We start from the raw sequence: 47,233 nt of genomic DNA, 5'->3' as shown, positions 1-47,233 counted from the left end.
TTCAGGAACCGGAGTGTATGTCCTACCGGATTATCGCGTTTCTTGTTTTTCTGGTGACTCTGGCCTTCTCATGGATGTTGGGTGGCTGGTATGGCTACCGGCAGGTTGAACAGGAGAGCGTGGAAGAGTCGTTTCGCTATCGCCAACTTGTGGCCAATGAGCTTAACCGGTATGTGCCCATCCCCGAGTTGATGGCCGAGCATCCGTTGTTGGCAGAAGCCCTGGCATCACCGGGTGACCCAGGTACACTTCTGCGGGCTAACGACCAGATGCAGCGAATGGCGACCATCGTCGGCAGTTCGGATGTCTATCTTATGGATGCCTCCGGAACCACTATTGCGGCTAACAACTATCTGCGCAGGGACAGCTTTGTGGGCCGCAACTTTGATTTCAGGCCCTATTTCCAGGACGCCATGGCGAGCGGGGATTCCGCCATCTATTTTGCCCTGGGCGTCACCTCCGATGTCCGCGGGCTGTATTTCTCCCATCCTGTCCGTGATGACAGCGGCGAGATTCTGGGTGTTATCGCCATGAAAGTGCTGGTGCATGAACTGGAATCACAGTGGCGTCGCCCCGCCTCATTGAGGGATTCGGAAATGGTCGTGTTGGACGACGCTGGCATCAGTTTCCTGTCCAGCAAGAGCGAGTGGCTGTACCGGAACTTTACCGGTGACAGCGGCGGCGCTCCCAGTGAGCAGTCTCGCCAGCGTTACCCTGACCGTGAGCTTTCGCCGATTGATTTCGACAGCCTGGGATCACCCTGGGGGCTTTCCGACAGGGCAGGGACCATGCGTATCCACAATGATGGAGAAAGCCGCGAATACCTCAGGGTGCTTACACCCCTGCCACGCCTGGACTGGACGCTTCAGGTGATGGTCAGTACCCGCACTGTGCTGTGGAGTCGGCTCGGGTTTGCGGCGGTGGGCGTGGCGATCTTCGTGGTCGGCTTGCTCGCCTCACTGTATTTGCGGGAACGCTATCGGCGGGAGGCTGAACTGGCACACAGGGGAGAGCAGCTTGAGCTCAGCGTCGCCAGCAGAACGGTGGAGCTGGAGCGTTCCAACCAGCAACTTCTGGATGAAATCCGCGAGCGGGAGAAAACCCGCGATGAGCTCCGGGAAACCCAGCATGAGTTGATCCAGGCAGCCAAGCTTGCCGTGCTTGGTCAGATGTCTGCGGGCCTGAACCATGAAATTAACCAGCCGCTCACGGCGATTCAGACCTATGCCCGCAACAGTCGTCGGTTCCTTGAGAAAGGGGCGACGGAGACGGTGGATGCCAACCTTTCAGAGATCATCACCCTGTGTGACAAAATGGCGGAGCTTACCCGCCAGTTCAAGGTGTTTGCCCGCAAATCGGAAGGGCCACCGGCACTGGTTGATTTGCGGCAATCGGTCGACGGTGCCCTAAAGATAATGGCGGCGCAGGAGAGCCGATCCGATATCTCCATTCAATGGAACCGTCCGGAACAACCGGTACAGTGCCATGGAGATCTGATCCGGATCGAACAGGTTATGGTGAACCTGGTGGCGAACGCCATTCAGGCAGTCGAAAGCAGCGAACGGCCGGAGATCACCATTGATGTGGAAGAAGATGACGGGCATTGGTATTGCCTTGTGCGGGATAATGGTTCCGGCCTGCCGGGCAGTACGGAGCGGATCTTCGAGCCTTTTTTCACCACCAAATCGGTGAAGCAGGGGCTCGGGCTGGGCCTTTCGATATCCCGGCAGATCGTGGACGCGCTGGGCGGCAGCCTGACGGGGCGTAACCGGAGCGGCGGACCGGGCGCGGAGTTCGTATTGACACTCAGAAAGCGGGAGGCCACCGAATGACAGACGCATCGGTAATTTTTGTGGACGATGACCCGCACATCCGCCAGGCCATCGCGCAAACCCTTACCCTGGAAGACCTTTCCATTGCGTGTTTCGAGGATGCGCGGTCTGGTCTTGAGAGCATCTCACAGGACTATGAGGGCGTCGTGCTATGTGACTACAACATGCCGGGAATGGATGGCCTGGAAATGCTCGACAGGATTCGCGCCATGGATGAAACCATCCCGGTGATCATCCTGACCGGGCAGGGCGATATCAGCACGGCCGTCACCGCGATGCAGCAGGGCGCCTATGATTTCATCGAAAAACCCTTTGATCACGACGAGCTCCTGGAGCTGCTTCGCCATGCATTGGAAAAGCGCCACCTCGCGCTGGAAAACCGGCGGCTGAAGGCTCAGCTGAAGCATCTGGCCCGGCCAGGCCCCCGAATCCTGGGGGATTCAGCCGGTATGCAGAAAGTGATGGCGACCATCGACCCGGTACTGGATATCTCCGCCAATATCCTGTTGCACGGTGAGACCGGTTCGGGGAAGGATGCCTTGGCCCGCTATATCCACGAGAACAGCCCCCGAAGCGCTCACAACTTCGTTGCTATCAACTGTGGTGCTGTGCCCGAGAATCTGATCGAGAGCGAGCTTTTCGGTCACGAAGCCGGTGCCTTTACCGGTGCGGAAAAGCGCCGCATCGGAAAAATCGAGTACGCGCACAAGGGCACTCTGTTCCTGGATGAGCTGGAAAGCATGCCCATGGCCCTGCAGGTAAAGCTGCTGAGGGTGCTCGAAGAACAGCGTGTGGAGCGCCTGGGCAGCAATCAGGTGCAGAATGTGGATGTTCGCATTATCGCCGCCACCAAGGCTGACTTGAAGCAGCTCAGCGACGAAGGCGAGTTCCGTGCTGACCTGTACTACCGGCTGAACGTGGTGAAGCTGGATATTCCGCCACTGCGCGAACGCAAGGACGACATCCCCGTTCTGTTTCACCATTTTGTGCTGATTGCGGCAGCCCGTTACGACCGGGAAAGCATCCCGCTGGATGCCAGCCAGGCCGCGCGTCTGATGCAGCATAGCTGGCCGGGGAATGTGCGGGAGTTAAGGAACCTGGCCGAGCGCTACGTTCTGCTGGGGCCAGCGGCGTTGGACGAAAACGATTCCTCCGTCACCGCCAATGTGTCCGGGCGCCAGACTCTGTCCGAGATGATGGACGACTTTGAACGTTCCGCCGTCGTCAGTGCGCTCAATGCCTGCCATGGCAGCATTAAGGACACCATGGTCCAGCTAGGCATTGCCCGCAAGACGCTGTACGACAAAATGAAGAAGTACGGGCTGGACAAGTCTCAGTTCCGGGATTGACCCTAAAGGCAGGGGTTCAGACGCGATACCGCCGTTCCGGTCGACCGACGCTGCCGTAGGTAACTTCCGCGGTTAACTCCCCCCGGCCAACGAGGAATTCCAGGTAGCGTCGCGCCGTCGTTCGTGACGCGCCCATGGCCTGGCCGACTTCCTCGGCACTCCACTGGCCGGATGAAACCACCTCGCGAATTTTATCCAATGTGATGCTATCGATGCCCTTGGGCAGTCTGTCTGTGGGTGCGGGCTGACTGGCTTCGCTTGACCCTCTGGGCAGCAGGGCATCGACTTCTTTCTGGGCGATTTGCACCAGGCCAGACAGTTGCCGCAAGTGGTCGCGGTAACGGTTGACGGCTTCCTCAAGGCGTTCGAAAACCAGGGGCTTGAGGATGTAGTCGAAGACGCCGCCGCGCAGGGCGCTCTTGAGCGATTCCACTTCCTTGGCGGCGGTAATAAGAATAACGTCACTGCTGCTATCCCGCGCCCGGAGTTCCCGCAGCAGATCCAGACCATTGCCGTCGGGAAAATAGATATCCAGCAGGATCAGGTGTGGGGCCATAACGTCGATAAGGTCGCGTGCATCCCCCAGGCTGTGGGCAATGCCGCAAAGCTCCACATCCTCGAGTCGTTCAACAAACCGGCGCTGGATTTCGGCGATCTGCCGGTCGTCCTCAACAATCAGGATCCGAAGGGTATTCAATGACTGTCACTCCCCTGACTGGTTTTCGGAAGGTAAAGGGTAAATCGCGAGCCCACGCCCAGTAGGTTCTCCACCGTGATGGACCCGCCCCAACGATTCAGGAACTGACGCACCAGATGCAGGCCATAACCGTGTTCTTCAGCGCCCGGCTTGGTGGTTACGCCTTTCTCGAAGATCTTCTGTTGAGATTCTTCCGGGATACCGGGCCCCTGATCTTCCACTTCAAAGATCAGTTCATGCCCCAAGTCTGTCATGGATAGCTGAACCCGTCCTCCTTCGCCCGTTTGATGAAGGGTGGCCTCGAGGGCGTTGTCGATGAGGTTGCCGAGGACACTCACCAACTGATCCCGCGGCATGTCGGCGGGTATGTCCACCATGCGGCTTTCGGCATCGATCTGTAAGCCCAGCCCCATCTCCCGGGCGCGATTGTACTTGCCCATAAGGCAACCGGCGATAACCGGATCGGGGACGGCTTCCAGAAGCAGGTGAATCAGTGCCTGATGGTCGCTGACTTCGCTGCCGATCAGATTCAACGCGTCGTCATAGGCTTCAATCTGGATCAGGCCCGCGATGGTGTGGAGCTTATTCGAGTATTCGTGAGTCTGGCTTCGCAAGGTATCTGCGTATTGTTGTATGCGAGTCAGTTGCCGGCTGACCTGATCCACCTCGTCCTTCAGCCTGAAACTGGCCACAACACCGGTAATCTCAGCGCCCTGGCGAACAGGTAACCGGTTGACGATCATCTGTCGGTTTCTCAGCCAGACCTCGCGGTCGAAGTCCGGCGTGCCGGATTCTAGTACTGACAGCAGGTCACTTTCGGGCAGAACATCGAGAATGGGACGGCCTGACAGCGGAGTGTCGGGGTCGATACCCAGGGTTTCCAGGGCGGTGCGGTTGAAGGTCGTGATCACACCGTCGCGGTTGATGGCGATGATGCCCTCCCGAACGGACTGCAAGGTGGCGTCCCGCTCCTGGAACAGGCGTGCGATTTCTTCAGGTTCCAGGCCGAAAATGGCGCGCTTGAAGCGCCCGGCGATCACCATCGCGATGAGTATGCTGACCAGCAGGGTAAGGCCAACCACGGTATACAGTACGAAGCTGTAGCGTTTGATGGTGGCATCCACCTGGTCAACTCCGTATCCCACGGAGACAATGCCGATGATCTCGCCAGTTTCTGGCTCGATCACCGGGGCCTTGCCACGCATGGATTCGCCGAGGCTGCCCGTGGCCCTTGCCACATAGGCCTTGCCATCAACCAGGGCACGCCGGCCCAGGTCACCGTCATCGTCGGCCATGGAGTGGCCAATGCGATCAGGGGAGGGGTGTGCCAGGCGTATGCCCTGGTGGTCACCAATGACGATGAACAAAGCTTCGTTGGTGCGGGTTAGTCGATTTGCCAGCCGGTTCAGCCCTTCAATATCACGCTCGCGTACACCCTCGATCACCGAGGGGGCTGCCGCGACGGTCTTCGACACCATGAGAGCCCGTTGTCCGATTTCATCAAACAGGGAGTCGCTGAGGTAATAGCCGGCGAACACGCCTATGAGGATCGTCTGCGCTGCGCTGACGAATCCGAGCGTGAGGATCATTCGGGTTTTCAGTTTGGTTTTTCGGAACACGTTGTCAGCAGTGATTGGTTTGTTGTCGTTATGGGGTCAGGTTAAAACACCCGCTTTACGATTGCCCGTAAATTTTATGAACGAAACGCCCTTTAGTTTCTTTAAAGGCATTACGCGCACAAACTTCTGGCCTCAGTGGTGAATCTTTAACCTCAGTCAGGTAGCGCTTCACGTTGGCCCTGAACGCGGGCCCGTACCCTGGAAGCGATCACAAAAACAAGACAGAGGTGACAATCATGACTCTCAAACGAAGCTTGTCGTTTATCGCGGCAGCGGCTTTCAGCCTTAATGCCATGGCATGGCAACCCTCCGGAAAAGTGGAATGCATCGCCCCGTCCGACCCGGGTGGCGGCTGGGACTTTACCTGTCGCAGCGCTGGTAATGTAATGAGGGACCTTGGCCTGGTTGATGGCACCGTACAGACCATCAATATGGCCGGTGCTGGCGGCGGCGTTGCCTATGCTCACACGGTCAGCAAACGAGCGGAAGATGACAAGCTGATCGTCGCCGCATCAACGGCAACCACTACCCGTCTCGCCCAGAAACAGTTCCCCGGGCTGGATGCCGATATGGTGACCTGGATTGGCGCACTGGGCGCGGATTACGGCGTCATTGCCGTAGGCAAGGACTCACAGTATGAGAACCTGAATCAACTGCTCGATGCCATCAAGCAGAATCCGAAATCCGTCAAGTTCGCGGGCGGCAGTGCCCGGGGTGGCTGGGATCATCTGAAGGTGCTGATCACCGCGAAGGCCGCCGGCGCTGATCGACTGCCCGCCATTCCGTACCTTTCCTACAATAACGGTGGTGAGGCCATGACCCAGGTGGTCGGTGGCCAGGTCGACGCCTTCACCGGTGATATCTCCGAAGTCACCGGTTTCCTGTCGTCGGGCGACCTTCGTGTTCTGGCCGTGCTGGCCGACGAGCGCCTGCCGGGTGAATTTTCCGATATTCCGACCGCAAAAGAGCAGGGCGTTGACGCCGTTGGCCCGAACTGGCGCGGTTTTTACATGCCCAAGGGTGCTTCCAGTGAGTCCAAGGCGTTTTGGGTCGAGACCGTCGATACCCTGTATGCCAGTGAGGAGTGGAAAAAGGTGATGAAGGCCAATGGTCTCATCCCGTTCCATCCGCCTGCAGATGAGTTCGACAGCTTTGTCGAGCAACAGGTACAGGACATCGAGAACCTGTCCCGCGAAATAGGACTGCTGAAATGACAGGCCTGGGTGATCGGCTTCTTGGCCTGGGCCTGATGGTTCTGGCGGTGGCTTACGGCTGGGTTGCACAGCAGTGGCCCGAGCCGTTTGGCGGCGCCGAAACCGTTGGGCCGGAAACCTTTCCAACCATCCTTGCGGTGGTTCTGGTTGCCGGCAGCATCTATCTGATGGTCAAGCCGGACCCCGACGCCCAGTGGCCGCTGGGCCGGTCCGCAGTTGAGCTGGTGGTGTCGCTGGTTGTGCTGGTGGTCTACGCGATGCTGCTTGAACCCCTGGGGTTTGTCATCTCGACAACCCTGGCGGTTGGCACCCTTAGCTGGCGCATGGGCGCGCCCGCCAGGAATGCCTTTTTAACGGGCCTGATCAGCGCCGTGGTGGTGTTCGTCCTGTTCAACTATGGCCTGGCGTTGAGCTTGCCTGCTGGCATCCTGGAGGTGAACTGATGGAAACGCTCGGTTTTCTGATGGAGGGGTTTGCGGTTGCCCTGACACCGTACAACCTGATGTTTGCGCTCTTCGGCGCTTTCGTGGGCACCCTGATTGGTTGTTTGCCTGGCCTGGGGCCGGCAAACGGTGTGGCGATCCTCATCCCGTTGGCGTTTACCCTTGGCTTGCCGCCGGAAACTGCCATGATCCTGCTGACATCGGTTTACGCCGGCGCGATGTATGGCGGCCGTATTTCCTCCATCCTGCTCAACATTCCCGGTGACGAACCGGCGATGATGACCTGCCTGGATGGCTACCCCATGGCCCAAAAGGGGCGGGCGGCCGATGCGCTGGCGATCTCTGCTATTGCGTCCTTTGCCGGTGGGCTGATCGGCACTATAGGGTTGATCATGCTTGCCCCGGTGCTGGCGAGGTTTGCCTTGAGTTTCGGCCCGGCGGAGTATTTCGCGCTGTTCCTGCTGGCCTTCGCCACCCTGGGTGGTATTACCGGCAAGAACCCGATGAAGACGGTGATTGCCGCGACCCTGGGGATCATGATCTCCACCGTGGGCATCGATATCTCCACCGGCACCCAGCGCTACACCTTCGGTGTGCTGGAACTGTACGAGGGTATTGATTTCATCCTGGCGATTGTTGGCCTTTTCGCCATTTCGGAGTTGTTGTTCTTCGTCGAGTCGCGCATGGGCGGTGGGCGTAAGAAAATGAACGTGGGCAAGCTGACCCTTACCTTCAAGGAGTTGGTCTCCACGGTTCCCACCCAGCTTCGTGGCGGCGTGCTTGGATTCATTTCCGGCGTGCTGCCGGGTGCCGGTGCGTCCCTGGGCAGTTTTATCAGCTACACCCTCGAAAAGAGCGTGATAGGCAAGAAGGGCACGTTCGGCGAGGGCGATATCCGGGGTGTGGTGGCGCCTGAGGCGGGCAACAACGGTGCCTCATCAGGCGCGCTCGTTCCCATGTTGACCCTGGGCGTGCCAGGTAGCGGTACCACCGCGGTGCTGTTGGCGATGCTGATTTCGTTGAACATCACGCCGGGCCCGCTGATGTTTACCCAGAACGCCGATATTGTCTGGGGCGTCATTGCCGCCCTGCTGATTGGCAATGTGCTGCTGCTGGTGCTTAACATCCCGTTGGTTGGCTTCTTTGTGCGCCTGCTGTCGGTGCCGCCCATGTACTTGCTGCCGATTGTGACCATGGTTGCCTTCGTGGGCATCTATTCCATCAGCAACAGCGCCTTCGACCTGTATTTCATGGTGGCGTTTGGCGTGGCGGGTTATTTCCTGCGCAAACTGGAAATTCCGGTGGTGCCGATTATTCTCGGGCTATTGCTCGGACCGGAGATGGAGAAGAACCTGGGGCATGCGCTGGTGTTGTCAGACGGTGACTGGAGCATTCTGTGGGAAAGCACCCTGGCCAAGAGCTTCTGGCTGGTTGCCGCTCTGAGCCTGGTGTTGCCTTATGTGGTGGGTCCGGTGCTGCGTCGCCGCATGAACGCGGCCATGAAGGAAAGCCCGGCCAGCGACTGATTCGGTTCCCGGTCGCTAACCTCCGCTTTGCCGCACCGGATGACCGGTGCGGCTTTTTTGTGCGCGCTGGTTAGAGATTCGCTTCGGCGTACTCCGCCAGAACTGAGCGCGGGACGCCCTGCAGGTGGATGTGTCCGCCATGGCGGAAACTCTTGAAGCGCTCGGTCATGTAGGTCAGGCCTGAGCTCAGGGCGCTCAGATAGGGGGTGTCGATCTGAGCCAGGTTACCCAGGCAGATTACTTTGGAGCCGTTGCCGGCACGGGTGATGATGGTCTTGATCTGATGCGGCGTCAGGTTCTGGGATTCGTCGATGATGATCAGGCTGTGTTGGAAGCTGCGGCCACGAATGTAGTTCATCGACTTGAAGTGCAGTGGCACCTTGCTGAGGATGTAGTCCACGCTGGCGGTCATATTTTCATCGTCTTCGTGGAGAGCTTCGAGGTTGTCCACGATGGCCCCCAGCCAGGGCTCCATTTTCTCCGCCTCGGTGCCGGGGAGGAAGCCAATGTCCTCGTCCAGACCCTGGGTGCTACGGGTGGCGATGATGCGTTTGTACAGCTTGCTGGCAACCGTCATTTCGATACAGGCCGCGAGGGCGAGGATGGTTTTACCGGAGCCGGCGGAACCGGTCAGGTTTACCAGGTGGATATCCGGGTCCAGCAGCAGGTTCAGGGCAATGGCCTGGTATATATCCCGCGGTACCAGGCCCCAGACTTCCTCGTGCATCAGGTCGTGCTGGTGCAGATCCCGAATGACAATCTGGTCTTCGCCCACATCAGACACCTTGCCAACGAATCCCTGTTCATCAATCACGAACTCGTTGATGGTCAGCTTGGCCAGGTCGCCCTCACGACGAAGGATGTGTTCGGTAATACCCTCCCGCTGGATGGTTTCGACCTTCTCGATGGTGTCCCAGAACGAGTTCGGGAATTCTTTGTACCCTTTCGGCAGCAGGTCAATATCGTCCAGCAGCATGTCGTTGTGATAGTCCTGGGCCTCCACGCCGAAGCCCCGGGCTTTCAATCGCATGTTGATGTCCTTGCTGACAAGGATGATGTCACGCGATGTGTGGCGGGCTTGCAGGGCCGCCAGGGTATTGATGATCTTGTTGTCGTTCAGGTGCTCGGGCAGGCCATGGTTGCCCTGGTAGTCCGTGCTCATCAGTATCGATAACGCGCCGAGCGGTTCTGCTTTCTTGCCGCGCACTATGGGTACGCCTTTCTCGATTTCTCCTGGGCTGGCGTCACCCAGCAACTTGTCGATGTTGCGGATGGCCTGTCGGCAATCGGCAGCAACGGCCTGTTTGCCGGATTTGAGACTGTCGAGTTCTTCGAGGACCGTCATCGGAATGATGACGTCGTGTTCTTCAAAGTTCAGGAGGGCGTTCGGGTCGTGGATGAGGACGTTGGTGTCGAGGACATACATCTTTCTGCGAGCCTGCGATGCTCTTGGCATAGGGTGTGATACCTCTCTGGTCAGCCGTTCCCGGCACAGCGGTTGGTGAGCTCCTGGTCGGAGATCAGTTTGAGCATGTCATACGTGGTCACAATACCGGTGATCTTTTCGTCTTTGGTGATGAAAATCCGGTGCAGGTGTTCACGCATCATAATATCGGCAATGTCGCGCACAGGCGTTTGCTCGTCAACCGATAAAACGATAGGGGTCATGATGTCACGCACTTCCACCGGCACCTTGCCCATCTCCTCAAAAATGGCCATGCGCAGGCGCCGGGCTTCGTGTTCTTCTTCCGGGGTCATGCGCGCATCGGACTCGGAACGGCTGGCGTTCCAGCGGAATTCGGTGATGTCCTTCAGGGTGGCAATGCCGACAATCTCGCCCGTTTCGTCGGTAACCGGGCTGCCGGTGATTTCGTTGTCAGTGAGGAACCTGGCCAGACGGTCCATCGTCCAGGATTGGGGTACGGCCTTGATGCTCGGGGTCATGATCTCGTAAGCGAGAACGGTCATTGACGAATCGGCTCCGTTAGCAGGTCCTTTGTAAAAGAGCTTAGCTGTTACTGATGTTCTAGTCATCCCCTGATTCAGCTTTGGGGGCTACATCTTTCAGTTGGCCCTGCGAGTCATAGATCAGTTCGTAGTTCTGGTAACGGTCCCACTGGGCAACCCGTTCCAACTGCTCCATGGAACGGATAGGAATGTCCACCAGCAGGGTGTTGACCAGCCAGCCGGGTATCGAACCGTTTGGCTCGGTGTGTTGAACCCAGATCATCCGGGTCTGGCCGTCTTCGGGAATAAAGCGGTAAAGGGTGTCGGACTTGTCGACACGGATGTAGTCATCTTCCTCGGCCCGTTGATCGGGAATGGCGCTGAGGTCCATCACGATTTCGCCGTCGACCTGTTGGCCCCGGGTGCGAATTCGTAGTACGTAATCCCGGTCGGTGACCGGCCAGGGCATATCGTTGACTGAGTAGGCGTAGCGCTCATCAAAGTCACCCGAGCCGAAGGCATAGGATTCCGAGCAGTTATGAACCCACTGAACACAGGATTTGGGATTGATCATAACCGCCATCAGATTCTCGATCGGCACATCCAGCACAGCCACAGCCTTGAAGGCCTGGAAGCTGGAGTCCGGCTGATCAGTGGTATAGACCCGGATACGATCGGTTTCCTTGCGAAGGCTCCAGTTTTCTGAGTCTTCGGCTGGCAGCCCGGCGAAGGTCAAACCTGAGGCCTGCAGGAAAACCGTGGTGGCTGCAAGACAGATGACGCGTCGATTGGCCGGGCGTTGGTTGCCACGGGCTCTCAGGTTTTGCATGAGGTACACTTCCTTGAACATGGTCGGGCGAGTCTAGCACGACTGATCTGGTGCCAACCTGCTACGATCGGGGGTTTGTGAACTGGGTAACTGACTGAATTCCTGACGTTAACATTTGGCCCGAATTGACGATGAAAAAACCGAACAAGCGACTGATCGATGACCGGGGGCGGATTCCCTACGGCGTATTGGACACACCGGTGGATGTCATCAACTACCGGGACTTTGACCTCCGTACGGTGATGGATAAACCGCGCTCGGCCCTGGCCCGTAAAGCCCGTTTTAACCAGTTCCAGTTCGTCAGTGCGATGGCGCCGGGTTGGGTGTTCGGGCTGGCGGTAGTGGATCTGAAACTGGTCAGTACGGCGTTTTTCTATCTTTACGATTTCAAGACCGGGCAGATGCTGGAGCAGTCCCTGACGCAGCCATTGGCGAAGGGAACTCACATTGAGCCAAGGCCTGAAACCGGCGTGACGGAGTTTCGTAAAGGGAAAACATGCGTTCGTATTACGTCGGACGGCCACTCGCGTGGTGTGTTGGTTTCCGGCCCCGGTGACCTCCGGATAGCCCTGAATATAGAAGGGGACACCCGCCCTCTGCGACTGGTGTGCCCAGCCGGTTACAGCGGTTGGGTGTTTACCCGTAAATCAGCGGGTCTGCCGGTGTCCGGAGACATTCGGTGGCAGGGACAGAGCTGGCAATGCGACTCGCTGTCACGCGCAGCCGTTGATTGGAGTTGCGGCTTTATGAGGCGCGAAACCGCCTGGAACTGGGCGAGTGTGGCAGGGGTGCTGCCAGATGGTCGTGCCGTTGGTCTCAATCTGGCGGCGGGCGTGAATGAAACCGGTATGACGGAAAATGCGCTCTGGCTGGAAGGGCGCTGTATCAAGCTCGGGCAGGCCCGTTTCGTGTTTGATCGCTACGATGAAACCGCACCCTGGCAGGTCACCACGGACGATGGCAGGATCGATCTCTGGTTTGAGCCATCGGGGGTTCGGCGGGAGCGACTCAATGCATGGCTGATTGCCTCCAATTTCCGCCAGTACATTGGTACCTTTTCCGGCACAGTGCGCGATGAGGCGGGCAACTCAGTCCCCGTAGACGGGCTACGGGGACTGATGGAGGATCACTTCGCACGCTGGTAGTGGCGCGGTCAGTGTTCCGGCAGGGTAACGTTCAGTTCCAGTACCGAACAGCTGTCGTTGCGGTCAACTTCCACCTGGACCTGGTCATCGCTGATCTGAACGTACTTGCGGATGACCGCAAGCAGCTCTTTCTGCAATTCTGGCAGGTAGTCAGGTTGGTCGCGCTGGCCCCGTTCGTGGGCAACAATGATCTGTAGGCGTTCCTTGGCAACGCTGGCGGACCGGTTGTTTTTCTTGCTCTTGAAATAATCCAGGAAACTCATCCGTCAGCCCCCCTTGAACATCCGTGAGAAGAAACCTTTTTTCTGGGACGTCATGAAGCGATGTTCTCGCTCCTCACCCAGAAGGCGGGCCACGGCATCATCATAGGCCTGTCCGGCATCGCTGTCTTCCTCAAGAATGACCGGAACGCCCTGGTTGGAGGCATTCAGTACCACCTGGGACTCCGGAATCACGCCCAGCAGGGGGATGGCGAGAATTTCCTCCACATCGGCCACGGAAAGCATTTCGCCCTTTTCCACCCGATCCGGGTTGTAGCGGGATAGCAGCAGGTGTTCCTTTACGGGGTCCTGCCCCATCTCGGCTCTCCGCGACTTGCTCTGCAGGATGCCGAGAATACGGTCTGAATCCCGCACCGAGGACACTTCCGGGTTGGTAACAACCACCGCCTCATCGGCATAGTAGAGCGCCATCAGGGCGCCATGCTCAATGCCGGCGGGAGAATCACAGACAATGTAGTCAAACCGCTCGGACAGCTCGTTGATCACCTTCTCAACGCCATCTTTGGTCAGGGCTTCCTTTTCCCGGGTCTGGGAGGCCGGCAGGATATACAGGGTGTCGACCCGTTTGTCCCGGATCAGAGCCTGGTTGAGAGTGGCTTCGCCCTGGATCACATTCACGAAGTCGTACACCACCCTGCGTTCGCAGTTCATGATGAGATCCAGGTTGCGCAGGCCCACGTCGAAATCGATCACCACGGTTTTGTGGCCTCGCTTCGCCAGGCCGGTGCTGATAGAGGCGCTGGTTGTGGTTTTACCTACGCCACCTTTTCCTGAGGTAACGACAATGATTCTAGCCAAGGTTGCATTCCTGTTTTGCGGTGGATTCGTCGTTTTTCCCGCCCGTGCGGGTAGTTACGTTCTTTTCAGGCCTTCTCCAGTGGCGTTACCACCAGCAGGTCATCCCTGAGCTGGATCTGTACGGCGGTTTTCCAGCCGTTGTCCTGAAGATCTTCGGAGATTTTATAGTGTCCGGCGATGGACACAAGCTCTGCTTCAAGAGACTGGCAGAATACCCGTGCATGTTCCGCGCCGTGAATACCCGCGAGGGCCCGCCCGCGCAATGGTCCGTACACATGAACGTTGCCGGCCGCAAGCACTTCGGCGCCGGCTTGAACCGGCGCAAGGATGATCAGGTCGCCCTCGGGTGCGTAAACCTGCTGGCCCGAACGGACTGGCTGGTTGATGATTTTCGCGGGCGCTGGCTCACCCGGATTCTCGACCCTGGCGGGAGTCGGGTTTTCGGTCGGTTCAGTGGCGGCCGATTCCGTGGCCGGCGCGGTATCAATGTCCCGGTCGCGCTGGTTGCCACCGGGAAGCAGCGCCAGTGACGCACCGCGGGCCAGGCGGCGCTGATCATCGTTGCCACCGCGTACGCCGATGACATGGATATTGTGGCGGCGGCAGGCGCCGATGATCTTGAAAAAATCCAGTTCGCTGCTCAGCCCCTCATACTTTTCCAGGCTGATGATCAGGGGGATGTCCTTGAAGAATCCGGGTGCCTGGCTGATTTTGTCTCTGAGCGTGCTTTCGAAGTCGTCATTGTCAAAAAAATACAGCTCCAGTGCGGTCATGGAAACGTTCGCACTCTTCAGTTGGAAGCACTGCTTTACCCCGGATACGGCGGTCTCGCTCATGGATGGGTCTCTTCCGTGGTGTCGTCCTGAGTGGTGCCCGGGCGTTTGCGAAGCGCCGGGCCGTCAAAGCGGATACCGGACCAGCCGGTGCCCATGAACTGGCGGATATTGCCATGGCTTTCACCTGCCGGTTCGTCCAGCACTTGCTGGTAGTGCTGGGCAAACAGACGCAAAGTGTCGGATTCGGTCAGGTTGCAGTATTGGGCCAGGGAAAATACCCGGCATGAACCGGCGTTCTCGCCGGTGCCATTGTACAGCGGTCCGTTGTGAAACCCGGTGGGCTGATAGTCGAAGAATCGGTCAATCAGCGCCAGGGTATCGTCAAAGTCGCCATGGCCGGCCTCAACCGATGCCAGGTGGATACGAACCGCGTCATTGACGTTCATGCCTTGTGGTCCTGTTTGGGCCCTTGCTGATAGCGGGCTTTCCACTCTTCATAAGGCATGCCATAGATGATCTTCCGGGCGTCCGGGTCAGACAGCTCGAAGCCTCTCTCGGCGGCTTCGGCGCGATACCATTTGGAGAGGCAATTGCGACAGAACCCTGCCAGGTTCATAAGGTCAATATTCTGGACCTCGGTGTGCTCGCGCAGATGGTTGACCAGCTTTCGAAACGCGGCGGCTTCGATTTCCGTCTGCGATTGTTCTGGGATCGGGTTTGTCATGATTGCTCACACCTGTCTCTGTCGTCGTTGGGAGTTGCTACTCGGAGCTCCTGACATTCTCAGCATGTTACCGTAAGATACAAGGCTGTACATATGTACAGATAATTTACTTGATTGAAGAGTCATGGCCCAGCGCAAGATTATCCATGTAGATTGCGACTGCTTCTACGCCGCCGTGGAAATGCGGGACGATCCCTCATTAAGGGAAGTTCCGCTGGCCGTGGGTGGCGAAGGTGGCCGCGGAGTGGTTACCACCTGCAACTATAAAGCGAGGGCTTTTGGCGTGCGGTCCGCCATGCCTGGCGGCGAAGCCCGGCGCTTGTGCCCCGGCCTGGTGACCGTGCCGCCGGACATGGCCCGCTACCGGGCGGTGTCGAAACAGGTGATGGCCATCCTGAGGGAGTTGACCGATCTGGTGGAGCCGCTGTCGCTGGACGAAGCCTTCCTGGATGTCAGCGAGGTAACCGAGCATAAGGGCAGTGCCACGCTGATGGCGCAGTACTTGCGAAAGCGAGTGAAAGATGAGGTGGGTATCACTATTTCCGCCGGTGTGGCCCCCAACAAGTTCCTGGCGAAGATTGCCAGTGACTGGAAAAAACCTGACGGCCTGTTCGTGATCCGCCCTGAGGACGTCAAGGGTTTCGTTCAGGACCTGAAGGTCGAAAAGCTTTTTGGCGTGGGGCAAGTGACCGCTGGCAAACTTCACACGATGGGCGTTGCCACCTGTGGCGACATTCAGGCGCTACCCGCTGAAGCCCTGCCGGAGAAGTTTGGCAAGCAGGGGCACCGGCTGCGGGAAATGGCGTTCGGCCGTGATGACCGGGATGTGGTGGTGTCGCGCATTGCCAAGTCCGTCAGCGTGGAACGGACCTTTTCCCAGGACCTGCCGGACAAGCGCGCCTGCGAGTCGGTGATGGCCTCGCTGGTGGCCGATCTGAACCTCCGGCTCAGCCGCAAGGCCGGCCGAAAACCCATTCACAAGCTGTTTATCAAGATTCGTTACAGCGACTTTTCCACCCATACCCTGGAGCGTGTGCGCGACCGGATTCAGGAGCCCGAGCTGGAAGACTATCAGCCGCTGCTGGATGAACTGGTGACTGATACGGGCCGCCCGGTGCGCCTGTTGGGGCTGGGCGTGCGCTTTCGCAGTGATGAGTCGCCGGTTATGCAACTGCGGCTATTTGAATAAACCGGTCGTACAGGCCGTTAACCGAAGCCAGGCCCAGGCAACCGCCGATCAAGGCGCCTGCTGCTACATCGCTGGGGTAATGAAGGCCGAGCACGACCCGGGAGGCGGCAACACTCAGGGTGAACGGCAACAACAGCCAGGCCACCTCAGGCGCTGTCATGGCCAGCACCGTATTGAAGCAGACGGCATGTAGGGTGTGGCCGGACGGAAAGCTGTAACGGTCCAGGGGCGGTGTGCCGCAGTTTATCGACGGAAACGATATAAACGGGCGCTCGCGGATCAGCCAGCGCTTCAGCAGCTTGTAGGTAATGGTGCAGGTCAGGCCGGTAGCCACCATCAGCAGCGCGATGGCGAGCCCGGCCTGAGGCATAAGCACTGGCATCGACAGGATGACCAGATACCATAGCCAACCATCACCCAGCCGGCTGACAACCTTGAAGTACCCCTGCACCGGGCGAAACCGCAGAGAGCGATTGATGGACTGGCAGAGGGCAAATTCCCTCTGATCCACCACGTTAAAGAAGCGAGATGCCTTGCTTGTGGAGGGCATTGTAGCTGTTCCTCAGTGGCTGGTTCAGTATCAGGTGTTCGAACTGCTCAACCTGTGCGGCCCAATTCAGGTCCAGTGCGTCCAGGCGTGCCTGTGCCCGTACCCTGTTCATCAGGGTTGGCTGGTCGGCCAGGCGCAGGGCATGGTCGACAAAACCTTCGTCGTTGCTGAGCTGAGCCTTCATGCCGTTATCTTCATGGCGGATATGTTCGCTGGCGGCGGCATCGTCAAAAGCAACCACCGCCAGGCCGCTGGCCATGGCTTCAGTAACCACGTTGCCGAAGGTGTCGGTTTTGCTGGGGAACAGGAAGATGTCACCGGAGGCATAGTGCCGGGCCAGATCTTCGCCACGGCGGGTTCCTGCAAAAATGTAATCCGGATGGCGTTCGGCAAGGCGCTTGCGCATCGGCCCATCACCTACGAGTATGAATTTCGCGCAGGGGTGCAGCCCGCGGATACGCTCAAAGCATGACACCGCCATCTGAAGGTTTTTTTCCGGAGCGAGGCGACCAACATAGAGTACCGCGCGGTCGTTGGCTTGCAGCCCCCATTGTTGCCGGAGCACCGTGTCCCGTTTGTGGGGCGAAAAACGGGTGCAGTCAACGCCGCGACTCCAGACCGATGTCGGTTGAATGCCCATGTCATGGGTGGTTTGTGCGATTTTCCGGGTGGGGACCAGTGTTATGGCCGTCCTGTTATGAAACCAACGGCCGTAGCTGCACAACAGTTTTTCCAGGAACCCGGCACCGTAGTAGCGACTGTAGGCATGGAAGTTGGTGTGAAAGCCGGAACTGACCGGGATGCCGGCCCGTCTGGCGGCCGCAACGGCCGCTACGCCGAGGGGGCCTTGAGTGGCAACGTAAATGGCATCCGGGCGTTGATGCTTCCAGAGTGAGGCCAGGAAGCCCGGCCGGGTCATTCCGAACCTCAGATCACTGTAACCCGGTAGCGGCAGGCCGGTCACAACTTGCTCGTCGGAAAACAGGCATTCCCCGGCACCTTCGAATCGTCCTTTCGATTCATGGCGCTGGCGTGGACGGATGACCGTTACCTTGTGGCCACGTTGCATCAGGCCCAGGCATAGGTGCCTGAGGGTGTTCGCCACGCCATTGATTTCCGGAGGAAAGGTCTCCGAAACAATGGTAATGTGGTGCTTGCGCCCTGAAGCCTGGGTGACTCTCATCGCGGTGTTACCTGTGGTTTCCTCTTTCATGCCTCCACTATGGAAACCTGGCATGACAGTTCCGGGACAATCCCGTGACAATCCCTTTACCTTTTTCACCAATCAGATTCGGGAGTACGCATGAAAACCCGCAAGCTCGGCAGGACCGACATTGATGTAAGCGAGATTTGCCTGGGCACCATGACCTGGGGCGAGCAAAATACCGAACAGCAAGCGTTTGAGCAGCTGGACCTGGCCACCTCCGAGGGCATTAATTTCATCGATGCCGCGGAGATGTACCCGGTGCCCCCGCGGGCTGAAACCCAGGGCCTCACGGAAAGCTATCTGGGCAACTGGCTGGCGAAGCGGGGCCGTCGCGACGATCTGGTGATTGCTTCCAAAGTGGCGGGGCCGGGTAATGGACTGGGTTACCTCCGGGATGGCCCGCGCCTGACCCGGGACCATATTCGTCAGGCCTGTGAAGACAGCCTGCGCCGGCTCAAGACCGATTATATCGACCTCTATCAGGTGCACTGGCCGGATCGTAACGCCAATTTCTTTGGCAAGCTGGGGTACCGGCACAGTGTGGACGAGCAGGCGACCCCCATTGAAGAGACACTGGGCACACTGGCGGAGCTGGTCAAGGAAGGCAAAGTCCGCCACGTAGGAATCTCCAACGAAACCCCATGGGGAACGAACGAATACCTCAGGCTGGCCCGGGAGCATGACTGGCCCAGGGTGGTCAGCGTCCAGAACCCCTATAACCTGCTCAACCGCACGTTTGAGGTGGGAATGGCGGAAATTGCCTGCCGTGAACAGGTTGGTCTGCTCGCGTACTCCCCGCTGGCCTTCGGCATGCTCTCTGGCAAGTATCTTGATGGCAAGCGCCCGGAAGGCGCCAGGATGACCTTGTTTGAGCGCTTCACCCGTTACACCAGCGGTCGTGGTGCCGAGGCGACCCGAGCCTACGTAGACCTGGCGGCCAGCCACGGGCTGTCACCGGTACAGATGGCGCTGGCGTACGTGACCAGCCGTGATTTCGTTACCAGCAACATTATTGGGGCCACGACGCTTGAGCAGCTTCGTGAAAACCTGGGGTCAGCGTCGGTGTCCCTGAGCGAAGAGGTGCTTGGGGAGATAGAGAACCTTAACCAGGTGTACACCTACCCCTGCCCTTAATCCTGCAAGCGTTACGGTTTTTTAACAACTCCCATCGTGAAGCAGCCACTCTGACCGTTACAGGCGGCAGAGTGGGGTGCTTACAGTTTGCAACAAAGATTGCTGTTTTCTTGACAAAAATGCGGTGATCCCGTGACAAAAAAGCGGCGCTTTTGTGTGCAAAATCACATCTTTCTGACCTTTAATCATTAGACTTAAGCATTACATGACAGTAGAATTCCGCTTCGATTACAGGTCGCCAGAATTATTATGATTATCCGTATCTTCGTCGCACTACTTGCACTCAACATGATCGCCTTCGTCGTTCGCGCCGAAGCGAGCGAACGTGTGTTTGCAGACGAAGTTCCGGCCGAGAACGTGTATCAGCTTCAGGAAGAGATGTCGGGTGACTTCGAGCGTGAAGAATCCGACATGTATGCGACCATTGGTTCTCGCCTGCTGAGCCTCAGTCTCAGCGGCTCAGATTCTGGAAAGAAGTCCTACGCGTCTGATCGTGCCAAGCCGGACCACGGTATTGCATTGCTTGAAGAGGGCGCCTGCCTCAACCTTCGCTGGAATTTCTGAACTCCCGCCGACGTTTTCTCCTTCTGAACCCTGACTGACCTCCCACGAATCCTCGCCACCGCTTATCTGTCTCAGTGCATTGCCTGTCGCAATGGCACATGTGATTATCCATATCGGTAAGCATTCTGACGGCAACTAAGGGAGTAACACTATGGCCGCGATGGTGGAGGAACAACCGGTAACGCTCGCAGACAGCAGCGCCTGTGTAGACGAGCTGATTCGCCGGGTGGGTAAGCGCATCACACTCGGCCTGCCACTGGGGCTTGGTAAACCCATACGTTTTGCCAATGCTCTCTACCAGCGTGCCAAGGACGATCCGTCCATAGAGCTTCACATTGTCACGGCGCTATCCCTGACCGCGCCCGGTGGCAGTTCATCGCTGGAAAAGCGTTTCATGGGCCCGTTCGCCGAGCGCCTGTACGGGCGGATTCCGGAACTTGATTACGCACGGGACGTGATTGGTCAGCGTTTGCCCGAGAACGTGCGGGTATCCGAGTTTTTCTTCAAGGCCGGGTCCTTCCTGAATAACAAGGACCAACAGCGCAACTATGTCTGCACCAACTACACCCATGCAGTGCGCGACCTTATGGCGCTCGGTGTCAATGTCGTCGGCCAGATGGTGGCTCCGGCGACCGAGCCGGATCAGGAAGGCTACGTTAGCCTGAGCTGCAACCCGGATCTGAGTCTGGACCTGCTGCCCCTGTTACGGGCGCGGGAAGCGGCCGGAACCCCCGTGGCGTTGGTGGCAGAGACCAACAGCCATTTGCCCTTTCTCGGCAATGACGCCGCCGTCGAGACGGGCCAGTTTGATATCGTCCTGGAGCATGCCGTCTCCGACTACCCCCTGTTTTCGGCACCGCAAATGTCGGTCAGCCCGGAGGATCACCTTATCGGGTTCTACGCCAGTGCGTTGCTCCGGGATGGAGGGACCCTGCAGGTGGGGATTGGCTCGCTGGGCGCGGCGTTGGTTCACAGCGCGATTCTGCGGCATCGTCACAACGAGCATTGGAAGCAGGTGTTTGATCACCTGAAGGTGGCAGACCGCTTCCCGGTGGTTTCCGAGTACGGTGGCACGGATGTCTTCGAGGAGGGACTCTACGGCTGCAGTGAAATGATGGTGGATGGTTTTATTTACCTCATGGAGGCGGGTGTCCTGACCCGCGAGGTGTTTGATCATGCCGGACTGCAAACATTGATAAACCGGGGCGAACTTACCCACAGTGTTTCTCTCGACACCCTTGATGTCCTGCGGCGGGAACAGTTGATCGACTCGCCGTTACGGGCCAGGGACGTGCAGTGGCTGTGTCGTTACGGCATCCTGAATCCGGAGGTCGAGTTCAAAGGCGGGCGGTTGCGTGTGGGCGAGCAATCCCTGGATCCGGATCTCGACAGTGAGGAGGCGAGAAGCGCCATTGAGTCGTTGGCCCTGGGAAAGTCACTGACCGGAGGGATTGTGGTGCATGGTGGCTTCTTCGTCGGCCCCGAAGCCTTCTATCAGCGGTTGCGGGACCTGGCGCCGCGCGACCGCCAACGCATCTGCATGACCAGCGTCAACTACATCAACCACTTGTATGACCACGCGTTCGGCAACCAGCGTCTGAAAGCTGCACAGAGGGTGCATGGCCGGTTTATCAACTCGGCGATGATGCATACGCTAAGCGGTGCGGCCGTGTCCGACGGGCTGGAAGACGGCCGTGTGGTTAGCGGTGTTGGCGGCCAGTACAATTTTGTCGCCATGGCCCACGAGCTGCCGGGCGCGCGGTCTATCCTGACCCTGCGCAGCACCCGTAAGTCCGGTGAGGAAACACTGTCCAACATTGTCTTCAGTTACGGGCATTGCACCATTCCCCGTCATCTTCGCGACATAGTCATCACTGAGTACGGTATTGCGGATCTGAGGGGCCAGTCCGACGAGCAGGTATACCTGCAACTGATCCGCATTGCAGATTCCCGTTTCCAGGCCGATTTGCTGAAGCAGGCCCAGAAAGCGGGAAAAGTGGATGCTTCGTTTCGTCTGCCTGAGCACTGGTGCAATAACACGCCGGAGGCGGTTGGAGAGGCTGTAAAGATCGCCGGAGACACGGATATGTTTCCAGCATTCCCGTTCGGGCGGGACTTTACCGATGAAGAACTCCGGCTGGGCAAGGCTTTACAAACTCTGAAGGCCGCAACGGCGACTCGTCGTGGTAAACTGTTGACTTTGTGGCGCGCCGTTAAGGCAAACGACGACGACAATCGCTACCAGCCGTTGCTGGAGCGCATGAGCCTGGATAAACCCCGGAGCCTGAAGGCGAGACTGGACCGGCGCCTGGTTATCCATGGCCTGAACCTGACTGATACACCCCCGAATACAGGAAACACAAACGCCTGATGCAAAAACCTGCTGTATTAACCGTCCACTATGTCCTCAAGAACAAGCTCGGTGAGCTGGTTGACACCTCCGAGGGCAGCGAGCCGCTTCATTTCCTGGAAGGCAGCCCGGAAATCATCGAAGGCATCCAGAAAGCGGTGAAAGACCGTAATGTCGGTGATTGCCTGGAAGTGACCGTACCTCCGGCCATGGCGTATGGAGAACATAATCCGGAGCTGATCCGCAAAGTACCCCGTTCCATGTTCGAGAACGTGGAGAACCTGCAGGTAGGGATGAAGTTTCAAACCAATACCGGCGACACGGCCCAGGTGGTACAGGTGGTAAGCATTGATGGCAATCTGGTGCGGGTGGATGCCAACCATCCTCTGGCGGGTTTTACCCTGTACTTTGATCTGGAGATCATCGGTAAGCGTGAAGCCACGGAAGAGGAAATCAACGCCGGCCATCCGCTGAGCTGAATTACAGCTCCGGGCCGGCAACCGCTGTCGGCCCGTCTGATGCCTGGTCTGAAAGGCGTCCCGCCTGAATCTGCCGCAACCCATCGTGTACTGTCTGCCGCAAATCCCGCGTTACATCTGTCAGGTCCGTGCTGTCGTCGATAGTCACCACCGGATGGGCGATAACGCCGACCTCGACCGCCGGCTGGCGCAGCATGCGCATTAAATGATGCTGAAACTCATCGTCGCCAATGAACGGCGCCAAATGGTCGGGATGGCCGTTTCTCAAATAACCGATGCTCAGAGGTTGTATGTCCACGCCTGCATCCGCCGCGGCGTGAAGCAGCCGGCTATGGAAGGGCAGGACGGTCACTCCGGCTGTGGTGGTGCCTTCGGGAAACACCAGCACCGACTGCCCGTTCAGAAGGGTGCGGGCAATTTCGTCGCGGGCCTGGCCGGCTTTGCCACTGCCGCGCTGAATGAACAGCGTGCCCGCCTGCGTGGCCAGCCAACCGATCACCGGCCAGCGGCCTACTTCCGCTTTGGACAGGAAGCGCAGGGGCACCTGTCCGCCAAGTACAGGAATGTCCGACCAGGAGATGTGGTTGCTGACATAGAGCACGGGCCTGTTGCTGAAGGTGCCCTGCGTGGACATGCGAAAGCCAAGACAGCGACTGGCTCCGTTAAAGCAGATGCGGGCGAAGGGCGCGCGGTCGATTTGGCAGCGGAACAGGGTCTCAACCAGTAACAGGGTGCCGGCAAGCGTTGCCGTCAGGCCCATGAAGCCGGTAAAGAGTACCAGTCTTGCGGTCAGGCGTATCAGTTCCATAACCAATCCTCGGGTTGCCAGGGTAGTCCCGGTTGTCTACTGGGCCTGTTTACGCATGAAATGGCGGCTGTAGCGACTGGCCAGGTTGGTGACGTCCAGCACCACCAACAGGTCTGCGCAACGGAAGTCCGGGTCCCAGCAGGGCTCGCCGCAGACGCGGGCGCCGAGGCGCATGTAGGCCTTGATCAGCGCGGGAACGTCCACCGGGCGATCCTCGCTGACAGTGTGAGTCAGGTGCGGCAGTGCCCGTAACGGGGTTACCCGGTACTCCTCGCCGGCCAGGAATTCCCGCTGCAGGTATCGGGCTATGCGCCAGGCTTTCAGGCCGCCATCTGACATACCGATACTGGCGCAGCCAATCAGGTAATCCACGTTTCGCGATACCAGGTATTCCGCAACGGATGCCCACAACAGGCTGATGGTCGCACCATTGCGATAGTCCGGGTGCACGCAGGTTCTCCCAAGCTCGGCGACAGTCCCGGGGAGTTGGTAAAGGGAAGAGAGTTCGAACTCACCCTCGGAATAGAAGCCTCCGGCTTCCATGGCCTGGCTGTGGTGAAGCACTCGTGTTGTAGCGACCAGTTCACCGGTGTTCTCATCGGTGACAATCAGATGATCGCAGAATCGGTCAAACTCGTCCGCATCAATGCCAGGGACGGTAGCCCCCAGGTCAGAACCATACTCTTCCGAGAAAACCTGATAGCGCAATTTCTGAGCGGATTCAACGAGATCCGGCTGTTGGGTAATGACGGTTTTGAGCTGTCGGGCCGAGCGTGACAGGCGGGCGGTCTGGGCGTTCATGGCAATGCCTCTTTGTTTCCACTTTTCGACAAGGCTATGAATCCGGTGTGACATCGGAATGAACGGGGGATGACGACTTTGTGACAAGTCCCGTTATCGGTGTGGAGGTGTGAGCTTTGTCACGGGCTGTAACGAACAGGCGGTTCCATGTATATTTCTGAATAGCATGTATAATTGCTGTTACAGGAGGTAGCCTGTATTGTCAGTTGGTAGCTGATCTTCTGACAGGCAGCTCTGTTCCGGCCATGTGGGGTGATGACGTTGGCCGGACGTTTCAGAAACCGGAAAAACAAAATCAGAGATGGATGGCGTGGAACAGACGAACGAAAGTTGGCGGATTCTTATAGTCGAAGATGATGAGAGGCTGGCAGAGCTGACCAGGGAGTACCTGGAGAGTAACGGGTTGACTGTCACCCTCGAAACTCACGGTGGGAACGCGGTGGAGCGCATTCGCAAGGAGCAGCCGGATCTGGTCGTGCTTGACCTGATGTTACCGGGTGAGGATGGACTGTCTATCTGCAGGCGCGCGCGGCCTTTCTATCCGGGCCCGATTATCATGCTTACTGCTCGCACGGACGATCTGGACCAGGTGCTCGGCCTGGAAATGGGGGCCGACGATTACATCGGCAAGCCGGTTCAGCCAAGGGTGCTGCTGGCAAGAATCCGCGCCTTGCTGAGGCGGGTTACCGAGAATGGTACGGTGGCTGCGGAAGAGGGTAGCGGTGAAGAACCGGTCAGACTGCAGTTCAACAACCTGGTGGTGGACAGGTCAATGCGCGAAGCATGGTTGAACGACGACAGTATCGACCTCACCAGTGCGGAATTCGACCTGCTCTGGCTATTGGCAAGCAACGCTGGCCGAGTGCTCAGTCGGGAGGAAATCTTCACCGCCCTGAGAGGGATCGAGTACGATGGCCAGGACCGTTCGATCGATGTCCGGGTTTCGAGGATACGTCCCAAGATTGGCGACGATCCCATCCACCCGAGGCGCATTAAAACCGTACGCAGCAAAGGCTACCTGTTCGTAAAGGAAGCCTGACTGTTCAGTCTCTGGCGCTGGCCCGGCGGGGCCGGCGTTCATTGCCAGGGTTATCGCAATGCCCCTCAAGTTTTTTCTCAAGCTTTACGCCCGGCTGATTGGTCTTACCTTTCTGATTCTCCTGTTTTGTGCCGCATTGTTCCTGGGTGTGAATTCCGTCAGGGAGCAGTACTGGCAGGAGCGTTTTTCAGAGCCCCTGTTGCGTTGGCTTGTCGCGACTCCTCATCCTCAGCAACAGTATCCCTGGCTCAAGTCTTTCTACGATTTCCGGGTGACGCCGCCGGGTAACCTGTCGGTGTCCGATGTCATCATGGAGCGCCTTTCCTATGGCCAGGTAGTGGCGATGGACACCAGTATCGGCCAGCAGGTGATGGTCCGGAACGATAGCGGTGGGATCATCGACCTGCGATTTCGGGATATCTACAGCGATGTTGCCGAGGCAACCGCTCTCATCGCTCGCCTGCATCTTGATGACATGTCTTCGGATGGCAGGGAAGGTGCCATGTCGCAGCTATCCGATACGCTCGGGGTAGAGCTGATGGCGGTTCGGGATCAGGCCGCACTCCCGGATTCCGAGGTTCTCGAACGCGTCTCCGAGCGGGGTATCTCGCTATACCATCATCCCTCCCGGGATCGTGCCCAGGTGTTGATCCGTCTGGAAGATGGCACTCTCGTGGACATGGCTATGCCTGCGCCCTTCAGTCCCTGGGCATGGCCGGTAATGCTGCTATTGCTTGTAGTGGCGGGAAGCGTTCTCGCACTGGCTCTCTATCTGGCGTTAAGGGATGTAGACAGCAACCTCCGGGCCGTGGAGTCGGTGGCAATCCGCATAGCCCGCGGCGAGATGGGGGCGCGGGTGGATGCCGGCGACAGTCGCCTTGTGTCCCGGTTGGCCGCAGCCTTCAACGGTATGGCGGAGCATATCCAGCGGCTGGTAGGGGTTCAGCGGGAAATGATCCACGCGGTTTCCCATGAGCTGAGAACACCAGTTGCCCGTATTCGATTCGGTGTCCAGATGATCGAAAGCGCCAATTCTCCGGAGGCGCTCCAGAAGCAGCTTGATGGCATTGACGGCGACATCCAGGAGCTTGATGAGCTGATCGATGAAATCCTGACCTACGCCCGGTTGGAGCAGGGTGGTCCCGTATTTGCGCTTCAGGAGCGGTCGGTCAGTGATATCGTTCGCCAGGTGGTGAGCGAGCAGCAGATGGTCCGCCCGGACCACACCATCGAGGCAGACATTGACGATGAATCCGAGCGTTGGTCACTGTCTGATGTGGAGCCTCGGTATCTGCACCGGGCGGTTCAGAATCTGGTAGGAAACGCTGCACGCTACGCGGCCGGCCGCGTGAAAGTCCACTGCCAGTTTGATGAGGATAATTGCCGCATTGATGTGGAGGATGACGGCCCTGGTATTCCCGAAGAGGATTGGGAAAAAGTGTTTACTGCATTTGCTCGCCTCGATGACAGCCGTACCCGAACCTCGGGCGGTTATGGCCTTGGCCTCTCCATTGTCAGGAGAATCCTCTACTGGCATGGCGGGCAGGCGTTTGTCAGTCGCAGCGACGAGTTGGGCGGAGCCCGCTTCAGTCTGGTCTGGCCTCGCAAGAAGCCGGTGGAGCACACCCTCTAAGCCGTTTTGTGATGCGCCTCTCAGCCCCTAACCTGATGTAACAAAGGCGCAACACAACCTCAACTGAAGGCTGGGCAATCCGAGCCGATACTAAATGTGTAAGGGATGACTTTTGAGGTTGTAGTTCTTACGAACTTTCCTTGTTTCATTCGTCATTTGAGGGCCGGTTTTCCGGCCCTTTTTTTATGCCCGACTTTCCCATAGCGTTCTTAGCAATCCTTTGAGAAGATTGCAGCATTGACCAGAACAATGCTGAAGCACCTGAAAGGACGCCCCATGACCCAGCACCTGCTCGCCATCGATCAGGGGACCACCAGTTCCCGCGCGATCATTTTCAATGCCTCCGGCCAAGCCATCGCCACGGCGCAACAGGAATTTCACCAGTACTTTCCGAAAGATGGCCAGGTGGAACATGAGGCCGGCGAAATCTGGCAAAGTACATTGGCGGTGTGCAGGGAGGTTCTCGAGTCGTCAGGGCTGGATGCCTCAACCCTGGCAGGTATCGGCATCACCAATCAGCGGGAAACCACGGTGATCTGGGATCGGAAAACCGGAGAGCCAATTCACCGCGCGATTGTCTGGCAGGATCGACGCACAGCGTCTGTTTGCACCAAACTCAAATCCGATGGCCATGAAGGTAGGGTGGTGGAACGCACCGGCCTCTTGATTGACCCGTATTTCTCCGCCACCAAGATTGCCTGGATACTCGACCATGTGGACGGTGCCCGTCAGAGGGCGGAAGCTGGCGAGCTTGCCTTCGGTACTGTGGACTGCTGGCTGCTCTGGAATCTGACTGGTGGGCGCTCCCACAAGACCGATGCCACCAACGCCTCGCGCACGGCGTTGTTCAATATCCATAGTCAGCAATGGGACGACGAGTTGTTGACCCTCTTCCGGGTTCCCCGGGCGCTGTTGCCGGAAGTGCTCGATTCTGCCGCGGATTTTGGCACCACTGACAGGCAGTGGCTGGGGGCATCGGTGCAGGTCGCAGGCATCGCAGGCGACCAGCACGCAGCATTGATTGGGCAGGCCTGTTTCGAGCCCGGTATGGCGAAAAGCACCTATGGCACCGGTTGTTTCCTGATGCTGAATACCGGCGAAAAGGCGCTACGCTCCGAAAACCGGTTGCTGACAACCATGGCTTATCGTTTGAATGGCAAACCGTGCTACGCCATGGAAGGCAGCATCTTTGTTGCCGGCGCCGCCATGCAATGGCTCAGGGACGGGTTGAAGCTTATCAGTCACGCCAGCGAATCCTCTGATTACGCCTCGAAAGTGGGGGCGGAAAACCCTGTTTATCTGGTTCCGGCCTTTACCGGTCTGGGTGCGCCACATTGGGATCCTCACGCCCGCGGGGCGATTCTTGGCCTTACCCGGGACACCGGAATCGGCGAGATCGTCACCGCCGGCCTGCAATCCGTGTGCTATCAGACCAAGGACCTGATCCGCGCCATCCAGAACGATGGTGCGTCCCTACAGGCATTGCGGGTGGATGGTGGCATGGTGGTCAACGACTGGGTGATGCAATTTCTGGCGGATATCCTCAACGTGCCAGTGGACCGCCCCCGCGTGACAGAGACCACGGCTCTGGGGGCGGCCTATCTGGCCGGGCTGCAGACCGGTGTATACCAGGGGCTGGACGAGATAGCACGACTCTGGGAGCGGGAACATCGCTTCGAGGCGGCTATGAAGCCGGCATTGCGGGAGACCCTGTACGCCGGCTGGCTGGATTCCGTGGAGCGGGTTTGTAATAACTGAGGCTCGGGCTCTCAGGTTCTCTCGAAGGCGATCAGATGGTCTGCCTCCACCCGGACTGGCACGTGTTCGCCCAGGTGAAAGTCCAGATGGCTCCGGAACAGGGCCTCGAACTCGGTGTCTTCCGAGCAGCGAAAGCGATAGAGCGTCGACGTCCCGGCAAAGGTCTTTTCCACCACTTTTGGCTTAAGTTCGGAGTTGGCATCGTAGACGATGTCGTCTGGCCGGATCAGCACGTCGACCAGCGTGCCGGGTTGCCAGGTGTAGGCGCGGTTGCCGCGGATGACCCCCAGCTCGGACTCAATCGTGTCCGGCCCCAACGCTTTTCCTGGAACGAAGCCTCCCTGGCCCACGAAACCTGCAACAAAACGGTTGGCGGGTTCGTGGTATAGGTTGTAGGGCACGTCCCATTGCTGTATTCCGCCGTCTTTCAGAACCGCCACCTGATCACACATGGCGAAGGCTTCCTGTTGATCGTGAGTGACCAGGATGGCACTGATGCCCAGTGTCTTGAGGATTTCCCGCACATCCAGGCTGAGTCGGCGGCGCAGATCTGCGTCGAGGTTAGAGAACGGCTCGTCCAGCAGTATCAACGTGGGTTCCGGTGCCAGGGCACGGGCAAGCGCCACCCTTTGTTGCTGCCCACCCGACAGTTCATGGGGGTAGTTGTCGGCAAGATCCTGCAGATGAACCACCTTAAGCAACTCGGTGACTTTCTGATGTTTTTCCTCGCGATCCTCTCTGCGCAAGCCGAAGCCGACGTTTTCGGCAATTGTCAGGTGTGGGAACAGGGCGTAGTCCTGAAACACCATGCCGATTCGGCGCTTCTCAGGGGCGAGAGTGCGACCGGGCAGGCTGATGGAACTGGACTGCAGGCAAATCTCACCGGTATTGATGGGAAGAAATCCTGCCAATGCCCTGAGGATGGTGCTTTTTCCGCAACCGCTGGGGCCCAGCAGGCAGCCGATATCGCCGTGACTGAGGGCAAAGTTGACGTTCCTGACCACTGAGCCATCGCCATACCCGCAGGACAGGTTGTTTACTTCCAGCAGCCAGTCAGCAGGCTGAGCCAGGCTATCGGTCATTCGGTCAGTCCAGTCGATTGAGGATCAGGAATTCCAGCAGCGCTTTTTGGGCGTGCAAGCGGTTTTCGGCTTCTTCCCAGACCACCGAACGCGGGTGTTCCATCATGTCCGCGGATATCTCCTCGCCACGGTGCGCCGGCAGGCAGTGCATGAACAGGGCGTCCTTGTCCGCCAATTTCATCAGCGAGGGATTGATCTGGTAGTTCTGGAAGACTCTCTGACGGGCTTTCTGTTCATCTTCCTGCCCCATGGAGGCCCAGACATCCGTGACCAGGAGATCAGCACCTCTGGCGGCTTCAGCCGGATCATGAACCACAGACACCCGATCCTGATGGGTTTTCAGCAATTCACTGTCAGGTTCGTAACCCTCCGGGCAGGCAACGCGCAGGTTAAAGCCGAACTGCGTTGCTGCATTGATGTAGGACTGGCACATGTTGTTGCCATCGCCAACCCAGGCAACCGTACCGCCACGAATGCTGCCGCGATGTTCCCGGTACGTCTGCATGTCGGCCAGCAGCTGGCAAGGATGGAAATCATCTGTCAGAGCGTTGATGACGGGCACTCTGGAGGCCGCCGCGAATGCGTCGACGGTATCGTGGGAAAACGTCCGGATCATGACAGCGTCCACCATGCTGGAAATCACGATGGCGGAGTCTTCAATGGGTTCTCCTCGTCCGAGCTGGGTATCACGGGGAGAGAGGAACAGAGCAGCGCCACCGAGCTGGGTCATGCCCGCCTCGAAGGATACCCGCGTACGGGTTGACGACTTCTCGAAGATCATTGCCAGGACACGATTCTTCAGGGTTTCGCGCACGACGCCCTGGCGCCAATCGTTGCGGAGTTTAGTGCCGTGGTCGACCAGACTTTCAAGCTCGTCGGAGCTTAAGTCATTGAGTGTGAGAAAATGTCTTGCTGCCATGGAGTGGCCCTTAATTAATCGATAACCCTATCCAAGAAATCCGGATCTATTCGTGGTTACAACCGGCCCGCGGTGGTCATTGTCCTGAAACGGCAATACGCCAGCACGCGGTGAGAGCCGCACTGGCGGGAAATACGGAAACGGAGGTTGCCTGAAAGGCAGGGGCTCAAGTCTAGCCCGTCAGGGGGCTGAAGACAACGCCAGGGCATATGCAGGTGTCAGGCGGTGTTTGGTGAGCGTCACGGGACGTGTACAATAGTGTCAGGCATGTCGCAACCGGGCGACCCCGTTTCCAATGAGAGGTGAGAGTTCATGGACATCAACGAAACCATCAAGAGCCAGCTTGAGGAAAACGCCATTATCCTCTATATGAAAGGCACTCCACAGGCTCCGCAGTGCGGTTTCTCAGCGAAGACCGTCCAGGCGCTGATGGCATGCGGCGAGCGGTTCGCCTTTGTAAATATTCTTGATAACCAGGAATTGCGTGAAGGCCTCAAGGTCTATTCAAGCTGGCCCACCTACCCGCAGCTCTATATCAATGGTGAGCTGGTAGGCGGCTGCGACATTATTCTCGAAATGTCGGAAAGTGGTGAGCTGGCCGAGCAGGTCAAAGCCGCTGCGAAACAGGCAGAAGCCTGAGTTAACCGCGTTTAAAGGCGTTCCGGGGCGAAAATGAGTTCGACCCGGAATTGCTTCCTTCCTGAGTATTCTTCCGGTGGTTTTGGATAAGGACTGGCTAGCAGGGCAGCCTGATAAATCGCTCGGTCTATGTCGTTGAACCCCGTCGATTTGGTGACTTTGGCACCAGTAAGTGCTCCGCTTGGGAGTAGTTTCAGCTCAAGCTGACTGCTCACCGGCTCGGTGACACTGCGGCTGGAAGGAACCGGTCGTTTGCCGAGTTCCTTACCAATGTGTACGGCCAGGCTTGCCGTATAGGGATCCACATCTCGTGGCGACGATGTTATCTGAGTGACCTTTTTCGGCGTGTCCTCCACCGGTTGCTCCGGGTTGCCTGCGGCAGTAGCGGCCGAGTCCTGCGAGGGCGTTGTCCGTGCTGGAGATTGGGGCTCCACCACGGGGGGTTGTGGTGATGGCGCCGAACGCGCAGTTGGTTCTTTGTGCCGGGGATGACTGGTGTCGACTTGCGGCGATTCCACAGCAACGGGGTCACGCTGGTCGCTGGTGGACGTTGGTTCAGTTGTGATCGTGTTGCGGTCCGGAGCTGTCGTGCGAGTCGGCGATGTCGCGCTGGCGGCGGATTCCGGCAAGGGAATACTGCCAGGACTGACCAGTTCCACTTTCACCGTCTGGCGATGGCTTTCCGCGCTTGGAGCCGTATAGGGAAGGGTGGCCATTATCAGGGTATGAAGCAGTAAGGCAACCGATATCGCCAGGGTGATCCGGTATTTGTCCGGGAGGCCGGTAACACTGCCATACTCCAGCATTGTTGCTCAGACGCTCCCAGTGCTTTTAACCTGCCTTGCTCCGCAAGCTGCCCACGACCGCGTCCAGCGCCCGGTCAATCAGCGCTCCCTGCTCAAGGACGGTCAGACGGCCGCGCCGCATCTCATGCGCCAGGTCGGTGCGGGTTTTCTCGATCACCTTGAGCCCCATGCGATTTACGAAAACAAAGCAGTCTGCTTCCTCAATGATGGCGGACAGTTTGCAGCGGAAGCTGGCCCCGTTGACCAGGTTGAACTCCACCCAATTGCCGATTTCAATAGCATCGATCTGTGCCACATATTCGGCGATGGCGGCGTCCTCAAGCTCCTGTTGGCGCTCGATGGCAGTCTGATGAGCCGTGGGGATGTCTTCTTCGGGTTCCGGCTCGGGAGAGTCCTCCATGGCCTCGGCCAGCGCGTTGGCCCGAAAAGCTTCCGTTAACTCGTGCTTGAGGTCCGCCATCATCTCATCCAGCTTGGATGAGTTGTAGGAAACCTCTTCAAGCCCGGCCCGGAGTGACTTCAGCAAGCCGGGAACCACGCGAACCCACTGATCCCGCTCTTCATCTTCCTGATGCGGATGCAGGCACCAAATGAGGTCATCCACCACGCGGACAGTCTGTAGCCAGCGGTGTTCCACGTCGTCCCTCAGGTAAGCCAGGAACATCACTCGGCTCCAGCCGTTGATCAGGATGTTCCGCACTGGCTCCTGAAGCTTGTATCGCGCCAGTTTTTTCTGCAGCAACTGATCGACGGTTTCCTGAGCTTTCTGCGATTTGATACGTCCGCGCTCGGATTCCCGGGTGCGCTGCTCCACCAGGGAGGACTTGCGGTTTTCCCTTGCCAGGAACTGTTCGAACTCCTCGCCCAGGGTTTCAAAGAGTGTTACGTCACCATCGAATTCGTTCAGTATGCGAACGACAATGGCGTGGATCTGCTCGTACAGCTTGTCGCGGGTTTTCTCGTCACTCTCGCTCCAGCCAATGCCGGCCCGTGCCAGGGAGTTCAGCAGGCGGCGGGCTGGGTGAGTTGCTTTACTGAAGAATGACTTGTCCTTGATCACCACCTTGAGGATGGGGATCTGTAATCGGCTGATCAGGACCTGCACGGGGGCCGAGAGGTTGTAATCGTCGAGAATGAATTCAAACAACATGGACACGAGGTTGATCAGGTCCTCGTCCATTTCCGCCAACGCCGGCTTTTTGCCATCGCTGGTCGTTCCGGCCTGTGCCAGCAACTGTTGGACAACCTGATGGAGGTCAACCATCACCGGCTCGCCGGCACTCAGGTTGCCGCTAATCTGTTCGCCAGGGGGGTGTTGGGGAAGTGAGCCGAGCAGACTTGCCAGTTCCGCTCCCCCAACGACATGAATATTGGGGTCGGATGCCCGCGGCGGAATGCCTGCGTTGGCGCGCTGGAGCGCCAGCATCTGCCGGATCTGGTCGAACATGGCGCCTTCATGGTGCCCTTGCTGACTTTCCGCAGCAGCGGGTTCCGTCATCGCGCTGGCGTTCCCACCTGTTTCGTCAGCGTGAGTGCCGGATGCTGTCTTGCTCTGCTGTTTACCAGCCTTGCCGTGGTAGCGGAAATTCGGAATCACGCCGGCCTGGATGAGGATTCGGTTGGCTTCGTCCAGCAACATGCCAAGGTTGGAAACAACGTAACGATCAAATTGCTTGAGCAGAATCAGGCGTTCGCGTATCTGGATTTCCAGCGCCTGGATGGCTTCCACAAAGGCGCTGCAGAGATGTTCTGGCGCCATGGGGTTAACCGGCGCTTCGTCACTGGCGCCCGGATAAACCACGCTGAAGCGTGTCTGCAGTTGTAACAGGGGACCCTGAAAGTGGACCTTGGACTTGGTGATCATGGCATTGAGGGCAACCTGTTCTTCCAGGTCGTCGTCGCCTACCAGCGACAGGCTGTCTGAGCTGGTCTGGCTGGCTAGACTTTCGTCGGCTGCCACGCTGCCGCTTTGAGGCGGATTGGCGAACAGTTGTGCTACCGCATTCTGGAAGTGACGCTCTACACCCTTCCGCTTGATACGGATTTCGCGCATGGCCTCGAAATAGCGGTTCTGCTCGTTGTTGCTTCTGGCGTTGTTTGCCAGCTCGAACAGCGAGTCATCAACTGCATCAAATGCACCCTGCAACAAATCCCCCAGTCCAGCAACGACAGTGTCGCGGATGCGAACCACCTGCGCAGGTACGGGATTTGAGCTCCCTGCCTCCCGGTGCTCGCGGAGATAATGTATGCCGGACTGCTTATTCATGGCCGACTCCTGTGTACGCCTCAACCGGATACATGACCGAGCTTACAGCTGTATTTTTTCTTTATACGTTAAATCTACCGCATTTTAACACACGGTAACATGACCAAACGCTAACAAAACCCACTAATGTTCCAAAGCACCCTAAGGAACGGCGGATCATATGCCTTACGGCATGTTGTTATTATTTTTTGCGTGACTCCAGTCTTGGGTGGAACCGCATTTCGGTCAAGAAAAATATTAAAATTTGATCTTTCTAAATAGTCAGGTGTTATAGCCAGATGATCTAGCCCATAGCGCGCTTTTTCTTCTTTTTGGGGTGAACGATCGCAGCCTTGACCACATTGTCCTTGATTTGGAGCACCTCAACGCGGTGCCCGCCCACCTTCAGGCACACGTTGGTGTCCGGGATGTTTTCCAGGGTTTCGGTGATGAGGCCGTTGAGTGTTTTGGGGCCATCAATAGGTAGCTTCCAGCCAAGGGTTTTGTTGATGGTTCGCACAGCGGACGTACCATCGATGATGTATGTGCCGTCGTCCTGGGGAATGATGTCGGGGCTGGTGGCGGCGTAATCGGTGGTGAATTCGCCAACGATCTCCTCAAGAATGTCTTCCAGTGTCGCTAGGCCGAGTACTTCTCCGTACTCGTCAACAACGATGCCGAAGCGTCGTTTCTCCTTCTGAAAGTTGATCAGTTGGGTGTTGAGGGGTGTGCTTTCCGGAATGAAATAGGGCTCACGGCACAGCTGCATCAGCATGGCCTTGTTGATTTCATCGTGAAGCAGGAGTTTTGAGGCGTTGCGCAGGTGAAGCACGCCCTGAATGTTGTTGATGTCCCCCTTGAACACCGGCAAGCGAGTGTGCTGACTGCTTCTTAGTTGGCGCAGGATGGTGTCCAGGTCATCATCCAGATCGATGCCGACCACCTCGTTGCGTGGCACCATGATGTCGTTCACGGTCACTTTCTCAAGGTCGAGGATGCTAACCAGCATGTCCTTGTGTTTGGCTGGGATCAGTGCGCCCGCCTCATTTACAAGGGTTCTCAGTTCTTCGCGGCTGAGGTGCTCGTTGGCGGCATCGTCGGCGGACACGCCGATGATCTTCAGGATGGCGCCTGTAAACAGATTAACCGCCCAAACCACGGGATAGAGTAATTTGAGCAGCGGTCCCAGTACGTGGCTGGCTGGAAAGGCAATCTTTTCGGGAAACAGTGCAGCAAGGGTTTTGGGGGTGACTTCCGCAAAAATCAGGATAACGATGGTCAGCAGAACGGTGGCAATGGCAATCCCGGCGTCGCCCCAAATGCGGATGGCGATCACCGTGGCGATGGCTGAGGCAAAGATGTTGACGAAGTTGTTGCCGATCAGGATGACGCCGATCAGCTGGTCGGTGCGATTGAGGAGAGACTGGGCTCTGCGGGCGCCTCTATGGCCGGTCTTGGCCATGTGCTTCAGCCGGTACCGGTTCAGTGACATCATCCCGGTTTCAGAGCTGGAGAAGAAGGCGGAAAGCAGGATGAGTCCTGCCAGGATGATGAACAGCGCAGTAAGCGATGTTTCGTTCAAGACTGAGTGTCCTTATGTTGCCGACAAGTTGGGAAAATAGGTGGTTGAAAGTCGGGGTGTCAAGTTGGTGTCTGTCCGGGGAAATTCATGGTAGCGTCAGCCGCCCCGGTGAAAGATCAGTTCCAGCACGAACTTGCTTCCATAGAAGGCGAGCATTAACAGGGCGCACCCTGCCAGTGTCCAGCGGCTGGCGGTAATGCCGCGCCAGCCCTTCGTGTAGCGTCCGATCAGCAATGCGATGAAGACGATGAGTGACAACAGCGAGAACAGCGTTTTGTGGGCCAGATCCTGAGCGAACAGGTCGTCAATGAACAGTGCGCCGGTCACGATGGCCAGAATCAGCATGACCACGCCTGCCCACACCAGCTCGAACAGCAATGACTCCATGGTCTGCAGCGGCGGCAGGTTGCGTATCAGGACGCTGTTATAGTTCTGTTTGAGCTGGCGATTCTGCAGGTAAAGCAGCACCGCCTGTATGGCGGCCAGCGTAAACAGGCTGTAGGCTGTCACCGACAGTGCGATATGGGAGAGCATGCCGTAGTGGTCTTCCGGCACCAATCGGGAAGGGGAGTGAGTAATCAGACCCATAATGATGGTCAGCGCTGCCAGCGGGTAAACGCCAAGGAAAAGGCTTTGTACCGGTTTGCGAAGGTTGAGGGCTAGCAGCAAAAAAGCGATCAGCCAGGAAATAAGGACAGAGCTCTGGAAGAAGCCGAAATCGAAACCGCCTTCACGATGAACGGTCTGGGCAATCAACAGTCCATGTGCTGTCAGGGCCAGCAGGCCGATAAGGGTGGTGATGGCAATGCTGGTGTGTACCCGTCCCCGGAAGCTGAGAGCCTGCAGGGCGGTACCTACGCTGTAAAGCAATAACGAAGTGACCGCGAGGATCAACGTTCCCATGACGTCCTTTTTATAACCACTTTCTGACTCGAGATCGGCGGGGTTCCACGCCGATTTGACCGGGCTGGTCGTTTCAGGGCGATAGTCTGGTTATAATGTCGCGATTATGCAACAGGAATCAAGGAACCTGATCGGGTTCCGGTGTTTCATGCAACCAATTTATCCGGGTACGGAAGAGCAACATGTTTGAAAACCTCCAGGACCGACTTTCCGGCAGTCTGCGCAAGATATCTGGGCAGGCGCGGCTGACCGACGACAATATAAAGGAAACGCTGCGTGAAGTGCGCATGGCGCTGTTGGAGGCGGACGTTGCACTGCCTGTGGTCAAGGCATTCATTGAGGGCGTGCGTCAGCGGGCAATCGGGCAGGAAGTTCAGCGTAGTCTGAGTCCGGGCCAGGTATTCGTGAAGGTTGTCCAGCAGGAGCTGGAACGCGTGATGGGGGATGGCAACGAATCCCTCAACCTGGCAGTACAGCCACCGGCAGTGATTATGATGGCCGGCTTGCAGGGTGCCGGTAAGACCACCACGGTGGCCAAGCTTGCCCGCTTCCTTAAAGAAAGGCAGAAAAAGTCCGTTCTGGTGGTGAGCGCCGACGTGTATCGCCCGGCGGCCATTCGTCAGCTGGAAACGCTGGCCGGTGAAGTGGGTGTGGAGTTCTTTCCCAGTTCTGAGGACCAGGACCCTGTTGATATCGCCAATGGCGCCATGGATGCAGCCCGCAGGAAACATGTTGATGTTGTGATTCTGGATACCGCCGGCCGCCTGCACGTCGATGAGCAGATGATGGGCGAGATTGGTCGTCTTCATAAAGCCGTCAACCCGGTTGAAACCCTGTTTGTGGTCGACGCCATGACGGGCCAGGATGCTGCCAACACGGCCAAGGCCTTTAATGATGCGCTGCCACTGACGGGCGTTGTCCTGACCAAGACCGATGGCGATGCCCGTGGCGGTGCCGCGCTGTCGGTGCGTCACATTACTGGTAAACCGATCAAGTTCCTGGGTGTGGGCGAGAAGTCCGATGCCCTGGAGCCATTCCACCCTGACAGGGTGGCGTCCCGGATTCTGGGTATGGGGGATGTGCTCTCCCTTATAGAGGAAGCCGAGCGCAAGATTGATCAGAAGAAAGCCCAGAAACTGACAAAGAAGATCAAGAAGGGTAAGAGCTTTGATCTTGAAGACTTCCGTGACCAGCTTCAGCAGATGAAAAGCATGGGCGGCATCGGCGGTCTGATGGATAAGCTGCCCGGTATGGGCCAGATGGCACAGATGGCCCAGCAACAGGTCAATGACAAGTCCATGGGGCAGATGGAGGCCATTATCTGCTCGATGACGGCAAAGGAGCGCCGCTACCCGGATGTGATCAATAACTCTCGCAAGCGCCGCATTGCGACGGGGTCCGGTACGCAAATCCAGGATGTGAATCGTCTGCTAAAGCAGCACAAGCAAATGCAGAAAATGATGAAGAAATTCGGCAAGAAGGGCGGAATGGCTAACATGATGCGCGGTCTTGGCGGTATGATGCCGCCGGGTGGCGCAGGCGGTGGTATGCCTCCGCGTGGGCGTATGTAGAAACCGGGATGTTTTCCCTGTTTTCTTTGGCGTTCATTTAGCATAGAATAGCGCCCCTTTCGAGTATGGGTCTTCGCGCCAGCCAGTGATTTCTGAAGCTTGGCGGGTGTGAATCGTACAAAGTTCGTACAACAGAACAGGATATTGGTCGAAATGGTAATAATCCGTTTGGCTCGTGGCGGCTCCAAGAAGCGCCCGTTCTACCATCTGACAGTGACAGATAGCCGCAAATCCCGCGACGGTCGTTTTATCGAGCGTGTTGGTTTCTTCAACCCGGTTGCCCGTGGCCAGGAAGAGCGTCTGCGTATTGATCGTGATCGCATCGATCATTGGCTGGGTCAAGGCGCCCAGACCAGCGAGCGCGTTGCACAGCTGCTGAAAGGCGCTGCTGCAGAGTAATTGAAAGAACGTTTCACCACCGGGGTTAGGGTATGGCTCAACATTCGCAGGAAACTGTGATTGGTCAGATTACCTCGGTGTTTGGGGTTAAGGGGTGGCTCAAGGTCTACTCCTATACTGACCCCAAGGACGGAATACTGAACTACCGGGACTGGACCTTGGTTCACAACGGCAAGCGTATCCCGGCCAGGCTTGAGGAAGGTCGCCGGCAAGGCCAGGGGATCGTCGTCAGGCTGAAAGGTATCGATGATCGTGAAGTGGCCCGCAGTTACTGTGGTGCCGACGTTGTTGTGTCTACCGAGGAATTGCCGCAGCTCCCCGAAGGGGAATACTACTGGCATCAACTGGAAGGCCTTGACGTTTTCACGACAGAGGATGAGTACCTGGGTAAGGTGCATCATCTGATAGAAACAGGCTCCAACGACGTCCTGGTGGTGCGGGCAACCGACGCCTCCATTGACCAGCGTGAGCGGCTGATTCCCTATCTTCCGGACCAAGTGGTCCGGAGTGTGGATCTGGCCGGCTCGCGTTTGGTGGCCGACTGGGATCCGGAGTTCTGACGGGTGTGGATTGGCGCAGTCAGTCTGTTCCCGGAGATGTACGCTGCGGTGACGGATTACGGGATTACCGGAAGGGCCGTTCGTGATGGTCTGTTGACGTTCACGGCCTGGAATCCTCGGGAATTCACTCATGATCGTCACCGAACGGTAGACGACCGGCCTTACGGTGGAGGCCCCGGTATGCTGATGAAAATTCAGCCACTGCGGGATGCCATCCATGCGGCAAGGGAGTCTGCACCCGGACGCGCCTGCGTGGTTTATCTGTCTCCCCAGGGGGAGGCGATGAATCAGGGCGTGGTTGAATCGCTGGCAGCGGAAGAGAGTCTTATTCTCGTCGCTGGGCGATATGAGGGTGTTGATGAGCGCCTGATATCGGCGGAAGTCGATCGGGAGGTGTCACTGGGAGATTTCGTGCTTTCCGGTGGCGAGTTGGCGGCCATGGCTGTCATTGATGCGGTTACACGCCTCATCCCCGGAGCGCTGGGTCATGCGCAGTCGGCAGAGCAGGATTCCTTTGCTGACGGTTTGCTGGATTGTCCGCACTACACCCGGCCGGAGGTTTACGAAGGTCAGGCTGTGCCGGATGTTTTGTTAGGCGGTCACCATGATCAGATCCGGCGTTGGCGGCTGAAACAGTCGTTGAGGCGAACCCGGGAGCGACGCCCCGACCTGCTGGATAAGCGGGTGTTTACGGACGAAGAGCGTGAGCTGCTGGAAGAGATTTTGAACGAACCGGGTGCCTCTGAATCATCAGGGCATTAAAAGATTGGGTATCAGGAGCACATACGATGAGCGGCAAGAACAACATCATCAGTCAAATTGAATCAGAGCAGATGACCAAGGAAATCCCTGCCTTTGCGCCGGGTGATACCGTGGTGATCCAGGTTCGCGTTACCGAGGGCAACCGTGAGCGTCTGCAGGCGTTCGAAGGCGTTGTGATCGGCAAGCGCAACCGTGGCATGAACTCTTCCTTCACTGTACGGAAAGTGTCCTACGGTGTGGGTGTTGAGCGTACCTTCCAGACCTTCTCCAAGCTGATCGACAGCATCAGTGTGAAGCGTCGTGGTGACGTTCGCCAGGCTAAGCTTTACTACCTGCGCGACCTGTCTGGCAAGGCAGCTCGTATCAAGGAAAAGCTGGGCTGATCAGCAGAAGTTGCTGGTACAGTTCGTCAGGAAAAGGCAGCCCAAGGCTGCCTTTTTCGTATCCGGTTGCCGGAACTTTTCGTTCCCGTTTCGTTTCGAGTAGGCCGCCATGCCCCGGAAACCCACCTCCAGAGTTGAGCTTAGATCGCAGGATGAAGCGGTCATTGTGCGCTTCACCGATGCCATCTGGCTTGAAGATGGCTTGGGGGAAAAAACCCGTCAGGCGTACCGGAGTGATCTTGAGCGGTTGGCGGCCTGGCTGCAGGAGCAGCCGGGAACGCCCCTGCTGACCGAGGTGCGCCGGACCGACTTGCTGGGCTGGATATCCCGTGGGTTGTCTGATGGTTTCAAAACCTCCACGGCTGCCCGTCGTCTCTCCGGTCTTCGTCGTTTTTTCCGCTACCTTTTGCGAGAAGGCGTGATCGCTGAAGACCCTACACTGCGAATAGATAGCCCCCGCCTTCCTCGACGGTTGCCGGACTCGTTGTCGGAAGACGACGTGGAAAGCCTGTTGTCGGAACCCGATCCTGAAGTGCCTATTGAGCTTCGTGACAAGGCGATGATGGAAATTCTGTACGGCTGCGGTTTGCGGGTTTCGGAGCTTGTGGCTTTAACGGTGGATGAGGTGAACCTGCGCCAGGGGGTGATCAGGATTGTTGGCAAGGGCAACAAGGAGCGCCTGGTTCCGCTTGGTGAAGAGGCAGTTGATTGGCTGGTACGTTACATGAGGGAGGGGCGAGGTGAGCTTCTCAAGGGGCGGGCCAGCAACGCACTGTTTCCGGGTAACCGTCCCGCTGCGATGACGCGGCAGACCTTCTGGCATCGGATCAAACATTACGCACTCCGTGCTGGAATTCACAAGCATTTGTCACCCCATACCCTTCGCCATGCCTTTGCGACGCATCTGTTGAATCATGGTGCCGACTTACGGGTGGTCCAGATGTTACTTGGGCATTCGGACTTGTCGACAACCCAGATATACACCCATGTTGCACGTCAGCGATTACAATCGCTGCATCAGGCTCACCATCCGCGCGGTTAGTTAGAGTGTCGTAACATCCCGGGTTAGTCGGCGGGCATGGCGCTTGGTACACTGAACTTTTTGCGGGCAGCGGTGTCGCACAAACTCGGCGGAATTCGCCGTCTCACAGGCTATATACCTTCGTGATTCTGGAAAACTGGAAACCAATATGCTGATCAAGAACTTGTTTAAACCCATGCTGCCACTGGTGCTCGCGGCTCTGGCGGCTGGCGCTCACACTGCTCATGCGGGCGAGGTCGAGGATGCGATTGCCGACAAACTCACCGCAGCGATTCCGGGGCTGAAGATATCCGATGTCCGCAAGTCGGAGGCTGAGGGTTTGTACGAGGTGTACAGTAATAACGGCGATACCATTTTCACAACGGCCGATGGTCAGTATCTCCTGACCGGCGACCTGCTGAAAGTGACCGCGAACGGTATTGCCAATATCTCTGAACAGGGCAGGGCGTCCCAACGCGCTCAAACCATGGACGAGTTCGGTGATGAGGGGCTGATCAGTTTTCCGGCCAAGGGCACCGAAAAGGCTTCTATTGCTGTGTTCACCGATATTGATTGCCCATACTGCCGCAAGCTGCATGACGAGGTTCCGCGACTGAACGAATTGGGTATTACTGTCAATTACTATGGCTTTCCCCGTTCCGGCCCCAATACGCCCTCTTTTCGCAAGTATATTTCCGTCTGGTGTGCCGATGATCCGCAGGCTGCCATGAATGCCGCCAAGCAGGGTCGATCCGTGGATGATCAGAGCTGCGAGAACCCGGTCAGGGAGCAGTTCGAGCTGGGTAGTCGCGTCGGTGTGACGGGTACCCCGGCGATCGTATTGGAAGACGGTAATATGGTGCGTGGTTACGTGCCGTCTGAAAAACTGGCTGAAGGCCTGGGGCTGCTCTGATAGGCTACGGAATGCCTTGTTTGCCTGTTCATCAGGCGGGGCTTATTCGGGCGCCCGTTAACCGTTATACTATCGCTCCCCACAGCAACCCATCGGGAACAGAGGTGAAAGCTTGAAAGACGTCAATGTCGGAATCTGCGGACTGGGAACAGTCGGTGGTGGTACGTTCAACGTACTGACCCGTAATGCCAGCCTGATCACAGGCCGGACAGGTTTCAATCTCCGTATTGCCCGGGTGGCGACACGCACCCCGCGCAATGATATTGATCTGGGGGATATCCCGTTCAGTACCGACATTTTTGACGTGGTGAACGACCCGTCTGTGGATGTTGTGGTCGAATTGATTGGTGGTTACGAAACTGCTCGGGAGCTGGTGCTGGCTGCCATCCGAAATGGCAAGCACGTAGTCACCGCCAACAAGGCGTTGATTGCGGTCCATGGCAACGAGATTTTCGAGGCAGCGGCGAAGCAGAATGTGATCGTTTCCTACGAGGCTGGCGTTGCTGGCGGTATCCCCGTCATCAAGGCTGTTCGCGAAGGCATGGCCGCCAACCGCGTTGACTGGATCGCCGGCATCATCAACGGCACCGGTAACTATATTCTCACCGAGATGCGCGCCGGTCGCGAGTTCGCTGAAGTGCTGAAAGAAGCCCAGGAACTGGGGTATGCCGAAGCGGACCCGACCTTCGATGTGGAAGGCATTGACGCTGCACACAAATTGACGATCCTGGCCTCTGCAGGCTTTGGTGTGCCGCTGCAATTTGAAAAAGCCTACACCGAGGGGATTTCGGAAATCACCCCTTACGACATCGCTCACGCGGAAATTCTTGGTTATCGCATCAAGCACCTGGGGATCGCACGTCGCCGCGATGAGGGCATCGAGTTGCGGGTGCATCCCACGCTGGTTCCGCGCAGCCATCTCATTGCACAGGTGGATGGTGTGTTGAACGCAGTTCTGGTGGACGGTGATGCCGTTGGCCAGACCATGTATTACGGCCCCGGCGCCGGCGATGAGGCCACGGCATCAGCGGTTATCGCCGATATCATCGACGCGGCCCGTTCCGTGGCTGCCAAGAGCAACCAGCGGGTTCCCTACCTTGGCTTCGAGCCTGCGGCAATGGAAGATCTGCCGGTGCTGCCGATGGAGGATGTTCAGTCCGCCTATTACCTGCGCATACAGGCGCTGGACCGTCCCGGCGTGCTGGCGAAAGTCGCTTCCATTCTCAGTGAGCACGGCATCAACATCGAGTCTATTATGCAGAAGGAATCGGAGCTGAAAGATGGCCGCATCCCGGTAATTATCCTGACCCACACGGTCCAGGAGCGACAGATCAACCGCGCTATTGAAGAGCTGGAAGCCCTGAGCGATATCGACGAAAAAGTCGTCCGTATCCGCGCCGAAAACTTTAACTGACAGGAACGCAAGGTGAGATACATCAGTACACGGGGCGAAGCTCCCGCCCTGGGCTTTGAAGACGTCCTGCTGACAGGCCTGGCCACCGACGGTGGCCTGTATGTCCCGGAATCATTGCCTCATTTCAGCCTGGAAGAAATTCGCAGCTGGCGTGGGCTTTCCTACAGCGAGCTCGCTTTCAAGGTAATGCACCCGTTTGTCGACGATGCGATTCCTGCGGAGGATTTCCGCAGGATGCTGGACGAGACCTACGGTGACGTATTTGCCCATAAAGCGGTGGCCCCGCTGGTTCAGTTGGACACCAATGAGTGGGTCATGGAGCTTTTCCGTGGCCCAACCCTGGCGTTCAAGGATTTTGCCCTGCAACTGCTGGGGCGCCTGTTGGACTACGTGTTGGAGAAACGCAAGCAGCACGTGGTGATCATGGGGGCAACGTCCGGTGATACCGGCTCCGCCGCCATTGAGGGGTGCCGCCGGTGCGAACACGTCGACATTTTCATCCTGCATCCCCATGAACGGGTGTCCGAGGTGCAGCGTCGCCAGATGACCACCGTGAAGGGTGACAATATCCATAACATCGCGGTGCGCGGCAACTTTGATGACTGCCAGCGCATGGTGAAGGCGAGCTTTGGTGACCAGTCGTTCCTCGGTGGTCAAACCCAGCTTGCGGCGGTGAATTCCATTAACTGGGCCCGTATCATGGCTCAGATCGTCTACTACTTTCATGCTTCCCTGGCGCTCGGCGGTCCGGATCGGAGTATGGCTTTCTCGGTGCCCACGGGTAACTTCGGCGATATCTTCGCGGGTTATCTGGCCAAGAAAATGGGTTTGCCGATCTCCCAGTTGGTGATCGCCACCAACCGTAACGACATCCTGCATCGCTTTATGAGTGGCAATCGCTACGAGCAGCTCCAGCTTGAGCATACCTTGTCACCAAGCATGGATATCATGGTGTCCAGCAATTTCGAGCGCCTGTTGTTCGACCTGCACGGCCGCGACGGGGCTGCGGTAAAGGACCTGTTGGAGAATGCCACCAAGGGCCCAGTCAGCATTGAAGATTACCGCTGGAAGCACGCTCGCAAACTGTTTGACAGTGACGCGGTGGGTGATGAGGGCACCACAGACACCATCCGTGAGGTGTTTGACCAGAACGAGTACTTGCTCGACCCCCATACCGCCATCGGCGTGCGTGCGGCCCGAAACTGTCGTCGCGACCCGGCGGTACCGATGATTACCCTGGGTACTGCGCATCCGGCCAAGTTCCCGGATGCCGTGTTGCGCTCAGGTGTTAAAGCCGAGCCGTCCCTGCCGGTGCATATGTCGGATCTGTTCGAACGGGAGGAGCGATACACCGTTTTGGATAATGACCTGTCCGCCGTGCAGGACTTTATCGCCAAACACTGGAAAAATACCTGAGTGGTATGACGCCCAAAAAAATCCTTCGTCGCCCCAGCCCGGACACCACTCCGGACTGGGGCCAGAATCTGCCCCCACTGCTTCGCCGTCTATACGCCGCCCGTGGCGTGACTTCCGATGACCAACTCACCTACACACTGAAACACCTGGCATCGCCCATGGATCTAAGAGGTGTCGACCGTGCCGTTGCGCTCCTGGCGGAAGCCATCACCAGTCAGCAGCGAGTGCTGGTGCTTGGGGACTTCGACGCCGACGGCGCCACCAGCACGGCAGTTGCCATGCTGGGATTGGGGATGCTGGGGCTGAACGATATTGACTTCCGCGTGCCCAGCCGGTTTTCCGACGGTTATGGATTGACGCCGGGCATTATCCACCGGTTGAGAGATGAGGGTGCGCTGCCGGACCTACTGGTGACCGTGGACAACGGTATTTCCGCCGTGGAAGGTGTTCGCGCAGCCCGGGAACTGGGCATCCGGGTGGTTGTGACCGATCATCACCTGGCCGGTGAAACCCTGCCTGAGGCGGACGCCATCGTGAACCCCAACCAGCCCGGCTGCCCCTTCTTGAGCAAGAACGCGGCGGGCGTGGGTGTGATGTTCTATGTGCTGACGGCTCTTCGAAAGCATCTGCGTGAGCAGGGCCTGTTGCCAGAGGCGCAACCTAATCTCGGCAATCTGTTGGATCTTGTGGCGCTTGGCACTGTAGCGGACGTTGTTCCCCTGGACCATAACAACCGCATCTTTGTGGAACAGGGCCTGCGCCGCATCCGCCAGGGGGAGGCCCGCCCCGGTATTCTGGCGCTGCTGGAAGTGGCAGGCCGCGACCACAGCGAAATCAGCTCCACGGATCTCGGGTTTGTGGTTGGCCCAAGGCTGAATGCTGCCGGTCGCCTGGACGATATGAGCGTGGGCATTGCCTGCCTGCTGGCGGACAGCCGTGACGAAGCCCAGCGCCTGGCTCGAGAACTGGATACCTTCAATCGTGAACGTCGCACCATCGAAAAAGATATGAAAACCCAGGCTCAGGACCTGCTGGCGTCCATGTCGCTGGACATCGAGGGCCTGCCATGGGGCCTGGCCCTGTTTGACACCGACTGGCACCAGGGTGTGATCGGCATACTGGCGGCCCGTATCCGCGAGCAGACTCACCGCCCGACGATTGCGTTTGCGCCGGACGACAACGGCGAGGACATCAAGGGTTCGGCCCGTTCCATCCCGGGCCTGCATATCCGCGACGTGCTCGCCGTGGTTGATGCCAGGCACCCGGGGATGATGAAAAAATTCGGCGGCCATGCCATGGCGGCAGGCATGACCCTGTCCCGCGGTGATCTGGATGCGTTCAGTGATGCGTTCGACCGGGCGGTCCGCGATACCCTGCGGGCGGAAGACCTTGAGGCGGCCATTACCACCGATGGCCCCCTGAGCCCGGACGAGCTTCACCTGGAAACCGCCACCCTGTTAAAGCGTGCCGGTCCCTGGGGGCAGCATTTCCCGGAGCCCCTGTTTGACGGCAACTTCCGTGTGGTCAGCCAGCGCATCGTTGGCGAGAACCACCTGAAGCTGGTGCTCCAGCCGGAAGAGGGCGGCGCCATCATCGATGGCATCGCCTTCAACACCGGGCCGGAAGTGCCCGACTACACCAGGACTGGTGCGCGGGTGGTTTACAAACCTGATGCCAATACCTTTCGTGGGCGTACTAACCTGCAGCTTTTGGTGGATTATCTGGAGCCTCTGGCCTGAAGGTTGGGAGTCTGGCATTTGGGGACTTGGCCTTGGCGGGCTGGGCCCGGGGTGGGGGTATCTTTTCTTTAGAAAAAGAACTCGCTTCGCTCAGACACCTTTTTCTGGCAGAAAAGATACCCCCACCCCGAGCCCGATCACACCTTGTATGAATGCCACACCCAACTTTGGGCGCCAGGCAGGGCCG

45 protein-coding genes are annotated in these 47,233 nt (G+C 57.8%); 25 read left to right on the top strand and 20 right to left on the bottom strand.

Features of this window, described 5'->3' with window-relative positions; all coding sequences use genetic code 11:
• Positions 1-17 precede the first annotated feature (17 nt).
• Positions 18-1,832 (top strand): sensor histidine kinase, encoded by a 1,815-nt coding sequence (locus ACTRWH_RS19530; protein WP_085681505.1) that lies wholly within the window; start codon positions 18-20, stop codon positions 1,830-1,832.
• Positions 1,829-3,181, top strand: a complete 1,353-nt coding sequence (locus tag ACTRWH_RS19525) for a sigma-54-dependent transcriptional regulator (protein WP_075195997.1) — start codon at positions 1,829-1,831, stop codon at positions 3,179-3,181. The genes ACTRWH_RS19530 and ACTRWH_RS19525 overlap by 4 nt, the downstream gene beginning before the upstream one ends.
• Positions 3,182-3,197: 16 nt before the next feature.
• Here the strand turns inward: ACTRWH_RS19525 and ACTRWH_RS19520 are convergent, their stop codons facing one another.
• Positions 3,198-3,878: a response regulator gene (locus ACTRWH_RS19520; protein WP_085681504.1), complete on the bottom strand. Its 681-nt coding sequence runs from the start codon at positions 3,876-3,878 to the stop codon at positions 3,198-3,200.
• Entirely contained in the window at positions 3,875-5,467 is a 1,593-nt protein-coding gene (locus ACTRWH_RS19515; protein ID WP_085681503.1) for an ATP-binding protein, read from the bottom strand. Before ACTRWH_RS19515 ends, ACTRWH_RS19520 begins: the two co-directional genes overlap by 4 nt.
• Positions 5,468-5,733: 266 nt before the next feature.
• Between ACTRWH_RS19515 and ACTRWH_RS19510 the strand changes: the two genes are divergently transcribed.
• Genes ACTRWH_RS19510 through ACTRWH_RS19500 form a run of 3 tightly spaced genes read left to right on the top strand, consistent with a single transcriptional unit; the run spans position 5,734 to position 8,680 of the window.
• The gene (locus tag ACTRWH_RS19510; RefSeq protein ID WP_036204065.1) at positions 5,734-6,711 is read left to right on the top strand and encodes a Bug family tripartite tricarboxylate transporter substrate binding protein; all 978 of its coding nucleotides are present in this window, start codon (positions 5,734-5,736) and stop codon (positions 6,709-6,711) included.
• Positions 6,708-7,154, top strand: a complete 447-nt coding sequence (locus ACTRWH_RS19505; RefSeq protein ID WP_036204068.1) for a tripartite tricarboxylate transporter TctB family protein — start codon at positions 6,708-6,710, stop codon at positions 7,152-7,154. Before ACTRWH_RS19510 ends, ACTRWH_RS19505 begins: the two co-directional genes overlap by 4 nt.
• Positions 7,154-8,680: a tripartite tricarboxylate transporter permease gene (locus ACTRWH_RS19500; protein WP_036204071.1), complete on the top strand. Its 1,527-nt coding sequence runs from the start codon at positions 7,154-7,156 to the stop codon at positions 8,678-8,680. The genes ACTRWH_RS19505 and ACTRWH_RS19500 overlap by 1 nt, the downstream gene beginning before the upstream one ends.
• Before the next feature lie 70 nt (positions 8,681-8,750).
• On the opposite strand, the gene ACTRWH_RS19495 is transcribed toward ACTRWH_RS19500, so the two are convergent.
• Genes ACTRWH_RS19495 through ACTRWH_RS19485 form a run of 3 tightly spaced genes read right to left on the bottom strand, consistent with a single transcriptional unit; the run spans position 8,751 to position 11,456 of the window.
• Positions 8,751-10,136, bottom strand: a complete 1,386-nt coding sequence (locus ACTRWH_RS19495; protein WP_227517787.1) for a PhoH family protein — start codon at positions 10,134-10,136, stop codon at positions 8,751-8,753.
• A gap of 20 nt (positions 10,137-10,156) precedes the next feature.
• Entirely contained in the window at positions 10,157-10,648 is a 492-nt protein-coding gene (locus ACTRWH_RS19490) for a CBS domain-containing protein (protein WP_036204075.1), read from the bottom strand.
• A gap of 58 nt (positions 10,649-10,706) precedes the next feature.
• Complete coding sequence (locus tag ACTRWH_RS19485) at positions 10,707-11,456, bottom strand: START domain-containing protein (protein WP_041333491.1); 750 nt, start codon at positions 11,454-11,456, stop codon at positions 10,707-10,709.
• Between the two features lie 131 nt (positions 11,457-11,587).
• Between ACTRWH_RS19485 and ACTRWH_RS19480 the strand changes: the two genes are divergently transcribed.
• Positions 11,588-12,601 (top strand): DUF2804 domain-containing protein, encoded by a 1,014-nt coding sequence (locus ACTRWH_RS19480; RefSeq protein WP_085681501.1) that lies wholly within the window; start codon positions 11,588-11,590, stop codon positions 12,599-12,601.
• Positions 12,602-12,609: 8 nt separating this feature from the next.
• Here the strand turns inward: ACTRWH_RS19480 and minE are convergent, their stop codons facing one another.
• The 5 genes from minE to ACTRWH_RS19455 form a co-directional block, all read right to left on the bottom strand.
• The gene (gene minE, locus ACTRWH_RS19475) at positions 12,610-12,864 is read right to left on the bottom strand and encodes a cell division topological specificity factor MinE (protein WP_007154416.1); all 255 of its coding nucleotides are present in this window, start codon (positions 12,862-12,864) and stop codon (positions 12,610-12,612) included.
• Between the two features lie 3 nt (positions 12,865-12,867).
• A complete protein-coding gene (gene minD, locus ACTRWH_RS19470) occupies positions 12,868-13,680 on the bottom strand; it encodes a septum site-determining protein MinD (protein WP_036204085.1) in 813 nt (270 codons plus the stop codon).
• A gap of 65 nt (positions 13,681-13,745) precedes the next feature.
• Complete coding sequence (gene minC / locus ACTRWH_RS19465) at positions 13,746-14,516, bottom strand: septum site-determining protein MinC (protein WP_036204088.1); 771 nt, start codon at positions 14,514-14,516, stop codon at positions 13,746-13,748.
• Positions 14,513-14,902: a HopJ type III effector protein gene (locus tag ACTRWH_RS19460; RefSeq protein ID WP_036204091.1), complete on the bottom strand. Its 390-nt coding sequence runs from the start codon at positions 14,900-14,902 to the stop codon at positions 14,513-14,515. Before ACTRWH_RS19460 ends, minC begins: the two co-directional genes overlap by 4 nt.
• Positions 14,899-15,180: a DUF1244 domain-containing protein gene (locus ACTRWH_RS19455; RefSeq protein WP_462826752.1), complete on the bottom strand. Its 282-nt coding sequence runs from the start codon at positions 15,178-15,180 to the stop codon at positions 14,899-14,901. Before ACTRWH_RS19455 ends, ACTRWH_RS19460 begins: the two co-directional genes overlap by 4 nt.
• A 124-nt stretch (positions 15,181-15,304) precedes the next feature.
• Between ACTRWH_RS19455 and dinB the strand changes: the two genes are divergently transcribed.
• The gene (gene dinB / locus ACTRWH_RS19450; protein ID WP_085681500.1) at positions 15,305-16,369 is read left to right on the top strand and encodes a DNA polymerase IV; all 1,065 of its coding nucleotides are present in this window, start codon (positions 15,305-15,307) and stop codon (positions 16,367-16,369) included.
• On the opposite strand, the gene ACTRWH_RS19445 is transcribed toward dinB, so the two are convergent.
• Positions 16,344-16,919, bottom strand: a complete 576-nt coding sequence (locus ACTRWH_RS19445) for a phosphatase PAP2 family protein (protein ID WP_036204101.1) — start codon at positions 16,917-16,919, stop codon at positions 16,344-16,346. The genes dinB and ACTRWH_RS19445 overlap by 26 nt on opposite strands.
• Positions 16,885-18,132, bottom strand: coding sequence for a glycosyltransferase family 4 protein (locus tag ACTRWH_RS19440; RefSeq protein WP_085681499.1), 1,248 nt, complete (start codon positions 18,130-18,132; stop codon positions 16,885-16,887). The genes ACTRWH_RS19445 and ACTRWH_RS19440 overlap by 35 nt, the downstream gene beginning before the upstream one ends.
• A gap of 90 nt (positions 18,133-18,222) precedes the next feature.
• Here ACTRWH_RS19440 and ACTRWH_RS19435 point away from each other — a divergent pair, with 90 nt between their 5' ends.
• From ACTRWH_RS19435 to ACTRWH_RS19420, 4 genes are all read left to right on the top strand, one after another.
• Positions 18,223-19,260, top strand: coding sequence for an NADP(H)-dependent aldo-keto reductase (locus tag ACTRWH_RS19435; protein WP_036204104.1), 1,038 nt, complete (start codon positions 18,223-18,225; stop codon positions 19,258-19,260).
• A 249-nt stretch (positions 19,261-19,509) separates the two neighbouring features.
• Entirely contained in the window at positions 19,510-19,824 is a 315-nt protein-coding gene (locus tag ACTRWH_RS19430; RefSeq protein WP_041333497.1) for a hypothetical protein, read from the top strand.
• A 160-nt stretch (positions 19,825-19,984) separates the two neighbouring features.
• A complete protein-coding gene (locus tag ACTRWH_RS19425) occupies positions 19,985-22,195 on the top strand; it encodes an acetyl-CoA hydrolase/transferase C-terminal domain-containing protein (RefSeq protein WP_085682047.1) in 2,211 nt (736 codons plus the stop codon).
• The gene (locus ACTRWH_RS19420) at positions 22,195-22,653 is read left to right on the top strand and encodes an FKBP-type peptidyl-prolyl cis-trans isomerase (RefSeq protein ID WP_041333500.1); all 459 of its coding nucleotides are present in this window, start codon (positions 22,195-22,197) and stop codon (positions 22,651-22,653) included. The genes ACTRWH_RS19425 and ACTRWH_RS19420 overlap by 1 nt, the downstream gene beginning before the upstream one ends.
• A gap of 1 nt (position 22,654) precedes the next feature.
• Here the strand turns inward: ACTRWH_RS19420 and ACTRWH_RS19415 are convergent, their stop codons facing one another.
• Positions 22,655-23,461, bottom strand: a complete 807-nt coding sequence (locus ACTRWH_RS19415) for a lysophospholipid acyltransferase family protein (RefSeq protein WP_075195991.1) — start codon at positions 23,459-23,461, stop codon at positions 22,655-22,657.
• 36 nt (positions 23,462-23,497) lie between these two features.
• Entirely contained in the window at positions 23,498-24,262 is a 765-nt protein-coding gene (locus ACTRWH_RS19410; RefSeq protein ID WP_305937028.1) for a GNAT family N-acetyltransferase, read from the bottom strand.
• Between the two features lie 301 nt (positions 24,263-24,563).
• Here ACTRWH_RS19410 and ACTRWH_RS19405 point away from each other — a divergent pair, with 301 nt between their 5' ends.
• The 3 genes from ACTRWH_RS19405 (at position 24,564) to glpK (ending at position 28,692) form a co-directional block, all read left to right on the top strand.
• Entirely contained in the window at positions 24,564-25,301 is a 738-nt protein-coding gene (locus ACTRWH_RS19405; RefSeq protein WP_199448215.1) for a response regulator, read from the top strand.
• A 58-nt stretch (positions 25,302-25,359) separates the two neighbouring features.
• Positions 25,360-26,934: an ATP-binding protein gene (locus ACTRWH_RS19400; protein ID WP_036204115.1), complete on the top strand. Its 1,575-nt coding sequence runs from the start codon at positions 25,360-25,362 to the stop codon at positions 26,932-26,934.
• Positions 26,935-27,210: 276 nt separating this feature from the next.
• A complete protein-coding gene (glpK, locus tag ACTRWH_RS19395; protein WP_085681496.1) occupies positions 27,211-28,692 on the top strand; it encodes a glycerol kinase GlpK in 1,482 nt (493 codons plus the stop codon).
• 11 nt (positions 28,693-28,703) lie between these two features.
• Here the strand turns inward: glpK and ACTRWH_RS19390 are convergent, their stop codons facing one another.
• The gene (locus ACTRWH_RS19390) at positions 28,704-29,774 is read right to left on the bottom strand and encodes an ABC transporter ATP-binding protein (protein ID WP_036204120.1); all 1,071 of its coding nucleotides are present in this window, start codon (positions 29,772-29,774) and stop codon (positions 28,704-28,706) included.
• A gap of 4 nt (positions 29,775-29,778) precedes the next feature.
• A complete protein-coding gene (argF, locus tag ACTRWH_RS19385; protein WP_085681495.1) occupies positions 29,779-30,693 on the bottom strand; it encodes an ornithine carbamoyltransferase in 915 nt (304 codons plus the stop codon).
• A gap of 312 nt (positions 30,694-31,005) precedes the next feature.
• Here argF and grxD point away from each other — a divergent pair, with 312 nt between their 5' ends.
• Complete coding sequence (gene grxD / locus ACTRWH_RS19380; RefSeq protein WP_036204127.1) at positions 31,006-31,332, top strand: Grx4 family monothiol glutaredoxin; 327 nt, start codon at positions 31,006-31,008, stop codon at positions 31,330-31,332.
• 11 nt (positions 31,333-31,343) lie between these two features.
• Here the strand turns inward: grxD and ACTRWH_RS19375 are convergent, their stop codons facing one another.
• The 4 genes from ACTRWH_RS19375 to ACTRWH_RS19360 all read right to left on the bottom strand — a co-directional run bounded on the left by ACTRWH_RS19375 (position 31,344) and on the right by ACTRWH_RS19360 (position 36,868).
• On the bottom strand, positions 31,344-32,138 hold the full coding sequence (locus ACTRWH_RS19375; RefSeq protein WP_085681494.1) for an energy transducer TonB family protein: 795 nt from the start codon (positions 32,136-32,138) through the stop codon (positions 31,344-31,346).
• 25 nt (positions 32,139-32,163) lie between these two features.
• Positions 32,164-34,404, bottom strand: a complete 2,241-nt coding sequence (locus ACTRWH_RS19370) for a DUF1631 domain-containing protein (RefSeq protein WP_036204133.1) — start codon at positions 34,402-34,404, stop codon at positions 32,164-32,166.
• Positions 34,405-34,687: 283 nt separating this feature from the next.
• Positions 34,688-35,965: an HlyC/CorC family transporter gene (locus ACTRWH_RS19365; RefSeq protein WP_041333515.1), complete on the bottom strand. Its 1,278-nt coding sequence runs from the start codon at positions 35,963-35,965 to the stop codon at positions 34,688-34,690.
• A 96-nt stretch (positions 35,966-36,061) separates the two neighbouring features.
• On the bottom strand, positions 36,062-36,868 hold the full coding sequence (locus ACTRWH_RS19360; RefSeq protein WP_036204139.1) for a cytochrome C assembly family protein: 807 nt from the start codon (positions 36,866-36,868) through the stop codon (positions 36,062-36,064).
• A 182-nt stretch (positions 36,869-37,050) separates the two neighbouring features.
• On the opposite strand from ACTRWH_RS19360, the gene ffh reads away from it, so the two are divergent.
• The 10 genes from ffh (at position 37,051) to recJ (ending at position 47,046) form a co-directional block, all read left to right on the top strand.
• Entirely contained in the window at positions 37,051-38,439 is a 1,389-nt protein-coding gene (ffh, locus tag ACTRWH_RS19355; RefSeq protein ID WP_085681493.1) for a signal recognition particle protein, read from the top strand.
• Between the two features lie 153 nt (positions 38,440-38,592).
• On the top strand, positions 38,593-38,838 hold the full coding sequence (rpsP, locus tag ACTRWH_RS19350) for a 30S ribosomal protein S16 (protein ID WP_007154391.1): 246 nt from the start codon (positions 38,593-38,595) through the stop codon (positions 38,836-38,838).
• 32 nt (positions 38,839-38,870) lie between these two features.
• Positions 38,871-39,398: a ribosome maturation factor RimM gene (gene rimM / locus ACTRWH_RS19345; RefSeq protein ID WP_036204145.1), complete on the top strand. Its 528-nt coding sequence runs from the start codon at positions 38,871-38,873 to the stop codon at positions 39,396-39,398.
• A gap of 3 nt (positions 39,399-39,401) precedes the next feature.
• Positions 39,402-40,160, top strand: a complete 759-nt coding sequence (trmD, locus tag ACTRWH_RS19340) for a tRNA (guanosine(37)-N1)-methyltransferase TrmD (protein ID WP_036204148.1) — start codon at positions 39,402-39,404, stop codon at positions 40,158-40,160.
• Between the two features lie 26 nt (positions 40,161-40,186).
• A complete protein-coding gene (rplS, locus tag ACTRWH_RS19335) occupies positions 40,187-40,543 on the top strand; it encodes a 50S ribosomal protein L19 (protein WP_007154388.1) in 357 nt (118 codons plus the stop codon).
• A gap of 109 nt (positions 40,544-40,652) precedes the next feature.
• Positions 40,653-41,585, top strand: coding sequence for a site-specific tyrosine recombinase XerD (gene xerD / locus ACTRWH_RS19330; RefSeq protein ID WP_085681492.1), 933 nt, complete (start codon positions 40,653-40,655; stop codon positions 41,583-41,585).
• Positions 41,586-41,733: 148 nt separating this feature from the next.
• The gene (locus tag ACTRWH_RS19325) at positions 41,734-42,477 is read left to right on the top strand and encodes a DsbC family protein (RefSeq protein WP_085681491.1); all 744 of its coding nucleotides are present in this window, start codon (positions 41,734-41,736) and stop codon (positions 42,475-42,477) included.
• Positions 42,478-42,589: 112 nt separating this feature from the next.
• The gene (locus ACTRWH_RS19320) at positions 42,590-43,891 is read left to right on the top strand and encodes a homoserine dehydrogenase (RefSeq protein ID WP_434050365.1); all 1,302 of its coding nucleotides are present in this window, start codon (positions 42,590-42,592) and stop codon (positions 43,889-43,891) included.
• Positions 43,892-43,903: 12 nt separating this feature from the next.
• On the top strand, positions 43,904-45,307 hold the full coding sequence (gene thrC / locus ACTRWH_RS19315) for a threonine synthase (protein WP_041333520.1): 1,404 nt from the start codon (positions 43,904-43,906) through the stop codon (positions 45,305-45,307).
• Between the two features lie 5 nt (positions 45,308-45,312).
• Positions 45,313-47,046 (top strand): single-stranded-DNA-specific exonuclease RecJ, encoded by a 1,734-nt coding sequence (gene recJ, locus ACTRWH_RS19310; protein WP_462826751.1) that lies wholly within the window; start codon positions 45,313-45,315, stop codon positions 47,044-47,046.
• Positions 47,047-47,233: the final 187 nt, after the last annotated feature.

The sequence above is a fragment of the Marinobacter sp. G5_S1_61_S3 genome (assembly GCF_054968585.1).
Note: the sequence above shows the minus strand (reverse complement) of the source record. Positions and strands in the feature narration are given on the sequence as shown.

Excerpts from the sequence above, each read along its gene's own strand:
- ACTRWH_RS19530 (WP_085681505.1), top strand. The coding sequence starts at position 18 with ATGTCCTACCGGATTATCGCGTTTCTTGTTTTTCTGGTGACTCTGGCC.
- ACTRWH_RS19525 (WP_075195997.1), top strand. The coding sequence starts at position 1,829 with ATGACAGACGCATCGGTAATTTTTGTGGACGATGACCCGCACATCCGC.
- ACTRWH_RS19515 (WP_085681503.1), bottom strand. The coding sequence starts at position 5,467 with ATGATCCTCACGCTCGGATTCGTCAGCGCAGCGCAGACGATCCTCATA.
- ACTRWH_RS19510 (WP_036204065.1), top strand. The coding sequence starts at position 5,734 with ATGACTCTCAAACGAAGCTTGTCGTTTATCGCGGCAGCGGCTTTCAGC.
- ACTRWH_RS19505 (WP_036204068.1), top strand. The coding sequence starts at position 6,708 with ATGACAGGCCTGGGTGATCGGCTTCTTGGCCTGGGCCTGATGGTTCTG.
- ACTRWH_RS19500 (WP_036204071.1), top strand. The coding sequence starts at position 7,154 with ATGGAAACGCTCGGTTTTCTGATGGAGGGGTTTGCGGTTGCCCTGACA.
- ACTRWH_RS19495 (WP_227517787.1), bottom strand. The coding sequence starts at position 10,136 with ATGCCAAGAGCATCGCAGGCTCGCAGAAAGATGTATGTCCTCGACACC.
- ACTRWH_RS19490 (WP_036204075.1), bottom strand. The coding sequence starts at position 10,648 with ATGACCGTTCTCGCTTACGAGATCATGACCCCGAGCATCAAGGCCGTA.
- ACTRWH_RS19485 (WP_041333491.1), bottom strand. The coding sequence starts at position 11,456 with ATGCAAAACCTGAGAGCCCGTGGCAACCAACGCCCGGCCAATCGACGC.
- ACTRWH_RS19480 (WP_085681501.1), top strand. The coding sequence starts at position 11,588 with ATGAAAAAACCGAACAAGCGACTGATCGATGACCGGGGGCGGATTCCC.
- minE (WP_007154416.1), bottom strand. The coding sequence starts at position 12,864 with ATGAGTTTCCTGGATTATTTCAAGAGCAAGAAAAACAACCGGTCCGCC.
- minC (WP_036204088.1), bottom strand. The coding sequence starts at position 14,516 with ATGAGCGAGACCGCCGTATCCGGGGTAAAGCAGTGCTTCCAACTGAAG.
- ACTRWH_RS19460 (WP_036204091.1), bottom strand. The coding sequence starts at position 14,902 with ATGAACGTCAATGACGCGGTTCGTATCCACCTGGCATCGGTTGAGGCC.
- ACTRWH_RS19455 (WP_462826752.1), bottom strand. The coding sequence starts at position 15,180 with ATGACAAACCCGATCCCAGAACAATCGCAGACGGAAATCGAAGCCGCC.
- dinB (WP_085681500.1), top strand. The coding sequence starts at position 15,305 with ATGGCCCAGCGCAAGATTATCCATGTAGATTGCGACTGCTTCTACGCC.
- ACTRWH_RS19445 (WP_036204101.1), bottom strand. The coding sequence starts at position 16,919 with ATGCCCTCCACAAGCAAGGCATCTCGCTTCTTTAACGTGGTGGATCAG.
- ACTRWH_RS19440 (WP_085681499.1), bottom strand. The coding sequence starts at position 18,132 with ATGAAAGAGGAAACCACAGGTAACACCGCGATGAGAGTCACCCAGGCT.
- ACTRWH_RS19435 (WP_036204104.1), top strand. The coding sequence starts at position 18,223 with ATGAAAACCCGCAAGCTCGGCAGGACCGACATTGATGTAAGCGAGATT.
- ACTRWH_RS19430 (WP_041333497.1), top strand. The coding sequence starts at position 19,510 with ATGATTATCCGTATCTTCGTCGCACTACTTGCACTCAACATGATCGCC.
- ACTRWH_RS19425 (WP_085682047.1), top strand. The coding sequence starts at position 19,985 with ATGGTGGAGGAACAACCGGTAACGCTCGCAGACAGCAGCGCCTGTGTA.
- ACTRWH_RS19420 (WP_041333500.1), top strand. The coding sequence starts at position 22,195 with ATGCAAAAACCTGCTGTATTAACCGTCCACTATGTCCTCAAGAACAAG.
- ACTRWH_RS19415 (WP_075195991.1), bottom strand. The coding sequence starts at position 23,461 with ATGGAACTGATACGCCTGACCGCAAGACTGGTACTCTTTACCGGCTTC.
- ACTRWH_RS19410 (WP_305937028.1), bottom strand. The coding sequence starts at position 24,262 with ATGAACGCCCAGACCGCCCGCCTGTCACGCTCGGCCCGACAGCTCAAA.
- ACTRWH_RS19405 (WP_199448215.1), top strand. The coding sequence starts at position 24,564 with ATGGATGGCGTGGAACAGACGAACGAAAGTTGGCGGATTCTTATAGTC.
- ACTRWH_RS19400 (WP_036204115.1), top strand. The coding sequence starts at position 25,360 with ATGCCCCTCAAGTTTTTTCTCAAGCTTTACGCCCGGCTGATTGGTCTT.
- glpK (WP_085681496.1), top strand. The coding sequence starts at position 27,211 with ATGACCCAGCACCTGCTCGCCATCGATCAGGGGACCACCAGTTCCCGC.
- ACTRWH_RS19390 (WP_036204120.1), bottom strand. The coding sequence starts at position 29,774 with ATGACCGATAGCCTGGCTCAGCCTGCTGACTGGCTGCTGGAAGTAAAC.
- argF (WP_085681495.1), bottom strand. The coding sequence starts at position 30,693 with ATGGCAGCAAGACATTTTCTCACACTCAATGACTTAAGCTCCGACGAG.
- grxD (WP_036204127.1), top strand. The coding sequence starts at position 31,006 with ATGGACATCAACGAAACCATCAAGAGCCAGCTTGAGGAAAACGCCATT.
- ACTRWH_RS19375 (WP_085681494.1), bottom strand. The coding sequence starts at position 32,138 with ATGCTGGAGTATGGCAGTGTTACCGGCCTCCCGGACAAATACCGGATC.
- ACTRWH_RS19370 (WP_036204133.1), bottom strand. The coding sequence starts at position 34,404 with ATGAATAAGCAGTCCGGCATACATTATCTCCGCGAGCACCGGGAGGCA.
- ACTRWH_RS19360 (WP_036204139.1), bottom strand. The coding sequence starts at position 36,868 with ATGGGAACGTTGATCCTCGCGGTCACTTCGTTATTGCTTTACAGCGTA.
- ffh (WP_085681493.1), top strand. The coding sequence starts at position 37,051 with ATGTTTGAAAACCTCCAGGACCGACTTTCCGGCAGTCTGCGCAAGATA.
- rpsP (WP_007154391.1), top strand. The coding sequence starts at position 38,593 with ATGGTAATAATCCGTTTGGCTCGTGGCGGCTCCAAGAAGCGCCCGTTC.
- rimM (WP_036204145.1), top strand. The coding sequence starts at position 38,871 with ATGGCTCAACATTCGCAGGAAACTGTGATTGGTCAGATTACCTCGGTG.
- rplS (WP_007154388.1), top strand. The coding sequence starts at position 40,187 with ATGAGCGGCAAGAACAACATCATCAGTCAAATTGAATCAGAGCAGATG.
- xerD (WP_085681492.1), top strand. The coding sequence starts at position 40,653 with ATGCCCCGGAAACCCACCTCCAGAGTTGAGCTTAGATCGCAGGATGAA.
- ACTRWH_RS19325 (WP_085681491.1), top strand. The coding sequence starts at position 41,734 with ATGCTGATCAAGAACTTGTTTAAACCCATGCTGCCACTGGTGCTCGCG.
- recJ (WP_462826751.1), top strand. The coding sequence starts at position 45,313 with ATGACGCCCAAAAAAATCCTTCGTCGCCCCAGCCCGGACACCACTCCG.